Below are 57671 nucleotides of genomic sequence, written 5' to 3' on the forward strand. Positions count from 1 at the left end.
GCCTATGGCTATCGCAATTTTACAAATTACAAAAACCGAATACTATTGCACTTTAAATTCAAACCAGTAGAAAGAACTACAAATAAACGAATGAAAAACAAAACACGTCCTAAAGCAGCTTAGCTACTTTAGGACGCGAACATAAAATAATTCAGTTGACTATTCTGACTCACCAACGTGATTTGACGTAGAACCAGAAAAAGGCCACTCCGAATAGGAATGGCTTTTATGATATGTTTAATTATTTTGCTTGGTTAGATGAACCGAACTCGCGCATTTTACCAATAACTGTTTCCTTGATAGCGTCACGGCCAGGTCCTAAGTATTTACGTGGATCATACTGTTCAGGTTGTTCAGCTAAAACTTCACGAACTGTTTTTGCCTGAGCAATTTGGTTTTCTGTATTTACGTTAATTTTTGATGTTCCATAAGAAATAGAGCGTTTAATATCGGCAGTTGGAATACCAGTTCCACCGTGTAGTACTAAAGGAAGTCCAGTAGCTTGACCTATTTCCTCCATTTCTTTAAATCCTAAGTTTGGTTCCCCCTTATAAGGACCGTGTACAGAACCTAATGCTGGCGCTAAACAGTCAATTCCTGTGCGCTCAACAAGCTCTTGACATTCTTTAGGATCAGCATAAATGATACTTCCTGAAACGTCATCTTCTTGTCCGCCAACAGTTCCTAATTCTGCTTCTACAGAAACACCGTGGAAATGAGCAAGTTCTACTACTTTTGATGTTGTTGCTACGTTCTCTTCAAATGGATCGTGAGACGCATCGATCATAACAGAAGTAAATCCAGCATGAATCGCTTTTGCACATTGCTCAAAACTTGAACCGTGGTCCAAATGAATAGCAACCGGTACAGTTGTGCCGTACTCTTCCATTAATGACTTCACCATCGCTACTACTACTTTATAGCCACCTATGTAGCGAGCTGCCCCTTCAGAAACACCAATAATAACTGGAGACTTCTCTTCCTCTGCAGCCTGTAGAATTGCTTGGCCATACTCCAAATTGTTTAAGTTAAATTGTCCTACAGCATAGCCGCCTTTTTTTGCATCTTCTAACATTTGTTTCATTGATACTAATGGCATGAATGTTCCTCCTTAGATATTTTATAAAGATAAAAATACTATTCCCTATAGCCAGTCAAAAATATTCGTTGATTGGATACAATATAAGAATACCAACTTCAACAAAAAGGTGCAACAATACTTATCATTTGTAATCGTTTACTATTTTATTTTTTGACTTTTTTATGAAATAAACGATTTTATCTATGTCCACTTACTATTAATTTGTTTTTTTCAATCTAGTTTGAATATGTTGTTTCACTTGTGTTACATTAAATGGCTTGGCTAGAATTTGATGAATTGACTGTAAATGAGAGGTCCTTTCTTTCGCTTCTTCTGGTAGACCACTCATCACAATCGTAGGGATATAGATATTTTGCTGTTCGATCCGTTCAATCAATTCAGCACCATTCATCACAGGTAACCAGAAATCCGTTAATAACAAACTCGGTATTTTTCTTTGTATACATTCCAATGCTTCTGCACCACTTTCACAACTTAACACTTCATAACCTTCATTTTTAATAATTTCTTCAAGTAATATACGGATGCCAATTTGGTCATCTACAATCAATACATAATCATCCATCAATAAGCACCATCCTCATTTCTTTTTTGGCTCTGTCTCACCTCTTAGATTTGTTAACGATTTCACATTTTGATTTTTGAATCGACGAACTTCTCCCTAGCCACAAAAAACTCACTATCAATCTATTTCGATATATGTTATCTTTTTCCTGCCAATTGATTCTATTTTATAGGATAAAAACCAAAATATTCGTATAAAATATTACATTTAATCACAAAAAAACGAATGATGATGCGTTTAATAGCATTATCATTCGTTTTCATTTTTTTAAAAAGGTTACTTGACAGCTGCTTCGATAAAACCTTTAAATAGCGGTTGAGGTCTTGTAGGGCGCGATTTAAATTCTGGATGAAACTGTGATGCAACAAACCACGGATGGTCTTCTAGTTCAATCGTTTCAATTAATTTTCCATCCGGACTTGTACCTGAAAAAACAAACCCAGCTGCTTCCATTTGATCACGGTATTGATTATTAAATTCAAAACGATGACGATGACGCTCATAAATAATAGTTTGATCTTGATAAGCTTCACGTGTTTTCGTTTCTTCTTTTAAGCGACAAGGATATACTCCTAAACGAAGCGTTCCACCCATATCGGAAATTTCCTTTTGTTCAGGAAGTAAATCAATTATTGGATGTGATGTTTCTGGATTTATCTCTGCGGAATGGGCATCAGCATATCCAAGTACGTTACGTGCAAATTCCACTGTTGCTAATTGCATACCTAAACAAATCCCTAAGAATGGTGTTTTTGACTCACGAGCGTATCGAATTGCTTCGATTTTACCTTCAATGCCTCGGTCACCAAAACCACCAGGAACAAGAATACCATCCACATCATTTAAGGATTGTTTTACATTATCTTGAGTTAGCTCTTCTGCATTCACCCATTTTACGTTCACTTCTGAATCAAAATCATAGCCCGCATGTTTTAATGCTTCTACTACAGAAATATATGCATCTGGCAATTCCACGTATTTTCCAACTAATCCAATCGTTACTGTTTTTGATAAATTCTTTACTCGTTCTGCCAAATCAACCCATTCCCCCATATCTGCTGGTGGGCAATCCAAGCCGAAGTGGTCACAAGTAATCTGATCTAAGTGTTGAGATTGTAAAGCTAATGGCACATGATATAACGTTTCTGCATCTGCTGATTCAATTACATTTCTTTCATTAATATCACAGAATAACGCAATCTTTTCTTTCATTTCCTGGCTTATATCCATTTCTGTACGTAAAACAATTACATCCGGCTGTATTCCTAATGAACGTAATTCTTTCACACTGTGCTGTGTCGGTTTTGTTTTTAATTCGCCCGCTGCTTTAATATAAGGTACTAATGTTGTATGAATATACATCACATTTTCTTTACCTATATCACTTTTAATTTGACGAATTGCCTCAAGGAATGGTAATGATTCAATATCTCCGACAGTTCCACCAATTTCTGTAATAACAACATCTGCATTCGTTTGTTTCCCGGCTTGAAACACTTTATCTTTAATTTCATTTGTAATGTGTGGAATAACTTGAACGGTACCACCTAAGTAATCACCACGGCGTTCTTTTTTTATAACCGTTGAATATATCTTTCCAGTTGTGATGTTACTGTATTTCGTTAGATTAATATCAATAAAACGTTCATAATGCCCTAAATCTAAGTCTGTCTCAGCCCCATCTTCTGTTACAAATACTTCACCATGTTGATAAGGACTCATTGTTCCTGGATCAACGTTAATATAGGGGTCAAATTTTTGAATAGTAACACTTAATCCTTTATTTTTCAATAAACGCCCTAATGAAGCTGCAATGATTCCCTTTCCTATCGATGACACAACCCCACCAGTTACAAAAATATATTTAGTCAATTTACATCCCTCTTTCTTATTTTTAATAGGTGTATATATCATGCCCTGCATAACAATAAAAAACGTCCCCCTAAATATATAGGGGGACGTTCGATTTAATTTGAAAATTAAATGATAGAGCCCAAACTAAATATTACTTATCTCCTGAAAAAAAGTCAAGCACAATTTATTTGTCTTCATCCTCTTCTTCTTCGTCTTCCTCATCATCCTCTTCATCCTCTTCATCGTAAACTTCGTCATCATAAGCATCAAAATCTTCATCAAACGTTTCAGCATCGTCTTCGTCATCATTGCCTAGATCTTGAAAATCAGTATCTTCTTCACTAATATCTGATTGTTCAAAGTCAAGGTTTTCTTCAGTAATATCCTTTTCTGTGTCATCATATAACGATTCTTTTTTCGGTTTTTTCGTTGCTTTTTTCTTCTTTTTCTTTTTCTTAGGAGCCGCACTGATTTCTTCTTCAATTTGTTCAAAAGGATACCAGTCACGCAATCCCCATTGGCCTGATCCGATACTTAAAAAACGTCCATCAATATTCAAATCTGTATAAAATTGAGACAAATATTCTTGTTGTTGTTCCTCATTAAATGCTTTGTATTCGACTATTTTCTGATAAATTTCTTGATAATTTAATGCCTTATTCTCCTCTTTTAGAATCATTCTAGCTAACTCAATCATTGAAATATCTTTTAATTCTTCGCGGCTATAGGTATTCAAACTCACCGTCAAAGCACTCCCTCTATTGTATTATTTATCCGAGTTTATGTACCAGATTATTTCACTAATACATGGCAACTTTATATTACTCCAGTATATTATATTGGTATGAATAGTAAAATGCAATATTTGCTATGCAAAGAGTTAGGACGTTTGAATGAAATGTACTAAAGTAGCAATCTTTTCGTCAGACAACGTTCCTGAATTATCAAAAATATACTTATGATCCGCTGGTATATCCCAGTTAATTGTTGGAACAAATTTCACTCTTCCTTCATAGCTATCCCAGTTTTCTAATTTCCACGTATCACGCACTGTTCCGCGATCTTCTATTCGTTCTTTTTGTTTATCGATATCATCTAGTGTAACAATGATTACTTTCACATCTACACTTTCACGAGATTTTCCACTGAGATCTAATACTTCATTTAACCATTGCTTACTTTTTAATTCTGAGGTGAACGGAGAAATCATAAATACATTTTGATCAGCTGCTAAATTTTCAATACATATATCTTTTGTTGTATCATATTCTAAGTCTCGCAAATGTTCTTTATAAAAGTCAGAATCTCGATCATTTTTATCTAATCCTTCTTTTTCTAAAAATCGTTCTACAAATCGACCACCTACTGTATCACGATCAAGAAAGGCGCAAGGAATTTGTGCAGCAACTGACTTTGCCACTGTTGTTTTTCCTGTACCTGCTACTCCAACAAAAAATACTAACTTTTGCACGACATACACCACCTCATCAAATAATTAGTTTTATAGTAACGCATTCTTATGAAAAAAGAAAAGTATTCTTTTTATATTTTTCAAAAAATCGGAAAAGCTATAACCATTCTACACAAGCTAATAATTTTTTGAAAATTATTACGCTCTAATCGATATAACAGGTTACTACGAGGAGAAAGACACTATGCTTATTTGGATAACAGCAATTATATTACTTATCATTTTATTCATTTGGATTGATTTTCGGCTTGGAAAAAAATATTTTAATAAAAAAGCGCCTGTTTTTTCATATGAAACAAACGTATCCGATATGAAATTAATGACAGAAGGAAAGCAATTTTTCGATTTATTTTTTAAAGATCTTATGCGGGCAGAAAAAACCATCCACATCTGCTTTTTTATTGTAGGTAATGACGCGATCAGTCAAGAATTTTTTCGTATATTACAGACGAAATCACAATCAGGCGTTCAAGTTTCTTTGTTAATGGATTGGCTTGGTGTGCTTAAGGTGAAAAGAAAATACCTTCAACGTTTAAAGTTATCTGGTGTTAAGGTTAAAAAAGCGAATAAGCCCAAGTTTCCTTTTTTATTTTATCAACTTAATCGAAGGAATCACCGAAAGATCGCTATCATTGATCAACAAATTTCTTATTTAGGTGGCTTTAATGTAGGGAAAGAATATTTAGGTGCAGATCAAAAATTAGGCCATTGGAAGGATTATCATATTCGATTGTCTCAACCTAACTTAGCAAGAGTTATGGAAGAAATTTTTTCTTATGATTGGAAAGAGAAAGGACCAGCACCTACGAGTAATAACAAATGTGCAACAGAAAACAATAGTGCATTAGCAATTACTGAAGCAGGACAGCTTGAGATAAACATGATTGACTGGATTAATCAAGCAAACGATTCAATTATTATCGGTTCACCTTATTTCATCCCTACTAAACGTGTTTTTTTAAGTTTAATGGCGGCACTAGGGCGCGGTGTAAAGCTTACTGTTCTCGTACCAGAAAAAGCAGACCACCTTTTTGTTAAATCTGCTGCACTACCTTTTTTAAAAAAGATAATTAAGCATGGAGCATCGGTTTATTATTATAACCATGGATTTTATCATACAAAGGTTATTTTCATCGATCATACTTGGTGTGATATCGGTACTGCTAATTTTGATCAGCGCAGCTTCTTGTATAATCAAGAGGTCAATTTGATCGTAACCAACCAAAAACTAATTGAACCGGTAAACAAGGCTTTTTCAAACGATCTTGCTGATAGCTATCAACTCACAGAAAAAGCGATTCAACAGATGCCTGTATCCACAAAAATTGCTAGCATAATCAGCCGGTTGTTTCATCGACTATTATAAGATTACTGATACATCATCCAGAACCCGATATCTTTAAACCCGAGTCGTTTATACAGCTTACCAGCATTGGGGTTATCATAAAATAAACATAACTGCTTTCCTTCTGTAACAATATCTTTGCATAGCTTTGTTAAGCACTGTGTTGCTAATCCTTTTTTCTGATTCTCTTCTAAAGTGGCAACAGCAACAACCATAGCCGATTTCGTATTTTCCGCTGCTGTTGAAGCAGAAGAAATAATTTTACCGTCCGATTCAATATAATACCCTCTTGTTACACCTTTTTTAATATTTCTACGCTTTTTTTCGGAATTAAAAACAAGCGAGGAAAATTCAGGTATTTGTGATAAAAAATCTCCTAACCGATCTACATCTTTTGTCGCGAGTAATTTAACGGAGGCTATGTCAAGTGATGGCAAGTGATCTGTAGATGTTAGCTTAGCATAATATGTTTCTCGTTTTTGCTGATACGTAATAGTTAAGTAAGGCTCAAGCTGTGCTGTAATTTCTTTTAATCCAGACAACATCGGTTGATTCGTATCTTTGTTTATAATTTCCGCAAAACCCTCTGCATCAAAGGTTCCAATTGCAAATGGGATGTAATTTTTTTCATACTTTAATAAAATCGCACGCAAGTTGCCGTTATCAAAGTCTCCCCAAATGGTTTGAAAATCTTGCTCATAACCGAATGCTTCAATATCTCCAATAATGAACAAATTTTCTGCTGGTTTTTGTTGAATCAATGCTTGAACATGTTGATCATCTTCAATCGTTAGCTTTCGAATCACAGCTAATAACCTCCTCAACGTGTATTTGTATATTGAGAATTAGTTTATCACCATTCTTTTAAAATGGAAAGATAAATTTAGGGATGAAAAATCTTTTTTTAAAACGGTCCTTTGTGACATCATGCTGATATATATGATCAACGAAGGCATTTACTGTTATCCCGGTCATTTAAGAAGGGCTAAGCTATCGAGTACAAAGGTTACTCGTGAGAACGGGCACTTAAAATAGCGTTAAGTTACTGTTCTGGTCAATTTACAATAAATACGGTAACTAAGGATTCATTATGATAAAAGCTCTCACAATATCATCTCACCAAAATCCCCCTACCAACGCCAAATATACATCAAAAAAAAGCACTCCTCAAAAGAGAAGCGCTTATTATTACATGCTTTCTGGAGCGGATACGCCGATAAGATCTAGGGCGTTCGCTATTGTGATACGCACCGCTTGCATTAAGGCTAATCGTGCTTTCGTACGTTCTGGATGTTCGGCATCTAATACTTTTTCTGCATTATAGAAGCTATGCAAATTAGATGATAATTCAAAAACATATTGTGTCATGCGATGCGGTGTGCGATTCGTAGCAGCATCAGCGATCACTTGCGGAAATGCTCCTAATTGTTTTAACAGATCCTCTTCCTTTTCGGTTCCTAACAAACTAGCATCAAACGCGCCATCTGTTGCAAAACCTTTTTCTGCTGCTTGGCGAAGCATCGTACAAATTCTTGCATGTGCATACTGTACATAATAAACCGGGTTATCATTGGACTCCGATTTTGCTAAATCCATGTCAAAATCTAAATGTGCATCACTCGAGCGCATAACAAAGAAGTAACGCATCGCATCAATGCCGACTTCTTCCATTAACTCACGTAAAGTCACTGCTTTTCCAGTACGCTTACTCATTTTAACTTTTTCCCCATTTTCAAATAGGTTTACCATTTGAATGATTTCTACTTCTAACGTATCTGCTTTATAGCCAAGCGCTTGAATTGCTGCACACATCCTTGGGATATACCCATGGTGGTCTGCTCCCCAAATATTAATAAGCGTTTCGAAACCACGGTCTAATTTATTTTTATGATAAGCGATATCTGGTGTTAAGTAAGTATAAGAGCCATCATTTTTAATTAACACACGGTCTTTATCATCACCAAAGTCAGTCGTTCGGAACCAAGTAGCACCTTCTTCTTCATACGTGTACGCTTTTTCTTTTAACAAATCTAAAGCAGGTTCGATTTTTCCTTCTTCATATAGAGACGTTTCTGAGAACCAGTGATCAAATGTGACACGGAACTGCTCTAAATCGGCTGCTAATTTTTTTAATTCATATTTTAAACCATATGAGCGAAAAAATGCTAATCTCTCTTCCTCTGGCTTATTGACCCATTCATCCTTATAAGTTGTAGCAAGTTCTTCACCTAAAGCAATGATGTCTTTTCCATGATAGCCATCCTCTGGCATTGACCAGGCTTTTCCTAAAGCTTGCATGTAACGCGCTTCAACAGAAATAGCTAAATTGTTAATCTGGTTTCCTGCGTCATTAATATAATATTCGCGTTCCACATTATATCCAGCAGCAGACAGAATATTACACAACGAATCCCCTACTGCTGCGCCACGAGCATGCCCTAAATGTAAATCACCTGTTGGATTCGCAGATACAAATTCCACTTGTACCTTTTGATTGTTACCTTTATTCGTTTTACCGAACGTTTCTTGCTCTTTTAGAATCACTGGAATTAAATCAGTTAGGTAGCTATTATCCATAAAGAAATTAATGAAGCCTGGACCCGCTATTTCAATTTTAATGACTGCTGCTTTCTGTTTGTCTAAATGGTTAGCAATGTCTTCCGCGATTTGACGTGGTGCTTTTTTAGCAATTTTAGCAAGTTGCATCGCAATGTTAGTAGCGTAGTCACCATGGGCTTTTTCTTTTGGTTTTTCTAATACAATAGTAGGTAATTCATCTTCTGCTGCAAGCTCTGCCTGTATAACAGCTTGCTTAATTTCAGTTTTCAATGTTTCTTCTATGTGCTGTACACTGTTCATTGTGTGACCTCCTTAAAAGTTAGTGTTAATCGGTGTCTCCGATTTCCTTCTCCATTTATTTTTGTCGTGTAACTAATAAATAGTTTTCCTTTTTGATTGTGCTTTAGTTCTTGATACGTAATTTGATCCGTATGTGTTTCCATATGAATCGTACCAAAGGCATGTCGATATACATTCTCTGTCCATTGTTTCTTTTTAAATTGTTGATGCATGTCAATTGTACCTGTTCGTTTGATACTTACTTTATCATTATAAATTGTAATAAGCGAATCAATCTTTTCTTGCTCTTCTTGTTGTTCTTCAAAACGAAGTACTGCGATATTTCCTCTTTGCATAAAAGAGCCTGATTCTTCCACGACTGTCACTGCTTTTTCTCCTAATTCCTTAATTTCAGTCACTAATCGAATGGAAACAGGGATGTGTTGGCCGTTCATGTTACATCTCCTTTATCTTTTACATAACATTTAGTATAGGAATGAATCGAATGAAACACAAGTGATTCTATTGATTTTTTTAAGTCGTTGTAAAAGTTTATCACAATTCTTATGAGGAGGAAATGTAGTTGAGGCAATATGCCATATTTAATTTAAAAAACGTGCTTCTACCTAAGTAAGCAGAAACACGTTTTACTTTGTTAGATTGATTTTAGTAAAAGAGACATTTTGTAGATAGTAGTTTCTTACTTTACCCATCCTAATAATATTTCCCGTACAAATTTACTTGCAGCAATCGATGTTTGTTCGGTTGGATCATAATTTGGTGCGACTTCAACTAAATCTGCTCCTACTACGTGTATATCAGATTGTGCAATTAATTGTATAGCCTCTAGTAATTCTTTTGAACTGATTCCTCCTGCTTCTGCTGTTCCAGTTCCAGGTGCAAACGCTGGATCTAAGACATCAATATCAATGGTGACATAAACAGGTTGTCCTGCTAATTCAGGCAATAGTTCTGCTAATGGTTTTGCCACTTCATAACGAGCCATGTACATGCCATTATTTTTAGCATATTGAAATTCTTCTCTCATGCCTGAACGGATACCGAATGAGTACACATTTGCTGGACCAATTAACTCACATGCTTTTCGAATCGGTGTAGAATGAGAAAGTGATTCACCCTCATATGCTTCTCTTAAATCAGCGTGAGCATCAATATGAATAATTTTAAGATTCGGGTACTCTTCATACATTGCTTGAAATACTGGCCAAGAAACAAGATGCTCCCCTCCTAGTCCTAGCGGGAATTTATCTTGATCTAATAAATATTTTACATAATTATAAATTTGATCGATACTACGCTTAGCGTTTCCAAATGGCAACGGGATATCTCCCGCATCAAAATAAGCTATTTCTTCCAAATGCTTATCCATGTAAGGACTATATTCTTCTAAACCTAATGATGCCTCGCGAATTCGATTTGGGCCAAAGCGTGAACCAGGCCGAAAACTAACTGTCCAATCCATTGGCATGCCATAGATTACCGCTTTTGATTCTTCAAATCTTGGTCTAGACATAATAAATACTTTACCTGAGTATGCTTCATCAAAACGCATGCTACCCCTCCTCGCAAAATATGTTTAAGCTTCTTTTCAGCCTATTCATTCTTACTCATTTACAAATTGCTAGCTTTGGTAACTACATTACCTTTCACTGTTGACGGACACTTTTTTCGAGTATGTCTGGAGTCTCCTCAAAAAAACCACTTCCTGCTAGCGTCTCAAGACATATGCTTTTCCCGTCGCAGTATCCGGCATCCGCTCAAGGTAACTCATTGCGAAGCTTGACAATCAAATATTTGACTATTCTTGTATGAACATATTTCCACAGGTCTATTCAGTTAAATCTTTCACGAACTTTGGCAAAACAAAGCAAGCATAATGCAGCTCTTCTGTGTAATACTTTGCCTCTATTTTGCGGAAGCGATCAGCCTTTATACTTAATGGATCGTATGTTTTGCTTCCCATTGTAAAAGTCCATAGTCCACTTGGGTAAGTAGGAATGTTCGCTGTATAGATTTTAGTAATTGGAAAAATCTCTTTCACATCTTGATACACTTGTTGAATTAAATCAGCCTTAAACCAAGGATTATCTGATTGAGCAACAAAAACCCCATCTTCTTTTAGCGCTTTAGCAATCCCATCATAGAAGCCTTTCGTAAATAAGTTCACCGCAGGACCAACTGGTTCTGTTGAATCTACCAAAATAACATCATAAGCAGCTTCACTTTCTGCAATATGGCTAAATCCGTCGTCAACTTTTACTTCAACACGTGGATCATCTAATTTACCTGCTATTTCAGGTAAGTATTTTTTAGAAGATTCAATAACTTTCCCATCAATCTCTACTAATACGGCTTTTTCTACCGATGGATGTTTTAAAATTTCTCTAATTACACCACCATCTCCGCCGCCAACAACAAGGACATGCTTGGGGTTTGGGTGAGTAAACAGTGGAACATGCACCATCATTTCATGGTAAACGAACTCATCCTTTTGCGTCGTCATCACCATGTCATCTAAAACTAACATATTCCCCCATTCAGCAGTTTCTATTATCGCTAATGATTGGAGATCTGTCTGTTCTGTGTATAGTGTCTGCTTTACTTTGGCAGTAATTCCATAATTTTTTGTTTGCTTCTCAGTAAACCATAAATCCATTATGCTATCTCCTTTTATTTTGTTTATTTCTTTTATATTTTTAAGTTTTTTTATTTGGAACAAATTAATTTTAGATAATTTGACAGAAAAAGCAATACTTTTTTTCAAAAAACTTCCGCAATGATCGTGTTTAATTATCAACAATAATTGCCATAATGATACTATCATAATCGTTTGACCCAAAGGAGTATTCTTTACAATGATTAATAAAACACCACTATTAAACCGATTGAAACACAAATCATTCGCTTGGACACTATTTATTTTGCTTTCCTTTACTAGCATGATTTGTTTGTTCATTATCGGTATTTATACGTATGCTTTATTACTTGGTCCGCCATCTTTATCTACTGCTCAACCTACGATTTATTTCAGTTCAGACGGTACGGAGATTGGCCAAGAAAAAACAATTGAGACTAGAGATTGGCTTGAGCTAGAGCAGATTGATCAACAAGTAATTGATACAACGATTCATGCAGAGGATAAACGTTTCTATGAACATAACGGTTTTGATTTTAAACGAATGCTTGGTGCGACAATGATTAATCTAAGGTCGCTTGCTTTAGAAGAAGGAGCTAGCACAATCACACAGCAATATGCAAGAAATCTTTATTTATCTCACGAAAAAACATGGAGCAGAAAATTAAAAGAAGCTTTTCATTCAATTCGTTTAGAGTTATTTTATGATAAAGATACGTTATTAGAAGGTTATTTAAACACGATATATTACGGACATGGTGTATACGGTGTTGAGGCTGCTAGTCAATTTTATTTCCAGAAATCAAATAGTGATTTATCATTAGCGGAGACAGCACTACTAGTAGGTATTCCAAATCGTCCAAGTTACTATTCACCCATTACTCATATGAAACAAGCAAAACAAAGACAGGAGAAAATATTAACCTCACTTTTAAAGGAAGGAAAAATTAATCAGTCAAAGCACTTTCTTGCTTCACATGAACATATAACTGTTTACGAAAAACATAAAGGACAAGTGAAAAACTTGGCACCTTATTTTCAAGACATTGTGATGAGTGAATTACAATCGATTTTAAAAAAGGATATACAAACAATTAGAACAGCTGGATACCGTGTGTACACGACACTTGATCAAAAAAAACAAAAAGCACTTCAAACAGCGGCAAGCGAGTCGATCCCAAAAGATAGTGAGTTACAAGTTGGAGCAATCGTAATGGACCCTACAAATGGGGCAACGCTTGGTTTAATCGGGGGAAGAAATTATACAAAAAGTCCTTTTAATCGTGCAACACAAGCTAATCGAATGGCTGGCTCTACTTTTAAACCTTTTCTATACTACTCTGCCTTAACCAATGGATATACAGCCACAACTACACTGATGAGTCAGCCAACAACGTTCATGCTGGAAAACGGAACGAGTTATCAACCTAGTAATTATAATGGCTATTATGCAGATAAAGAAGTAACTTTAGCCCAAGCACTAGCAGTAAGTGATAATGTCTATGCAGTAAAAACAAACTTGTTCCTTACACCTGAGCGATTGGTTGAAACTGCTAAAACATTTGGGATCACAAGTAACCTAAAGCCAGTTCCCTCTTTGGCTCTTGGAACAGCTTCTGTCAATATAAAAGAAATGGTTACTGCTTATAGCATGCTTGCAAATGGCGGGAAATCTCTAAATCCATATACGATTGAAAAAATAGAGACGGCTGATGGAGAGGTGATTTATCAACATGAACCATCAAAGCAGAAACAAGTGCTCGATCCGCAAGCTACGTTTATTTTGACGCAATTAATGACAGGAATGTTTGATTCAACGTTAAATGGTTATATGCATGTAACTGGTGAGACAATTGCTTCTGAACTCACAAATGTTTATGCTGGTAAATCAGGTTCAACAAAGTCAGATAGTTGGATGATTGGTTATAGCCCTGACTTAACAATAGGAGTATGGAATGGGTATGATGATAATCGAACGATCAGTAAAACGGTAGATAAGCAAGCAGCCAAAAACATTTGGGCTTCTGTTATGGAGAAAAGTTCAGACGGGAAGATAGATAGCTTTATTGCACCAAAAGGAATCGTAGCTGCTTATGTCGATCCTATTAGCGGAGAGTTAGCTAGTGCTTACTGTACAACAAGTCGCCTGATGTATTTTGTCGAGGGGACAGAACCAACAACGTATTGCTCAATGCACCGTCCACATGATTAAAGGTTCCCCTTCAAATTAGGAGAACCTTTTACTTTTTTTAAACACCTATTACAGTTTTTACGTTGTAAGATTTGTTGTTTACTCATTAGCCTCAGGTAATGCTTGATGCAGTTCTTCAGAAGCATTCTTCCACATATCCGGATTAAATTCTCGTAAAAAATCAGCTAGTAGTTTCTTTGAAGCATCGTCCATATGATCGACAATTACATGACCTTTCATCGATTTTTCCATATGTGTCACATGTTCTGGCATTGATTTAAAGGCACGCTTAATTGAACGGTCGACACGGATTTCACTCCCTGCCACACCATGATAATACGGACCATTTTGTCCGCGCTCAACCGTTACCCAAACGATCCAATACAACTTTCCATTTGGTACGTCAGCTTTATTCGGGATGAATTTTACTCTACGCTCTACTTCACTGCGCGCATGCATTGCCCCCATATCAACAAATGCTCGATGTTCATTCGGATCGACAATGACCGGAGAAATATTTTCTAAGCTGATTGATCCTACGCCATAGCCACCATGTCCATCTGTCGAATCATCTTTCATTATTGTAAAAGCATTATTCTTCTTATTTTCCATCGTACATTGTACCTCCAATATATAACTTAACATTTTATTCACATGTATTGTAGCATAAATGGGGAGATAGGGTCAGGTGAAACTGCTGCAAGAGGAAAATAGTAAAATCCAGCATCGCCATTTTTTATTTATGAAGAGAGTGCATGGGGTCGCTAATAAAAAGCTAATCGATGTAGCAAATAAAATCGTGTATTTTGATTACTGATCTTTAATACTATAGCCTAAGTAATCACTTCCCATTGGAACATAATTGGATGGTGGGTGTGGCTTGTTACTGACTAAGTTAACTGCGTCATCATAGACCAAAACGATTATCATTAAGTATGGTATGTAGAAAGCTAATAGTAGCTAAGCCAACCATAACAGTGAAGTCAATAATAAATTTAACGTTCTTCATATATTGATAGAAGCTTTTGAGTATGTGCATGACAAACCTTTTATTCTAATGTGTGGTAGTTTTGCAAAATAGGTATAGCATTAATAAATAAGATTCCGATAATTCCTAAAATGTAATATAGCGTAAAGCTTGTAGATTTCTACCTCTCAATTGACCTTCTACGCTTTTCCCAACTTTGCTTCAATCTCAAAAATGGGACGAGGGAACTAACCCCCTGTCCCATTATCCTAACTCTGCAATGAATTGCCAGGCCGCTCGCAGGTCCGCGTCTGTGTAGTTGGAGCTTTTCTTTACGACTTGTACTTTTTGTTCGATTTCTTTTTTTGATAAGTGATCAAAATATAGCATCGTAGATACTAATTCAAGAAATCTTGAGCTTTTCTCTTTCATTTTTTCAATCATTTCATTACAATGAGGCAACTCTACCACAGAATGTCCGAGGAAATCCTCTCCTGCTTCAGTAACCGTATATCGATATTGATAATAATTGCTCTTTTTTTCTTTTTCTTCTGAAATAAATCCTAAATTACATAGTTCTTCTATCCGAAGCGTCAGTTCTTCTGAATATGGTCCATAAAAATGAAATTCATATTTTTCCTCAAAAGGAATATCACATTTTTTTAAAATATATATCATTTTCTGTAGCTTTTTACGCCCTACAATTTCCTCTGCATTCTTGAAGAATAGCATTAACTTCGCATGATTTGCTAACATCGAAAAACAACCCCTATTCCAAGCTTAGTTTCACAATCTATTCCGTATCAGCTAATCCTAAGATCGTCTTAATTTTATTTTTTTCTAATTGATCATCAGGTAACGCTTCTATAAAATCCATTGGAAAGTACAGCTTATGATCTGTTCGCTTCTTTCCTGAAATGGATTCAACAATATCTGATTGTCTTGACAGCTCTTTTAATTCTTGGTTTGGCATAAATAAATAAATCGGCAAACGTTCTCCTTCTTCTCCCGGTCGATAAAAATCGTATGGTAAATCAGAAGAGGAATCAACGACTAAGTAATATTCAGGATCAATTCCGACTTGTTTGAACAGCTGATAAAGTTCCATCCACTCGCTCATCTGTAGATTCGGGTTAAATTCAATATACTTTAATAATTTCCGATTAGTAAATCGCACACAGAGGTCACTTAATATCTCATCTGATTCATCTATCCACATTTGGAAATAATACAACACAACAGACTCGTCTAATCGTAAGTATTCTTCTAAAGAAACATTACCTGAAAAGAACGATAAGAAATGTGTTGGTTGTAATGAAAATTGGTAGCCTTGTTGATACAGATGTTTTGCCCGGTGGAGAATTTTTGATAATATCACCTCTGCACTTCGACTAACTGGATGAAAGTATACTTGCCAATACATCTGGTATCTACTCATAATATAGTCTTCTACTGCATGCATCCCGGTATGTTTTATGACCACTTGGTCTTCTATTGGACGCATCACGCGTAAAATTCGCTCCATATCAAAATGACCATAACTTACACCGGTGAAGTAAGCGTCACGTTGTAAATAATCCATTCTGTCAGCGTCTATTTGACTTGAGATCAAACTAACGACTAATTTATCTTCATATGTTTTATTAATCACATCCGCAACTTTTTGCGGAAAACCTTCTTCTACTTGACGCAAAACATAATTAATTTCTGTGTGCCCAAGAACGATTTGTCTCGTAAATGCTTCATGATCTAACTTAAACACCTTCTCAAAAGAATGGGAAAACGGACCATGCCCTAAATCATGAAGAAGTGCAGCACAAAGGCAGAGTAGTCGCTCTTCTTTGTTCCAATGTTTTCGACCTTCAAAATTAAATAAAATCCGGCGGACAATTTCATAAACACCTAATGAATGATTAAATCTACTATGCTCTGCACCATGAAAGGTGAGAAAAGATGTTCCAAGCTGCTTAATTCGACGTAATCGTTGAAATTCGGCTGTTCCAATCAAATCCCATATCACACGATCTTTGACATGAATATACCGGTGTACTGGGTCTTTAAATACTTTTTCTTCTTCTAATTGCTCATCTTTGTACATATATTAACCCTTTCTTCCGACATTTTTTTCTGCATTATATATGGATTCATTATATAATAGTTTTGGGTAATCTAAAAGAGACTAAAATTATCTCCCTAAGCGTATAACTAGGTAAACACATAGACAACAAAGGAGTAAACATATATGTTAAATTGGAAAAATTACTTTAGACAATCATCCATTCGTTTAATTGATGGGACTGGATTATCGATAAATCCATCTGCAATGGACGAATTCGCCATTGACGATGCCTTGGCACTATCGGTCAGCAATCAAACTTCGCCTCCAGTCATTCGACTTTGGACACATAATAATACAATTGTGTTGGGAATACCTGATTCACGTATCCCTTATAAAAATGAAGCGATAACCTTCTTACAGCAACAAGGCTATCGGGCCGTCGTGCGTAATTCCGGTGGCTTAGCTGTTGTGCTAGATCACGGGGTCTTAAATGTATCACTTTTACTTGCAGATGGAGAAGAAATTGGTATTCATGAAGGGTATGAAATTATGGTATCTTTTATTAAAGACATCTTACAAGATGAAACAAATACCATTGAAGCATACGAAATAGTAGGTTCCTACTGCCCCGGTGATTATGATTTAAGTATTAATGGAAAAAAGTTTGCTGGAATATCACAACGCCGTGTTCGTAATGGTGTAGCTGTTCAAATTTATATTGCTGTAGAAGGCGATGGCCAAGAAAGAGCAAAATTGATTCAGGAATTTTATAGGAAAGGATTACAAGCAGAAACTAGTAAATTTGACTATCCTACCGTCGTACCTGACACGATGCGGTCATTAAGTCAGCTATTAAATAAAGCAATTACTGTTGATGAAATGAAACAAAAAGTTACTGATTATTTAACGAATTATTCATTCGAATGGACTTCTTCTACATTGACTGAGGAAGAACGAGCGACGTATCACAAGCGCAAGCAACACATGATTGATCGTAATAAAAAGGCACTCGGTGACTTAGTTTAAGTCCGAGTGCTTTACTTTTTTGTATAGATTTGTTTTTCTATCCGATAATAAGCTAGTGCTTCCTGATCAATAGAATAACCAATACCAGGCTGCTCAGATAAATAAATTTTCCCGTTGTCTGTCTTTATCGCTGGCTGGATAATATCTTTTTCCCAATAATGTGCAGATCCCGCTGTGTCTGCTGGCAAAGTAAATTGCGGCAACGTAGCTATCGCTAAACTATGCGCTCTACCAATTCCTGCTTCGAGCATACCCCCACACCATAATGGCATACCGTGTTTTTTAGCTAAACCATGCATATCCTTGGTGCTTTGGACACCGCCTACTCTACTGGGTTTAATATTAACAATTTGGCAGCTCTGTAAGGCAATAGCTGTTTTTAAATCACTGTATGTATGGATGCTTTCATCTAAGCAAATCGGTGTTTGCAGTAAATCTTGAAGCTTTGCATGTTCCACAAAATCATCTTGTGCGAAAGGCTGTTCAATCATTAATAAGTCAAATTGGTCTAGTGCGAGCAATCGCTCTTTATCTTTCCATGAATAAGTACCATTGGCATCAATCATCAAAGAAAGGAAAGGAAAGGCTGTTTTTACTTTGTCTAATAGACGTAGTTCTTCGCCTTTCTTCACTTTTAATTTAACGCGTTGATATCCTTGCGCAAGTTTCTCTTCAATGGTTTCTAGTAGTTCTTGATCGGTTGACTTGAGCCCAATACTCACCCCGACATCAACAATTGGTTTCTCCCCACCAATCACTTGATATAACGGTTGACCTAGCCTTTTGGCATATAAATCCCATACAGCACCTTCTATTGCTGCTTTTGCCATTTGGTTACGACGAATCGATTGAAAAAGCTTTGTTAGTTCGCTTGGGTGTTTAATTTGTGTTTCTAATACAAAAGGTATAAGATAATTTTCTAGCATGGTCCGGTTGGTTTCGGTTGTCTCTTCTGTATACCATGGTGTTGCGAATGCTTCTGTTTCACCATATCCAAAGTTTCCTTGATCATCGATTAATTCTATGATATAAAAATCTTTCTTTTCTACTTTTCCATGACTGGTGACAAATGGATGTTTATAGTTCATTTTCAGATGATGCAAAACCACTTGATTAATTTCCATTGTAGACACCACGCTTTCACCTTATCTGTGTTATAAAGTTTTATTTTTATAACACATACAAAGAATGTTTTTTCGATCACTCAGACACTCTTTTCTTGCATGAGTGTTCATTATAACCATTCATTCAGTCATTCTTTCGTTCATGTAATGACTGAATGATAACATAGAAGTTAATCATAGTAGCAGGATTATATCATTAACCCCAACAAAAAAACAGAGCTATCATGAAGGATAACTCTGTTTTTCGAAATAATTCACTATTTATAGTGACTGAGCTGCTGTAATAATTGCTAGCTTGTATACATCATCTGTGTTACAGCCACGAGATAGATCATTCACAGGTTTATTCAATCCTTGTAAGATCGGACCTACTGCATCAAAATTACCTAAACGCTGTGCGATCTTATAACCAATGTTACCTGCTTCCAGTCCAGGAAATACGAAAACATTGGCATCGCCGTTAATATCAGCCGTTGGTGCTTTTTTCTCTGCTACGCTAGGAACAAACGCTGCATCAAATTGAAATTCACCATCTAGTGTTAAGTCTGGTCGTTGTTCTTTAGCAATTTTTACTGCTTCTGAAACTTTTTCAGTTTCTTCAGATTTAGCAGACCCCTTTGTAGAAAAGCTAAGCATTGCTACACGAGGATCAATATCAAAAAGTTCAGCAGTATCTGCACTTGCTAAAGCAATTTCGGCTAAGTCTTGGCTATCTGGGGCAATGTTAATTGCGCAGTCTGCAAATACATATTTCTCATCATCACGAACCATAACAAATACACCAGACGTTTTTTTAATACCTGGTTTTGTTTTAATAATTTGCAAAGCTGGACGAACAGTATCTGCTGTAGAATGAGCTGCGCCACTAACTAAACCATCTGCTTTATCCATATATACAAGCATTGTTCCAAAATAATTTTCATCTAATAAAATTTTACGCGCATCTTCTTCTGTTGCTTTTCCTTTTCGACGTTCCACAAAGCTAGCAACCATATTATCAAATTGATCGTAGTTAGTTGGATCAATTATTTCCACTTCATCCAGGTCAACAGCTAGTTCTTTTGCCTTCTGTTCTAATTTCGAACGTGATCCGACTAGTACAGGTTGCACTAAACCATCTGCTGCTAACTTACTGGCCGCAGTTAAGATTCTTTCATCAGACCCTTCTGGCAATACAATTTTTCTAGCGTTTCCTGATAACCTGTTTTTTAACGTATCAAATAAATTACTCATGTGTCACCCTCCAAAATCATTTCTGTTATATATAATACGCCTTTTTCTGTTTGAATGAAAGTGATAGCTTTCATTTTTTCTGTCCAATGAACTAGTTTGCTATTAACATTTACGTTCACAATGATAAAAACAGCGGAATCATGCAATTTCCCCTGTGTATCTTTTATCATTAATTACTATTTATATTTTTGTCTAAATCATGACATTTTAACAATCAATCTTGTCCGACAGCTCATACTAGCTTTTCTCTATAAAAAGAGTTTCATTCTCCTTTCTTTATAAGTAAGCATTACACATGTTTCCTATACCCGTTTTATGTTATATTAAAAATTGATAGAAAATAAATGATTGCAAGGTAAGGAGCGATTATTATGGCAGAAGCTGTAGAAACAATGGATGGTTGGTATTGTTTACACGATTTAAGAAAAATAGATTGGAATGCCTGGAAAAAAGCTTCAGCAGCAGAACGAGATGCAGCAATAGCTGAGTTTCAAACATTGTTAACACAATGGGATGTCATAGATGAAGAAAAAACTGGGAGTCATGCTGTTTATTCCATTTTAGGTCACAAAGCAGATATCATTTTTATGATTCTCCGTCCTACTTTAAAAGAAATAGAAGAAGTAGAATTGTCATTTAATAAAACAGCATTAGCCTCATTTACAAAGCAAACTTATTCCTATGTTTCGATTGTAGAGTTGTCAAAATACATGGCAAAAGAAGGAGAAAATCCAGAAGAACATCCTGGAACACAAGCAAGATTACGTCCTCGATTACCGAAGTGGGAGCATATTTGCTTCTACCCAATGGATAAGAGACGTCAAGGAGCTGATAATTGGTATGTATTACCAATGGATGAGCGACGTCGTTTAATGTATGAGCATGGAATGACCGGAAGAAGATACGCTGGTAAAATCCGTCAAATCATCACTGGCTCGATGGGGTTTGATGATTGGGAATGGAGTGTTACCCTATTCGCTAAAGATGCCTTAGACATTAAAAAATTAGTTTATGAAATGCGCTTTGATGAAGTTAGCGCACGTTTCGGTGAATTTGGAGCTTTTTACGTTGGTAATATTCTCCCTAAAGACAAAATCCCTACCTTCATGCAAATCTAATTACATTTTATTTAACATATGAGATCTCGCATTAACACAGCGAGATCTTTTTTTATATATCTTAATCCAAATTAGGTTAGATGTAATCATGTATAACAACACGAATAAAAAACATTCATTATTTCATTCACTTCTGCATAGGTATATGTAGTGGGACGATTGGTACAAAAGCGAGGTGAAGCGATGGCTGTAGTTAGACACACAAGTAAAGACGTAGATTTACTTGCCCGATTAATACGAGCTGAAGCAGAGGGGGACGGTCGACTTGGTATGCTAATGGTTGGAAACACTGGGATCAATCGTGTAAGAGCAGATTGTTTAGACTTTAAAGACATCAGATCCATTAGAGACATGGTCTACCAAAGCCCTGGAGGATTTGAGGCGACACAAAAGGGATATTTTTATCAAGGGGCTAGAGATGCAGATCGTGAATTAGCAAGACGCACTATTAAAGGGCAAAGGTTTCATCCAGCAACTCGTTCATTATGGTTTTTTAGACCTGAAGGAAGTTGCCCAGCACAATGGTTTGGCCAATGGAATTCCGGCAGATATAAATCACATTGCTTTTTTTCACCATTAGCATCTGAATGTCCGAGTGTATAAGAAAGGAGTGTTATTTTAAATGAGTAATGAAAATAAACAGCGTGATCATTCACAAAGTCTGTATCCACAACAAATGCAAGGAGTAAACCAATATCCAGGAATGATGTACCAACCGAATTACACGCAGCAACAACCCGTTTATTACCCTTCATATGGTTATCCATCTTATCAAAGTCAGAGTCCAACACAAGATCAACCAAGCATAAGTAATTTACCAGGGATGCTACCGTTAGAAGAATCTTATATTGAAAACATCCTCCGATTAAACAAAGGTAAGGTTGCAACGATTTATATGACTTTTGAAAATAATGATCGATGGAATGCAAAAATATTCAAAGGATTTATTGAAGCAGCTGGAAGAGACCATATTATTTTGAGCGACCCTGAAACAAATAAACGCTATCTATTATTAACAATCTACTTAGATTATATTACATTTGATGAAGAAATTAATTACGATTATCCACGTTCACAAAGAGCCAACCAATCCTATAGAGGGCGATAAGCATAAAAATAACCCTTGCTCTTTTAATGAGGCAAGGGATTTTCTTTTCCCAGAGGAGTGCTACAGTGAGACAACCATTTGAAAAATTGACTCAAGTACAACTAATTTTATTACTTGTTTCTATCGTTGCTGGCATAATAGCCATTTGGACTGCAACCTTATTTCTTTCTTTTTTTGTTTGCATGGCTGTAGTAAGCAGCTTCTTAATTGAAGGATATATAGCGTGTAAAAAAGGCGATATTGTGCAAGCTGGTCATCAAATAATCCGAGCGATCATCCTTATTATTTTTATTAGTTATTTATCTATTACATAACTTTACATGTTGCATAACCAAGTAGAATCCAGCCGATTAAAAAGGCAAACCCACCAATCGGTGTAATCATTGCAAATGTTTTGATTGTTGTTGTGGCATAAATATAAAGGCTCCCAGAAAATAAAATAATACCAGCAAAGAAAAACCAGCCCGCCATTGAGATTGTACTTAACTGATATTTAGCTAACAAAAGTGCTGTAACAAGCAATGCACTAGTATGAAACATTTGATATTGGACTGCCTTCTCCCAAGTTTTCAGCGATTTTTCTGTCAATTTCCCTTCTAATCCATGTGCACCAAAAGCTCCTAAAGCAACCGCTAAAAAGCCATTAATCACACCTAAAAATATAAAAAGTTTCATTATCCATGCTTCCTCTCTATTTTAAAAAAATTAGAAATCGAAAATGGAATCTCCATTAGCCTCTTCCTCTTTTAACCTTTTTGATTGATTGACTGTTTGGCTATTCAAATCTCCCATCATTTTACGTAATTCCAACTCATCAGCAACACTAGACTGCTGCACGGAAGTAGGTGCAGTGGTTGACACCTCTTCTTCTGTCTCTAGTAATAAATCACATAGTAAGCGAATTGACCGTACATGTGCCTTCACTTCCGTAGAATGATTACTTTTTTCAAGTGCACTTTTCACTTCTTGTAACATTTTATGCAAAACTTGCTCATTACGAATCATCTTTTCACTCCTAATATACGCCATTTCTGGTAGCAAAGATATGCTTATCCATTCATCTACTGCTTATTTCTCCTAATACATCTTTATGTTTGTTTTATGAATTATCTTGCCATAATTATTTTACATGATAAGCATGATAAAATCCAAATAATCGCTATGTTTATTCACATCATTTCCGTAGCGGACTAGCTTGCTTCACACACACATAACCCGTATCCTAATAGTAAATGGGTAAAGGATGTGATTGAAGTGAAACAACAAATAGAGCAAGTACTTGAACAGATTGGTGATTATTCATTGATCCTATCGATAACTCCTGTGTCTGGTGGCGATATTAACCAAGCATATCATATCCAAACCCACCAACATAACTATTTCGTCAAGCAAAACCATGATGTTCCTACTCATTTTTTTCATTTTGAAGCAACAGGATTATCACTAATTGAACAAACAAGTACGATTGCCGTTCCTCATGTTTATTATTACAACAAACCGATTGGTTCCGAACAAGCAATTATTGTAATGGATTGGGTTGAAGGAGCGTTGAACAGCGAAACCTCTGCAACATTAGGCTACAATCTTGCAAACATGCACAAACATATATCTAATCATTATGGATTAAATCAAGACGGATTTATCGGGACACTCAATCAACCTAATCAATTAACAGCTGATTGGATAACTTATTTTCAACATTATCGATTCATTCCTTTGCTTAAAAAAGCAATTGAGCGCAACCTTTTACCAAAAAACAGACGAGTAAAACTAGAAAAATTAATTGATAGGGTGGCTACCTGGTTGCCAAAATATCCATCTGCTTCTCTTTTACATGGAGATCTTTGGGGAGGAAATTGGCTGTCAGGACCTAATGGCGCTCCTTATCTCATTGATCCAGCTGTTGTTTACGGTGATCATTTATTTGAATTGGCATTCACGAAACTTCTCGGCGGATTCTCTCAAAATTTTTATGATGCATATCAAGAAATATTTCCATTCGAACCTTATTACCAAGATGTAGAACAAATCTATCAACTTTATTACTTGCTTGTACACCTCATTCTGTTCGGGGAAGGATACGGCACAGCAGTTGATCGTATTTTAACGCGTTATATCAATTAAAACTTTCTCAATAAACACTTGTTGGAGAAATAGGTATCGTAATCTCTGCTTTATTTTTAGAAGATCATACGGGAGCGCCTACTATAACTATACTGAATCAAAAGTACATCGGTATTTCCTTAAAAACTGTCGACTTATCGAGAACTGTTTGTATAATAGGGTTTAGACTTGCAGGACTTCTCTATTGTGTGTTTTAACATAAACTTAGCTCCTGTCGATTCTTCACATGCAAATACCACCTTTATTAAATCTATACTTTCGATTTTAAAAAAGCTGATGAAAAAGAAAAGTTTCTTTCTCATCAGCTTCTAATCACTGTAATAATTCTTCCTCTCTTCGCTGTCTACGCTCATACCTCCATTGCTTCAACTGGGTTATCTTCCCTTCAATAAATGGCTGGAACGAAACAAAAACGACTTTACTAGACAACAACAGTACAATAATCATGGACAGCATTGCCAATCCTACAATATCGAATATATGGTCTACTTTAAACCAACCGGCTTCTCGGAAAAATTGAATGAAGACCCCATGCAATAAATAAACGTATAACGTTTGTTTACCAAGCTTCGTCCAATGATACGTTTTTCGAGGTACCCAAGCAAAAATACTACAAGTTACTGTTAACGCTAATAAATAAACGCCCAAGCGAAGCAGTCCACCCCAAATCGGTTGCCCCATATCTTGATAAGAAAAAGAGCCCAGTAACCATTCTGAAGAAAAAGCTGGTGTAGCAGTTAAAATGCTAATCACAATAACAACTACAAATACAGCAGCCCATTTGATAACGGGTTGTGTTAGCTTTACGATTTGTTCTTTCGATAACCAATAGCCAATCAAAAAGAAAGGAAAGAAAACAAAAGTTCGTGACAGACTAAATTCATGCCCAATGGAATTGATGTACCCAACAACTATTCCTGTTACAACTGCAATACTAACACCTAAATTAACCGGTATTTTCTTAAACAAAATCAACAAAATATGCCAGCAGAATAAACTCAATAAAAACCACAAAGACCAATGCGGCTCATACCATACTGTTTGCCAACTAGCATCCCCAATAATAAAGTAATAGCCTGAATACAATACTTGGAAAACAAGATACGGGATTATTAACTTTCTAAACAAATTCCATATATACTTCATTTCACCTATACCTTTTGCAAAAAAACCACTAAGTAAGATGAAGGCGGGCATATGAAAAATGTATATAAAATTGTACAACACTTCAATTATTTTTGTTTCTGTAAATGGCTGAATCATATGGCCAAATACAACTAGATATATTAAAATAAACTTCGCATTATCAAAAAAAGCGTCACGCTTCATATCGCTCACTCCTAATAATTATCGATACGCTTGTTATTATAGCAATCCCTCTCTAATGTATACCCACTATAATATAAAATTCACTTCATTAAAGATAATTTAATCGGATTGTAAGCGAGTTGAAACAAAGTGTAATATATATTGGCGTGTAGATAACTTTTAGAATCAAGTCACATACACGCCAATTTTTAATATGAATTTAATTTACATTATCGAAATTAATTGCCCAATTTCCTTGTCGGAAAATCGGTTCTGTTTTACCGTCAGAAGTTATACCATCAATATCCATTGATGCTGAACCAATCATAAAATCTTCATGAATCAAACTATTATTCACACCATGTTGATCCATCTCTTCTTCTGACATGGTTGAACCATTCGCAATGGTATTAGGATATGCTTTTCCAAGAGCAAGATGGCATGAGGCATTTTCATCAAATAATGTATTGTAAAAAATCAGCCCTGATTGTGAAATAGGCGATTGATGGGGCACTAATGCTACTTCACCTAATCGCTTGGCGCCACCTTGATCTGTTTCTAATAAGTGTTTTAAAGCTTCTTCCCCTTGTTCAGCAGTAAAATTAACTACTTCACCATCTTTAAACGTTAGAGAGAATTGATCAATTATATTTCCCCCATAGCTCAATGGTTTCGTACTCCTAACAGTCCCATGCACGCCATATTTATGTGGCATAGTGAATACTTCCTCTGTTGGTATATTCGCGTTGAATGGTGTGCCCTGCTCAGATAAACCAGAACCACCATGCCAAATATGTCCCTTGGGTAATTCTATGATCAAATCTGTCCCTTCCGCTTTGTAAATCAATTGATGATATTGTTTTTTATTTAAATATGATCTCGCTTTTTTTAATAGTTGATTATGTTGCTGCCATGCTTGTAATGGGTCATCTTGATTCACTCGTGTGATTTTGAAAATTTGTTCCCATAATTTTTCTTGTGCATCTTCAGCTAGTAGATTAGGAAATACTTTTTTCGCCCAATTTTCGGTCGGATAACCGACAACTGACCAAGTTACTCGATCATTCATGACATAGTCTCGATAGGTTGTTAAAGCTCTAGCACTAGCTTTATTCACTGCTGTAATTCGATCCGCATCAATTTCTTTCAACAAGTCCGGGTCTGGTCCATAGATAGTTAATAACGAATACCCCTCTTGCACCATTTCTAACAGTCCGTCTGCCTTCCATTTTGGAAATGCTTCTAATACTTCCATCGGAGCGTGTAACATTTTCAAATAAGTAAGCTCATCGTCACTCCACTCAATATGTACGTTTTTTGCTCCTAAATCATATGCTTTTTCTACAACTAGGCGAACAAATGTTGCAGCTTCAATTGGGGCGTTAATAATTAATCCTTGCTTTGGCTGGAGATGTACACCAGTTTTTAATATTAGCTGCGCATATTTTTCCATATTTAATTGTTTAACCATAACATATACCTCCTAGATAATATATTTCTTTTTATTATTTCATATTCTTTTATGTATTGATAGCGTTTTAAAGATGAATGAACAGGGTATTATTTGATATACTTGTGGCACTTTATAACTAAAGGGGGGTACGCATGAACCTTATACTGCGTTATCGAAAAATTGTTTGGATATTTATGATATTACTAATTTTCACAGGTATATTCACATATATTCAATTACCTAAACGAGATATTCCTGAAATTAACCAAAATATCGCATCTGTCTCTACTGTGTATCCTGGGGCAACACCTAAAGAGATGGAGCAAACGGTGACAAATCCAATTGAAAATGCATTAGGAAGTATCGATGGCATCTCCGAAATCTCTTCCGCTTCCACTAACGGTTTTTCTGCCATTACGCTATCACTAGACAGTGATAGCGATGTAAGTAATGTTTATAGTACGCTAAGACAAACGATTTCGGAAACAGCTAAGTCATTTCCAGACGAAGTGCAAACACCGAACATATCAACAGATTTAGTTAAATCTAACGTTACCACCTATCATTTATTAGCAAAAGAACAGGAATCATTGTATAGCTTACGAGATCAATTGGATCAATGGGAGAAGCAGCTCACTTCTATTAATGGGGTAGAAAGCCTTCAAGTAAAAGGGCTACCTGATGAACAGTTGGAGATATCTGTGAAACCAGAAGCACTAGGTAGAAATCAAATCCAACCGAATCAAGTGATCACAGCTATTACAAAGGCAACTTCTCCAAAAGCACTCGGAACGGAACAACAGGATAACACGCTTTATCAATTAACAATTGACGCCAATGAAAGTTTAGAAGATTTACAAGACATATATATCGCAAATAGTGTAGCCTCAGGTGAAGCCATTTACTTGAATGACATTGCTTCTATTGAGCGTAAAAACAAGAGTGCCTCAGATATTATTCGTTACGAAGATAACTATGCACTTTCGATTACCGTTCAGGCTGAAGAAGGTGTTAATATTGAAAAAATTCAGGAAAGTATTACTGATAAAGTTGATATATTGACTGAAGCATTACCTGAAGACATTACAGTAGATCAATTTTACACACAAAGCACCGTTATTAACGATGTGTATTCTAGCCTTATTACTTCGTTTATCATCTCATTAATTGCAGTGTTAGTTATTATGTTACTTGGATTACCTATTTCTTCAGCTATTTTAGTTGCATTCGCTATACCAATTTCTATTATCGTCGGTTTAATCCCTTTACCGTATGCAGGAGTGGACTTAAATCAAATATCTATTATTGGTATGATTGTAGCTATTGGTATTCTTGTGGATGATGCAATTGTTGTAAATGATAACATTCAACGACGTTTTCAATTAGGCGATTCCGCATTAAAAGGAACCATTAACGGGGTTCGAGAAGTAGGCGTTTCTATTATTACTTCCACACTAATGATTGTGTTTAGTTTCTTTCCTTTAACTTTTTTATCTGGAAGTAATGGCGACTTCATTCGAGCATTACCGTTAGCTTTAATTTGTACAGTCGTTGCGTCCACATTATTAGCGCTAACATTTATTCCAACGGTACAATATACAAAGAAGAAACGTGTGGATAAACGAAAGCAAAAGCACAAGCCTAAAAAACAAGTTGGTCTATTAGGTCAATTGTTTAACAAAATTGAGAAAGTCTATGCTGATTCCATTATTCCAACTACTTTAAAAAAACCTTGGCTAACCGTAAGCTTAGGTATTACCCTTTGTCTTCTCTTACTATTATTGGCGTTTAAGGTGCCATTTGAATTCTTCCCTGCTGCTGATCGGGAAGAAGTGACGATCTCTGCAAGATTAAATCAAGGAACGACAATAGAAGATACGAATCAAACTTTAGCACAAATCAAGAACTTTTTACTTGAACAGTCTGATACGATTACCGAAACCGTAACCTATGCCGGAAGTGGTTTACCTGGTATCTTCAATTCAAGTATGACACAGACTGGAGAAAACACAGGTCAGCTAGTTGTACGGGTCGATCGAGAGGTCACAACCTCAGCTGATTTTATTGATAAATGGGAATCACCATTAAGAGAAGCATTCCCTAATGTAGAAATATTTTTAGAAACGATTGTGTCTGGTCCACCTCCTTCTCCAAGTGTAGAAGTTAAAGTTCAAGGACCTGACATTGATCAGCTCGTTAACCTTTCCGAGGATTTAAAAAATCAGTTAGCGGATTTAGAAAGCTCAAAAATTGTCACATCAAATACTAGTAAAGAACAAAACTATATAACGTATAAGCTCGATCGTGAATTATTAGCTAATAAAGGAGTAAATCCGAATCAAGTTATCGGAACGCTACAACTTGCTAATATCGGCATTCCACTAGGAGATTTTGATAATGGTGAAGAACGATTGCCAATTCAATTGTTACTAGACGATGGAAATGCAGAAGGAATCGATTTAACAGCTTTAAACTTAGCTGTTCCAAGTCGTAAAGCAATGTCACAACCAGAAATCATCGGCTATGATTCTTTTATAACGAAAGAATCCAGTGAACAAATCGGCGCTATCCCTCATTACAATGGGAATCGTACCATTACTATTGAAGGTTATGAAGTAGATGGTGAAGCACAAACATTTACTCAAGATGCAGAAGATATCATTGCTTCTATGTCAGGGGAGTTACCTAATGGGTATCAAATTATTGAAAAGGGAGAAGCTTCTGCTGAAACAGCATTTTTCGTTGAAGTAGCAAAATTATTTTTAATTGTACTGTTCCTGATTTATTTAACGATTGCGATTCAGTTTAATTCGCTATTAACACCATTATTAATTACAAGTACCGTGTTCCTTGCAATTACTGGAGCAATAGTAGGATTATTTATTTCTGGTGAACCATTAAGCTTCTTAGCTGTATTAGGGATAGTTTCCTTGTCAGGTATAGTTGTTAGAAATTCCATCTTACTTATTGAATTTATTGAACAAAATCGAAATGTTTATGGTTCCGTATTACAGGCTATTATGGAAGCTGGCCGTGCGCGAGTCCGTCCAATTATTTTAACAACTTTAACATCGATTGCAGCACTTGTACCAATTATATTTACAGGTGATGTACTGTTTAAGCCGTTAGCTATTTCCATTGTATATGGTTTGTTGTTCTCCACTATCTTAACACTAGTGTTATTGCCAGCATTCTATATTACAATGAATAAAATTAAAAAGTAACAACATATAAAAGCGTGGATCTCATTATGAAATCCACGCTTCTATTATTTATAAACTCACTTCTTTTTCTACCGCATTTTTATCATTATAACGTTTAATATTTAATTTCTTCATTATTTTTGATGTTAATGTTCCCGAAACCATTGCATCATTTACATTAAGTGCTGTACGCCCCATATCAATTAGTGGTTCTACTGATATAAGCAAACCAGCCAATGCTACCGGTAAATTCATCGATGATAGTACAATCAAAGCGGCAAATGTAGCACCGCCACCGACACCAGCTACACCAAATGAACTAATACCAATAATTAAAACGAGTTGAATAATAAATCCTGGTGTTAAAGGATCGATACCTTGTGAAGGAGCAATCATCACAGCTAACATGGCAGGATAGATACCCGCACAACCATTCTGACCAATTGTAGCCCCAAACGAAGCAGACATATTAGCAATTCCATCATGTACGCCTAAGCTGTTCCTTTGTGTCTGAATATTCAATGGAATCGTACCTGCACTTGAACGAGAGGTGAAGGCAAATCCTAATACAGGTAGTACTTTTCGCACATATGTGAATGGGTTTAAGCCAAATCCAGCTATAAAAAGTAAGTGCACACCAAACATAACAAGTAAAGCAACATACGATGCACCAACAAATTTACCTAATTCAACGATTCCTGCAATATCTGTACGTGCAACCGTGTTAGCCATGAGACCTAAAATACCATATGGTGTTAAACGTAAAATGAGTGTAACCATTCGCATTACAACCGCATAAATGGCATTCACACCACCAATAAAACGTTTGGCTTCTTCCGGCTTTTTACGCCGAACGCCCAATGCTGCGATACCAATAAAAATAGAGAAAATAACAACAGCAATTGTTGATGTTGCACGCTGACCTGTCATATCTAAAAATGGATTTGATGGAATAAAGCTCAAAATCTTTTCAGGTGTAGACAAATCTTTTACATCACCTAATCGTTCTTCTAATGCTATCCCTCGATCTTGCTCTGCTTGACCGATTTCAATTTGATCAGCATTCAAATCAAAAATTGCTGCACTCCCAATACCTACTAACGCTGCTATCATTGCTGTACCGACTAAAAACGTAATAATCCATGCAGACATTTTTCCTAAATCTGCTGATTTTTCTAAATTAATGATGGATTGAATAATTGAAACCATAACAAGCGGGATGACAATCATCATTAATAATGATACATATCCTCTACCCGCAATGTTATACCAATCTGTTGTTACACGAACCACTTCAGAATCTGCAGAATAAGCTATTTGTAATAAAGCACCTAGCCCAACACCTAAACCTAAACCAGTAAAAACACGCTTACTAAATGAGACATGCTTTTTTTGCATATAAAATAATAAAGCAATAATTGCAAGCATGACAACAATATTTAGTATAATAAATATTGTATCCATGTAAACCCTCCTTGTTTGTCGATAAATTTAGTCGGAATTAATCATTATATTTATTCATTTAATTCCGACTAGTTTACTGTATTATACTAAAAGAAGAAGAAAATGATGTCAAGTTTTTTGACTCAATATAGGACAGCTCAAGTTCAATAATGATAACTTCGCTTCATACATCCCTTTTTCAACAAAAAACTTATTAAATATACACATGATAAAAATTTAATTCATGGCTAGTAATTTGATTAAATAGTTGAAAAATAAACAATTTAATTTGAAATAATAAAAATATACTCTTCTTGCTCAATTTATGCTATCCTAATATTACCTGTACAAATAGAAAGGTGTTGAACTGCTTGTTACAAAAGAAGAGTACCAGAATTCTTGTTACAGCCATTTTAATATTTTTATTAATTTATTTAATTTCTATTACAAACTTTATTTTTGCTCCTGTAGCTGCTTATATTGCCGCAATAGCTGTTCCGATCATTGGAGCAGGATTAATTTTTTACATAACTAACCCGATCGTTAATTTATTAGAAAAATACAAAGTACCACGTATTTTGGGTATTTTAATCGTATTTCTGTTAATAATAGGTATACTCTTTTTTGGAATTAATTTCGTTGCACCTATTGTACAACAACAATTTAATAAATTAGTAAATAGTGTGCCAAATATGGTTCGTAATGCAGAAGAATTAATTAATCTATGGCAAAATAGTCAAAGCTATATCCCAAAACAATTTGAAGAAACGATTCAAAACATAACAAATAATTTAATGACTTATGCGGAAAATATCACTGGGGCTTTAGTGGATACCGTTGCTCAAATTTTCGGATTTGTTTTCTCATTCTTTTTGATCCCGTTTTTCTTATTCTTCATGTTAAAAGATGGGGATAAATTCATCCCTTTTATTACACAGTTTCTTAGTGAAAATAAATCAAACAGTCTAAGAAAATTAGCTAGTGATATTAACCATACTTTGGCTTCATTCATTCAAGGGCAATTCATTGTTAGTTTGTGCGTTGGGATTATGTTATATATCGGCTATCTAATTATTGATTTGCCGTATTCTTTAACACTTGCTTTATTTAGTATTGTAATGAACTTGATTCCATTTGTAGGGCCATTTCTATCCGCTGTCCCCGCAGTTATTGTTGGTTTCTTTCAAGAGCCAATGTTAGGGGTTTGGGCTGCAGTAGTAATGATTATAGCGCAACAAATAGAAGGTAATTTTATCTCACCTAATGTAATGGGTAAAGTATTAAAAATTCATCCTTTAACGGTGATTACTTTAATCTTAGCTGCTGGTGGTATTGCTGGTTTTCTAGGTTTGCTATTCATCATACCAGCATATGCCGTTATCAAAACAATTGCCTCACACTTTTACAACGAGTGGAAAGAACGTCAACCTGCTGATGAAAAAGATATTATTTAACATATCTCAGCATTAAAAAATCGAGCCTGCACTGGCTCGATTTTTTTTAATTATTGTACTTCTTCGATTTCCTTCACTAACTTATCTAGAATTTCACCATCTACTGTTGAAACATTTTCACGATAGAAATCACGTACGGGTAAAGCTAACTCTTTGAATGCTTCACGTTCTTCTTCTGTTAATTCAATAACTTCTGTTGGATTATCTGTATCATTTTTGATTTCTTCTAAGAACTTGTCATTTTGACGCTGTTGTTCATCAAATGTCCAAGACCTCATTTCTTCTACTGTTTCATCAATTAGTTTCTGTTCTGCTTCCCCTAAACTTTCATACCAGTCAGTATTAACTGTAGTCATTGCTACGTAGTTATTGTGATTCGAGATTGTCATATAATCTTGTACTTCATGGAATGAAGCATCTCCAATAAAGAAAATTGGGTTTTCTTGGCCTTCAACTGTGCCGTTATCCAACGCAGTGTATAGTTCGCTCCAGCTCATTGGTGTTGGATCAGCACCATATGCTTCGTATGATTTTAAAATTAAAGGAGATTCTTGTGTGCGCATTTTGAAGTTATTAAAGTCTTCTGGTTTTTTAATTGGTGTAGAGCTAGTCCATTGCGTCGCACCTTCTGTCCAGAAAGCTAATGGAGAGATACCATATTCTTCATATCGTTTACGCAAATCTGTATTTAATGCCTCACTATTCGTTAAAATTTCTTGTGTTTTTTCCACACTATCAGGAAATAGGTATTGAAGTGCAAAGATCTGCCCTTCTTTCACCATACCACCTGTAAATCCTGGTGACATAACAGCCATTTGAACGCCACCATTTTGCAACATTTCTACTTGGTCACTTTCACTTCCTAAGCCACCGTATTCATATGGCTCAACTGTAATAGCACCATTTGTTTTTTCACTAACACGTTTTGCAAATTCTGCAGCATATTCATATTGTACTTGACCAGCAACTTCTTCTGTGACAAATTTCCATGTATCTTGACTATATTCTGATCCTTCTCCATCTTTACTACCACTTGTGGCATCATCGTCTTTACCGCCACAAGCAACTAATAAAAAGCTAAGTATTAAAATTGTAAATAAACCATAAAAATGTTTTTTGTTAAAAATGTTCATTACCTCCTGTTTTTTTATTATATATGACATCACTACTTATGATGGTAGGAACCAACGGTAAGCAAGTGAAATATCTGGAACTAAAATTAACAAGATACCAACTGCAAGTAACATGATAATAAACGGAGGAGTTCCCCGAATAACATCTAAATACGATTTTTGGTAAACAGCACTAGCTGTAAAGATGTCCACCCCAAAAGGTGGTGTGGCGGATCCTAATGCAGCTTGAAAAGTGACAATGATCCCCAAGTGCACTGGATCAATTCCCGCCGCTTGAGCAGATGGCATAAAAATTGGTGTTAATACTAAAATAACTACGATTGGGTCCACAAACATACACCCAATAAAGAAAAATAATGAAACCATTAAGAGTACAAATAATTTACTTGGATCAGTACCTAATACTGTTTCAGTAATTTGCTGAGGAATTCTAGCAAATGAAATTAACCAAGTAAATGCTTGCCCGCCTGCAACCAACACAAATACCGCTGAGGTTACTAATCCTGTCGACAAAGCTACGTTTGGTATATCCCTCAATTTAATCGAACGAAATACCACTACTTCTAAAATAAAAGCATAAAACACAGATACACCAGCGGCTTCTGTTGGTCCAAATAGGCCGGAGTAAAGTCCTCCGATAACAATAACCGGAAAGCCTAGTGGCAATAATGCTTTTTTCGTAAATTTCCAACGCTCTGCCCATGTTTTTTTATCAGCAAGAGGAATATCATGTATTCTTGCATGAAGATAACTATAGATAGCAAAACATAAAAAAACCAGTGTCCCTGGAATAATACCTGCTAAAAAAAGATCCCCAACAGAAGTACCAGATACTAATGCATACATAATCATGCCTATGCTTGGTGGTACAAGCAGCGCAATATCAGAAGAATTAATAATAAGTGCAATCGCACTAGAATCTTTATACCCTGCTTTTAATAGTCGTTGACGCATCGGTGTTCCTATTGCAACAACTGTCGCTTGGGTTGATCCTGAAATAGCACCAAATAACGTACAGGCTGCTGAAGTTGTAATGGCATATCCACCTCTAATATGACCAACGAATGAACCAATAAAATCTAATAATCTATTTGAGGTTTTCCCTGTAGTCATGATGTCAGCTGCGAAGATAAATAATGGCACCGCTAATAGTACATATGACTCGATTCCTGTTTTTAATTGCTGCATCATCAGCATGGGATCCATCATTGGAAAAAAAATCAGCATCACCACTAATGGTGCAGCAATTAAAGGAATCATCATAGGAAAGTTTAATAATAATAAGACGACCATAATAGTCAATAGTGTCGTTAACATAATGTTATCCTTTCTATAACGATTTTCTTTGCTTACTAGTTATTTGTATGTAGTTGTTAAGTTACTAACATGACAATTGTTATTTAGACATGAATTTGATCTTCCATATCTTGTTTTCGACTTTCTTTATCTTCATCATTATAATCTTTCACATCTGTCCCTAAATAGATATCTTTATTCACTAGATTTACCCACATATTACGTAAGTATTGAATACCTCCTAATAATAGCCCGATAGGAATAAAGATTAACATGTATGTTGCTGGTAATTGTAATGCGGCAGTTACTGTACCACTTTCATGTACAGACACAACATATAGATATGAATAGTATGCTACTACAAAGAGTACGATTGCAGTAACGAAAGGAATGAGAATAGCTAAAGCTTTTCGAACGGGGTAAGGAGCTAAATCATAAAATGCTGACATACTAATATGACGCCCTTTTCTTGCTGCATAACTAATTCCCATAAATGTAGCAATAGTTACAGCAAATAAACTAATTTCAGCAGAGAAAACCCAACTTGAACCAGTGATTGCTCTGCTAAGTACATTTCCTACAACCATGATTGCTATTAAAATAACGGAGTAGCTTAAAATAATTTCTTCTATTTTTAATAAGAAATTATCCATTGCTCTAATAATTTTCAATGAACCAGATCCTCCTCTTCCAAAAGCTGCCTCAATTTTTTCACAGTAAGTCTAGTATAAATTAACCTTAATTTGTTAACAAACAGGATTAAAACGAATTATTTGGAATTTTACTACATATTAACGTCTTAGAAACAAATGATTTAGCTTTATGTATTTATAGGCTAAAATACTCTCTATTCTTAGCAAATACTTTAAAATAGCTTCTGCAATAGCCTTCGAATGTATCACTTCCTTATAACATAATCTTATAATTAATATTAGCTTTTTAGACTAAAAAGATATGTGCACACCCTTTCACTTACATTGAAAGTCCACGCTTATATATATGTTTACATACCCATTTTTTACATACCCGTGTGTTATCATATAAAACCTACAATTTTTTTTAAAAAAATAAACTTAGATAAATGAGATTAGTAATCATTAAAAACCGAACACTTCTGAATTTATAACATCCATTCTTCAGTGTTCGGTTTTTAATTCCTGTATGGCATGATTGTTGTAACATGTCATTTATTTATTGTTTTTTTGTTTACGTTGTTCTTCTATCTTATCTTTTATTTTTCCAAATTCTTTGCTCGGAGGTGTTAAACAAACAACGATGTCTCCAACTACTGGTCTCACAGTTGCATCTTCTGTAAAGAATTGAATGACACCATTCTGTTTAAGGGTAAACAGTAATACAGTACTTGACTCACAGTTAGTCATATAATTATCAAATGAGTACTGTTCAGTAAGTGTTGTTTTCCGAAACACATAACCAATTTCAACTTTATGTGTTAAATCATCGAAAGCAAATTTTTCATCAAATAGCACTCTTCCTCCGATAGTATGATCCATATCTTCTAAATTATCTCCACTGTTTCGTTGAATAGACAAACGGTAAACATCTTTTCTTCCGAATTCTGGGACAAATGTTGAAGAGACAAGTGCATTATATGCATCATATTCAGTTGCTGCTACTAAATAATCGTATGGCGTCATATCTATCATATATTCTGTTTGCTCTGATAAAATATCACCATAGTGAAACGGTATCCCCGCTTGACGTGCTTTATGTAACCTTTCCCATGAAGAGTCAGTAATAAGAATAGGAATATCTAATTTTTTCATTACATTTGCTAATGAAACAGAAAACTGGTTACTTCCTACCATTAATACGCCTGGTTTCCCCTTTGAGGATAGGTTAAGTTTTTTAGCAAGCCATCCGATAGAAAAACCATGGGCACAAACAGTAAAGAATACAAGTGCAAATGTGATAGATGTGACTATTTCAGCACCTTCGTAACCACCTTCTGTTAAAACAGAGGCAAAATAACTAGCTACCGTTAATGCAACAATTCCACGTGGAGCAATCCAACCGATTAATATTTTTTCTTGAATCTTTAGATCTGTTCGAATCGTTGATAAGAAAATAGACAATGGTCGTACAAGAAATAACATAAGCAGTACATAGGCAATAATTTCCGGTTGAAATACTTGCACCAAGGTTTCTCTTGTTAAAGATGCTGTCAACATAATAAATATTGCTGATACAAGCAATATGGAAATATCTTCTTTAAAGTGACGCATCTGTCTAATTGAGGCAATACCCATGTTAGCTAAGGTCATGCCCATTGCAGTTACAGCAAGCAAACCTGTTTCATGTGCTATTTCATCTGCAATAGTAAAACAAGCAATAACCGCTATTAAAACAGTCGAAGATTTTAAATATTCCGGAATACGGCCCTCTTCGAAATATTTTCCAATTAATTTACCGAACACAAACCCTAAAGCTACAGCAAATATAGATGCTAAAATGAAGTATAACAGAGAGTAGATCGTTGACTCCTCTCCTGTGAAGAACACAATAATTTCAAAAGCAAATACAGCAAGCAATGCTCCAAAGGGGTCAACAATGATACCTTCCCATTTCAATATTTTTGCAGGGCGCGGTTTCAATTTTGATTGACGTAGCAATGGCAGTATAACCGTTGGACCTGTCACAATAAAGATCGCACCTATAACAAAAGAAACTTCCCAGGATAATCCCGCAATATAATGCGCAGTTAAAGAACCAAGCATCCAACTAATAAAAGCTCCCCATGTCACAATTCGAAACACAGGTTTACCAAGGCCTGATACCTCTTTGAAATTCAAGTTTAGACTTCCTTCAAACAAAATAATTGCTACCGCGACTGAAATAAACGGACTATATAAATCACCAAAATCTTGTTCTGGACGAATCAGATTAAACATGGGACCTGCTAACAATCCAATAATGGACATAACGACAATCGCTGGTAAACGAAAACGCCAAGCGATCCATTGTGATCCAACACCGAGCAAACCAATAATCATAAACTCTAATAAAAATGAATCTATCACTGTCTTCTCCCCCTTTCGGCCTGTTAATTAAAGCGAAAATAGTATAACGTTAGTTTACTGGTAGTTGGCTCTCATGTAAATCAAGAATTTTTATTCTTTTTGTAAATTTTTAAATAACTATACTTTCTACATAAAGCGCAATACGTTATCATTAAAAGGATAGTATGCACTCAAAAAGGATGAATATTTATGTTAGATCAAGCAAAAAAAGCATTAAAGGAATATTATGGTTTTGATTCGTTTCGACCTGGTCAAGAGGACGTTATTTCACATATAGTACAGAAAAAAAACACTTTAGGTATCATGCCAACAGGCGGTGGGAAATCAATTTGTTATCAGATTCCCGGGTTAATTTTAAAAGGAACAGCTATTATTGTCTCCCCTTTGATTTCGCTTATGAAGGATCAAGTAGATGCTTTAGAAAACCTTGGAATTAGCGCTACTTACATAAATAGCTCATTATCAAGCGCTGAACAACAAAAACGTCTTACTTCTCTTCAACATGGAGTGTATCAATTTATTTATGTTGCACCAGAGCGATTTGATCATCCGCAGTTTTTAGCAATTATTAAACAGATCAAGCTATCATTTCTCGCGTTTGATGAAGCACATTGTATTTCTCAATGGGGACATGACTTTCGTCCAAGTTATCGTTCCATTGTTTCTACTATTTCAACGTTACCAAACCTACCTTTTGTAATGGGATTAACAGCAACTGCAACAAAAGAAGTTATTCAAGACATTCAAACATTACTAGCTGTAACAGATAACGCAGTTGTTAATACAGGTTTTGCAAGAAAAAATCTTTCGTTTCATGTTATTAAGGGACAAGATAAACAAACCTTTCTAAAAAGCTATTTAGCTGAACATAAACATGAATCAGGTATTATCTATGCTCCAACACGAAAGCAAGTCGATTCCTTATCTTCTTTACTGAAACAAAAAGGATATGCTGTAGCAAGTTATCATGCTGGACTAAGTGAACAATTACGGCAGCAAGAACAAAATCGTTTTATTCAAGAAGAGGCTACTATTATGGTTGCCACTAATGCTTTTGGTATGGGAATTGATAAATCAAACGTTCGCTACGTGATTCATTACGCATTACCAATGAATATTGAATCCTATTATCAGGAGGCAGGGCGGGCAGGGCGTGACGGAGAACCAAGTGATTGTATTTTGCTATTTTCTGGTCAAGATATTCATTTGCAAAAATTTCTAATCGAACAATCTTTAATGGATACCGACAAAAAAACGCAAGAATACAAAAAACTACAATCCATGATCAATTATTGCCATACTTCCAGTTGTTTACAACAGTTTGTGTTACAATATTTTCATGATGATTCTTTAAAAGACGGTTGTGAAAATTGTAGTAATTGTCAACAAAGTGGCGAGCAGACCGATACAACTCGAGAGGCACAAATGGTTTTATCGTGCGTGAAACGAATGGGAGAACGATTTGGTGCAGGTCTTACTGCCAAAGTACTGAAAGGATCAAAAGATAAAAAAATAAAACAATTTGGCTTTGAAACGTTATCTACTTATGGATTAATGGAGAAAGAAACAGAAAAAAGAATTACTAATTTTATTCATTATTTAGTAGCAGAAGGCTATTTATCGACCGGTGATCAACGTTATCCAACATTACAATTAACAAAGCATGCAGAAGCTGTTCTAAGAGGAAATCAAAAAATATGGATGAAACAGACTAGCGTCAAACAGCAAGTATCTAGCGACTATGATAAAGGATTGTTTGAAGCATTACGAATATTACGAAAGAAAATAGCCGACCAGCAAGGCGTTCCACCATATATTTTATTCTCAGACGTAGCATTAAAAGAAATGAGTACCTACCTCCCAAAAACAAAGCAGGCCATGCTAAGTATTAAAGGAGTCGGGGAGAAAAAATATCAACAATATGGCGAAGCGTTTATCAATGAAATCAACACATGGACAACAGCGAATCAAACAAATAAGCACGATAAAAAGCCAAGTCATTTGATTAGCTATGAACTAGATCAAGCAGGATATACACTTGAGGAAATTGCACAAATGAGAGAGGTCAAAGAACAAACGATAATGAATCATTTATATCAATGCTTTCAAGAAGGTTATAAATTGGAGTGGGATAAATTCTTTTCTGAAATGCAAGAACAAGCAATACTAACTGCTCAAGCTGAATTAACTGAACCTAAGCTAAAAGCATTAAAAGAAAAGTTAGGGGAAGCTTATAGCTATGCAATGATTCGTGGCGTATTAATAAAGAATAAATTACTTTAATTATTTGATGCATGCTGAGATAGCGATACATCGCATGAAGAAAAGGCCTTTTATTTTCGAAGAATGATTGCATATTTTCACGGCTAAATAATTAGCTCCAAATAAGAAGCGAACGATAATTCATATTTTAGAATTTACGTTCGCTTCCTGTTTCTTATTATTTAGTTTCTCCCAATTCTTTTGACTACACGATATTTATTTTAAAATGCCCAAGCTCCTTTGCGGAATACCGCTTCTGTTCCACCATCAGCTTTTACTCCATCAATATCCAATTCTCCTGAACCGATCATGAAGTCGACGTGTGTTAAACTATCATTCACACCATGTTTATCTAATTCATCTTCATCCATGTCTGATCCACCCGCAATACTGGTTGGATAGGCTTTTCCTAGTGCAATGTGGCAAGAAGCATTCTCATCATACAAAGTATTGTAAAAAATTAATCCTGATTGAGAAATAGGTGATGCGTGTGGCACTAGTGCAAGTTCTCCTAAACGGCTAGCCCCTTCATCCGTTTCTAATAAATGCTTTAACGTTTCATAACCTTGCTCTGCTTTGAAATCAACTACTTTTCCATCTTTAAAAGTTAGAGCGAAATTATCAATCATGTTTCCACCATAAATTAATGGTTTTGTACTTGTTACTATACCGTTAACACCATATTTATGCGGTAATGTAAATACTTCTTCGGTTGGCATATTCGGATTAAATGGATTACCATCAGTAGTTTCTGCTGCACCACCTTTCCAAATATGTCCTTCTGGTAAATCAAAACGAATATCTGTACCAGGCGCTTTAAATAGTAAAGCTTTGTATTGTTTTTTATTTAATACTTCACGTGCAGCTTTAAGGTTTTTGTTGTGTTCATCCCAAGCAGAAACCGGATCAGCTTGATCAACACGTACAATTTTAAAAATTTGTTCCCACAAAGCTTCTTTAGCATCTTCTTGTGATTTACCCGGGAATATCTTTTGAGACCAATCACCTGTTGGGATAGAAATAATTGACCATGCAATTCGATCATTCATCGTATATTTACGGAACTCTTTCATTGCTTCACTTGCAGCTTTTTGTGTTTTGGCTACTTTTGCAGGATCAACATCTTTTAATAAATCTGGATTTGTTGAACGAATCGATAACAAAGCCGCACCGTCTTTCGCAAAAGCCAAATATTTCTCCACTTGCCATGCTGGAATGTCAGTTAAGACTTCCTCTGGTGCATGCTGATACTTTAATAAAGTGATCGTATCATCTTCCCAATTAACCAATACGTCTTTTGCACCTAATTCATATGCTTTACGTACTACAATTCGTGTAAAATCTGCTCCTTCAATGGATGAATTAATCATTAATGCTTGACCCTTTTGTAAATTAACACCTGTTTGTAAAGCCAGTTCTGCATATTTTTCTTGCATTTGTATATCTGCCACTATCCTTACCTCCAATTAATATATATATTATTTCATCAAAACAAAGCTACTTTTGTTGTTCTATTTCTTCAACTAATAAGGATAACTCTTCCCATCGTTCCATTTTCTGCTCTAAAGATGCTTCTAATTCTGTTTGTTTTTCATAGAAAGTTTGAACTTTTTCTAAATCACTTCCAGCTTGAACGATCGCTTCTTGCATTTCATTTATTTGTTCTTCCAATTCTGCAATCTCTTCCTCAATACTTTCCCATTCTCTTTGATCTTTATAAGATAATTTTTTTCGCTTCGGTTTTGTGTGGTGAGCTGTTTTCTTGGCTATATCCTTCGTTTTACTTGCCTGGCTTAGCTCAAGATCATCTATATATTCCGTATAATTACCAAAAAACATCGAGGTTTCTCCTGGTGAAGTAAAAGCAATCAATTGGTTTACCACACGGTCAAGAAAATATCGGTCGTGCGAGACAGTGATTACAACACCCGGAAAACTATCTAGATAATCCTCTAATACACTTAAGGTTTGCACATCTAAATCATTTGTTGGTTCATCTAATAAAAGCACATTTGGTTCTTGCATTAAGACTTGTAATAAATAAAGGCGTCTACGTTCCCCGCCAGATAAACGACGAATATAAGTCCATTGTTGTGAACGAGGAAATAAAAAGCGTTCTAGCATTTGTTCTGCTGTAATGGTTTCCCCATTTTTTGTATGGATCACTTCTGCTGTTTGGCGAATATAATCAATGATTCGTAAATTATCATCCATCTCACTATGATCTTGTGTGTAGTAACCGATATGCACTGTACTGCCGATTTCTATCTCACCACTGTCTGGCTTGATATGACCTGCTATTAACTGTAGTAATGTCGTTTTACCGCTACCGTTCGTACCAATAATTCCAACTCGATCATCTGGGGTAACGAGCACATTAAACTCGTTAATATATTTTATACCATTGTAGGCTTTGGATACATCGTGTAACTCCAATACTTTTTTCCCCAAACGTTTCGTACCTACTTGAAAATCAATTACAGATTCTGAAGTATCAAAGGTTTCCTGTTTTAATTCTTCCACTCGACCAATTCTTGCTTTTTGTTTCGTTGTGCGGGCTTTTGCACCACGCTTTAGCCATGCTAACTCACGTTTTAAAGTGTTCGCATGTTTTTGTTCGTTCTGTTTCTTTAGCGCTTCTCGTTCTGCTTTCTTTTCTAAAAACATCTCATAATTCCCAATGTATTGGTATAAATTCCCTTGATCCAATTCCATGATACGATTAGTAATTCGATTTAGAAAATAGCGATCATGCGTAATTAAAATAATAGAACCTTGATATTGACTTAAATAAGATTCTAGCCATTCAATGGATTGATTGTCTAGATGGTTTGTTGGTTCATCTAATAGTAGCAAATCTGCCGGTTGGATAAGCGCTTTAGCCATCGCTACACGTTTCTTTTGTCCGCCCGACAACTGTTGTATCGGTTGATTAAATGCCGTTATGCCTAATTTAGTCAAAATCATTTTCGCCGTAGTATTCGCATCCCAAGCTTCCAGTCTATCCATTTGTTGCTGTATTTGCATAAATTGATGTTGTATCGCTTGATTATTGGGGTGTTTTTCTAGCTCTATTCGTACTTGTTCGTACTGTCTCATCAGTACCATTATCGTTGCTTCTCCTGCAAACACTTCCTCTAAGACTGTAACAGCTTCATTCAACTCTGGATCTTGCTTTAAATATGTAATTTGAAAGTCTTTTGCGTGATGTATATTCCCTTGATCTATGTCTTCTAGTCCAGCAATTGCTTTCAATAATGTTGATTTCCCTGTGCCATTGACACCTATTAGTCCAATGCGTTCTTTTTTAGAGATAGAAAAAGACACACGATCAAATAATTGCTTGTCTCCATATGTTTTCACTATATTTTCAATTGCTAATATTTCCATTACAATCACCTTCCACAATACAAAACACTTTTTCAATAAAATACAGACTCATATAAAATACCAAATCCTGTATATTAACACTGCGCTATATCGAATTTTTTTAGCTTTGAGCAGGTTCTAATTTAAGCGGCTTGTTTCATTCCATGGAAAAGAGGTACCAAACCGCTCTGACATTTCCTTCGCCGCTTTTCTTCGCTCTTTACGCATCTTCGCTCTTTCCTTCGCCTCACGATGTAACCACTTCTCTTCTTCAGATTCTGGATACACCCCAGGCACTTCTGTTGGATTATTATTTTCATCTATCGCTACCATTGTAAGAAATGCGTTTGCACAAACCTTTCGTTTTCCCGTTAGTAGATTCTCTGTTACAGCTTTAACAAAAACCTCCATAGACGTCCGGTGAGCATAAGTAACAAATGCTTCTAAACAGATAGTATCTCCTTCTTTGACTGGATATAAAAAATCAACAGAATCAATCGAAGCTGTTACAACGAGCTTTCTAGCATGGCGCATTGCACTAATTGCTGCAATATCATCAATATATGCCATTAATTGTCCACCAAATAGCGTCCCGTGTCCATTTGTATCTGAAGGTAGGACATATGAGTTTTTTACACTTAATGATGCAACAGATGGTTTAGATTCCATGTTCATTCCTCTTTCTGTTTAAAGAATTGGTGATATTAATCTAGAAACAGATTCTTTAAAGCGAATCCATAGCGATCGTTTTTCATATTCGGACAATGTCAACTCTGTTGAATTTTCGATATCCTTGTGATATTCATTCAACAATTGATTAGCTATTTTTTCACTATATAGAAAAGCATTCACTTCGAAATTCAAACGAAAACTTCGAACGTCTATATTCGCCGTACCGACAGAAGCAATTTTACCATCAACCACAATGGTTTTTGCATGTAAAAAGCCTTGTTGATAAATATAAATCTTCGCACCTGCTTCTAATAGCTCACCTACATAAGAATATGTTGCCCAATAAACAAATGGGTGATCCGGTTTATTCGGAATCATAACTCGCACATCCACACCAGATAATACGGAAATCCGAATAGCATCTGCTAAGCTTTCATCTGGTATAAAATAAGGAGTTTGAATGTAAACGAATTTCTTCGCTTCCATAATCATCTTTATATAACCATTTTTGATTTGTTCCCATTCTGAGTCAGGACCACTTGAAACGATCTGAATACCTACATCACCTTTAGGCTCTGATTTAAAATATCTATCTTCATATAAAATATCATGTCGTGATGCTTGGTTCCAATCAAGAATGTAACGGGCTTGCATGTTACGAACAGATTCACCAAAAACTCTTAAATGTGTATCACGCCAATAACCAAATTTTTTGCTAGCACCTAAGTATTCATCACCAATATTAAATCCACCAATGTAACCAATTTTCCCATCAATAATAGCTAGTTTCCGGTGATTCCGATGATTAATTTTAAAATTCACTTTTGGAATTAGTGGTGGAAAGAAAGATTCAACTTCTACCCCTGCATCTTTTAGCCTTCTTATATATTTTTTTCCGAGTCGTCTAGAGCCCATATCATCATATAAAAATCGTACTTTCACACCTTCACGTGCTTTTCTAGCTAACGTGTCTGCAATTCGTTGTCCTAAGTTATCGTTTCGTACAATATAATAAATAAGGTGAATATGATCTTTTGCTTGTTCCATATCAGCAATCAGTGCATCAAACTTTTTCTTCCCGTCTGTAAATATCTCGACTTCATTATCTTGTGTGAAAATAGCATCATCATTTCGTAGGTGTAGATATAATAAGTCCTCATATTCTTTTAAATTTTCTGGAATTGGAAAGCTTCCCTCTTTTATTAACTCCAATTGTACCTCTACCGCTTTTTGCACGCCTAGCCTGCTTTTGTTATCCCAGATAAACAACTTTTTATTACTCAGTTTTCTTCCAAAGATTAAATAAAGGAAAAATCCAAATAAAGGAATGAACGTAAGCACTAATAGCCACGCCCAAGCAGACGTCGCATTTTTGCGTTCCAAGAAAACAATCGCAAATGCTAAGAATATATTAAATAAAAGAATAAACCATAGCACAATTGTCGCTATATCCAATATATCCACTCCCTCCATCTTCCTATTCACTCATTATACCATTACGGTCAAAATATAGTTACTTTTTAGACTGTCAACAAAAAAGGAGGGTTTTGTTCTCCCCCCTTCTAATCAATTTCGAGATGATCGTTTGATTTTATTTGTTTAGGCCCTCGCACTTCTAATACGCCATTACGAAATGATGCCTTTGCTGTTTTTTTATCTACTAAATATGGAAGTTGTACGATACGCTCCGCATATTGATGCTTTCTTTCACGATGATAATAATTTTTATTGTCGTCCATCTTTTTTGTTTCTTCATTATAATCTACCCTTATCTTAAGACGGTCACCAATCGTATCAATATGAATAGCATCTCTCTTTACTCCAGGCAAATCAACTTGTGCAATCCACTCTGTTTCCGTTTCAAATACATCAATGGCCAAGCGTGATGGTAAAGTACTTTTTTGTTGAAAAAAAGAATCGATTGCATTTAAAATATTATTCTTTGGTCGATTATAAAATAAATCATCCATTTTCCGAATAAAATCTTGCCCTGCTTCTACTAATTCGGACCTTTTATTCTGCTCATCCATTTGGGTCACCTTCCTTACTTTAGCTACCATTAATATATGCTTGCTTTTATCAATTGTTATCAAAAAAATAAAACTAACTAAAAAGCCAGACTTTTCAAAAAATATATTGACATATCTTTTTCGTTCACTTATAATCCTTACTAACATATACATATCTCTTATCAAGAGTGGCAGAGGGAATAGGCCCAGTGAAGCCCGGCAACCAGCAAGTTTTCTTGAAAAGGTGCCAAATCCTACAGGTGATTAATATCTGATAGATAAGGGGAGGAAAACGAGCGTTTAGCCCTCTTCTTAACCGAAGAGGCTTTTTTATTTCTTCTTCTCTTGCTCCATAGGGGTATGTTTCAATTCATTTCTAGGAGGTATTTACAATGACAGAACGTTTTCAAGTTCAAGGAACAGAAACAACTTTATTACATGGTGGGCAGCAAGTTGATCCTACAACTGGATCAAGAGCAGTACCAATTTATCAAACAACATCTTATGTTTTTCGTGATACAGAGCATGCACAAAACTTATTTGCTCTAGCAGAACCAGGAAATATCTACTCACGAATCATGAATCCTACAGTAGATGCTTTCGAGCAACGTATTGCTTTACTTGAAGATGGGGTTGCTGCTGTGGCAACAGCATCAGGAGCTTCAGCGATTACTTTAGCAATTTTAAACCTTGCACAATCTGGTGATGAAATAATTACAGATAGCAACTTATATGGAGGGACCTATAATTTATTCTCCAACACGTTACCCAAATATGGTATTAATGTGAAGTTTGTTGATGGAACAGACCCAGACAACTTTCGATCTGCCATTACAGATAAAACAAAAGCAATTTTTGGTGAGGTCATAACAAATCCTTCATTAAATATATTCGATATTGAAGCTGTAGCAACTATTGCTCACGAAAATAATATTCCATTAATCATCGATAATACATTTGCAAGCCCCTATAGTTGCAAACCGATTACTTGGGGAGCAGACATTGTAATTCACTCTGCAACAAAGTGGATTGGTGGACATGGGACTACAATAGGTGGTGTTGTCGTTGACGGTGGACGCTTCGACTGGAATCAAGATAAATTTCCAGGATTCATAGAACCTGACCATAGTTACAATGGTCTACGGTTTGGCATTGATGTTGGTCCACCAGCATTTGCAATTAAATTACGTGTACAGTTATTGCGCGATATCGGTCCTGCTTTAAGTCCTCAAAATGCATTTTATTTTTTACAAGGATTAGAAACATTACATTTGCGTGTGAACAAACATTCGGAAAACACTAAAAAAATAGCAACATACTTAGAGGCACACCCTCAAGTTGAATGGGTCAACTATCCAGGATTACCGTCTCATCCTTCACATGATTTAGCTGATAAATATCTTTCAGGAACATACGGCTCCATCATTACCTTTGGAATAAAAGGAGGGCGTGATACTGGTAGAAAAGTGATTGATAGTATTCAACTTTGGTCTCATGTAGCGAACGTGGGAGATGCAAAATCACTTATTATTCACCCTGCCTCAACGACACATCAACAATTAAATGAAGAAGAATTAAAGACTAGTGGCGTTACAGAAGAACTAATTCGCCTTTCTGTTGGGTTAGAATCTATTGATGATATTTTACAAGATTTAGATCAAGCAATCGCAAAAGCAACCAATACTGAACCAACGATTCAATTTAACGAAGAAGATGCCATTCAATGGGCATTCTCATCACCATTTGCAAGAGAAGCAGAAGGCTTACGATTAAAGAATATTGTAGTTGCTGGACAAAGTGAAGGGGATGAGGCATTAGCTAAGCTTCACCAATTGGGCTATAACATTGTACCTTTATCAGAGAACGAACAACCAATTGATGTGTTGTATGTACCAGAAGATAATTTAATTAAAGAGATTCCGACTGATACAACAATTGTTTGGTTTGAAAAATCATCCACACTATCGGACAGTAGTGACTCAATTATCATTGAAAATCGGTGCCCTTTTGCAGAGGCAAATCGTATTCGTCTTAATCGATAAAACATAACATATACACTTATTTGATAAATAGACATACCTTGCTTAGGTATGTCTATTTATTTCTGTAAACGGAATGGTTATAACTATTGCTAAATCATTGTTTACTGCCATATAATAAACTAATAATGCTTTGTAAAGACTATTCTACATCGATGGTTTATGAAAACAAACAAACGGGAATAGTGTAGCATTCATTTTTTTAAAATAGGTGTGAGCATAATGAGCAAAAAGAAACGCTGGATTATTTTTGGTGGAGTAACAGCTACTTTGTTAACAGCTACTGTTTTGTTTATTTGGTTCAAAACGGACTATTCAAATGAAACAGCAAACATAGAATCAAGAAAAAACATCAAACAAGTAATTGAACAAGTACAAGAAAAAGACGAAGAAATGAAGCGTGAAAAAAACAATTTTTCATCCAGTATAAAAAATGCTGTAGAAAATACGATTGGCTTATTTGTTCGTAACAATTATAATATAGTAGCTATTGGTGATTCCTTAACGCAGGGTGTTGGGGACTTGACAAACAATGGGGGATACGTTGGTGTTATCGAAGACAATTTGTCAGACAAAGCACATCCGATTACAATTGAGAATTATGGAAAGCGTGGAAATCGATCAGATCAGTTACTTACAAGATTAGAGGATGAGCATATTCAATCATCTATCGAAAAAGCCGACATGATTTTACTGACCATTGGTGCCAATGACATTATGAAAGTCGTTAAGTCTAATGTGATGAATCTTCAAGAAGAGCCGTTTGAACAGGCAAGGAAAGCTTATAAAACACGGCTACAAGCAATTTTTAATACGATTTTAGAGCTTAGTCCTGATGCTAATATTTATTTAATTGGATTTTTCAATCCATTTGAAGGCTACTTTGAGGATATAGAGGAATTGGAATCTATTCTTACAAACTGGAATCAGACTGGAAGAGAGCTTACACTAAATGATCCTCAATTACATTACATTCCGACAAAAGATCTGTTTCAATTAAAAAATGTTGATTTATTGGCAGATGATAACTTTCACCCAAATACAACTGGGTATACTTTAATCGGTGAGCGCGTCCTTACTTATATTCGACCTACTATTGAAACAGCAAAGAAAGAAAAAGAACAACAAAATGAAATAACACAAGAATAATTCGTTTTAGAAAGGTGTTTAATGTAAACAATGGAACAAAAGACACAACGGCATTGGAAAAAGCTATTTATTGGCTTATTAAGCATAAATCTGTTTATTTTTATGGTACTATTTATCTTACTATTTTCACCTACTCCAAAAGCGCCAACTGTACCTGAACATTCAGCAGAAGAACAAGCTGGAGCAGAATTTACTGTGCATTCAAGTAAAGAAAATTTAAGTCAGCTCGTCAATGGTTATTTAGATGAAGCATTGAATGATAAAAAAGGAAAATACTCTGTTCAATTTGAAGAAGATGTTCAATTCCATGGTTCTGTTCAAGCCTTTAACAAAGACATTCCTGTCTCCATTAGCATGGAGCCAATTGTGCAAGAAAATGGTGATTTAATTTTACAACAAAAAGAGATGTCGTTAGGACTATTGTTACTACCAAAAAATAAAATATTAGAATATGTGGAAAAACAGGTAGATTTACCTGAATGGATCATCATAGACCCAGCTAATGAACGAATTCATGTCACAGTAACACAAATGGATATTAAAAGTAATTTTAATGTCCGCATTCAACAATTTGATTTAGAAAATAATCGATTATCATTTCGGATTAAAGTTCCTACTGAAACGTTAGGATTTTAATGCATTATAAAGAAAGGCAGGTTTATTTACTACATGAATAAACCTGCCTTTCTTTACTGTATACGTTGGCCAATCACTATGACTATTCATTTACTACTTCAATTTCTCCAATGTCACTCCGTACATCCATTAGTGGACCATCTGTTCCAACTTCTAGATAAACATCTCCATCATTATTCTCTCCTCGATCTTGCCTTATTCCCGATGTATATACAGACCCTATATCACTCGTTAAATCCATTCGAAATGCTTTAGGCATCTGTTGAATAGCAACTTCAACGTCACCTATATCCGATTCGATTACAACATCGTCTTCCCATTTCATTAGTTCAAGAGATATTTCACCTACATCACTAAGAATATCGTATCTACCCACTCCATCAGAAATATGAATATCACCTACGTTTGTTTCTACATCAGCTTGGGATGTCTTTGTGTTTTCCATTTCAACGTCACCGACATCACTCGTTATGTTTACGGTAGAAAAATCACCATAGTTTACTGAAATATCTGCTACATTTGAATCTAATGATAGCTTCTCAAAATGTTTATCTGGTAATTGTAAAACTAAACGCAACTGTCGATTATTTTGGAACGGCAAGATGGAAAAGTTAAACCACCATTTATTACTTTGATTTAACTTAATAAACAGCTTATGATTCTCATGATAAACTTGATAGTCTAATTTCTTTTTTTGTTGTTTATTCATATATCCAGTTAATAAAACGTGTATCGAATCATCTGAACTTTTTTCAATTTCAAAATCTACTACATCCACATCAATATCTAATTGATTAATGGTATTCGAATGAAAATCAGTAGCATCCATCAATTGCTCTTTATTACCAAAAGAAAAAATCTCATTTCTAAAAATAAAAACACCGATTAAACCAATTAAACCTGTTATAAGTGCAATACTTGCAATTTTTTTCAAAGCATTCACCCCCTAATTACATTTATATTCCATTTTATGTAGCCTTTTACTGCAATAAATAAAGCCTTTGTTACATAGATCATTAAAATGATAAACAAAACTCCTATACTAACCAAGGTAAGGATAATAAAAAACTCTGGCAATATAGTTGAAATCGTTGTTAGCTGACGCCAAAATAGAGATATAATCCACGCAATTGGTGCCAAAGAAAATCCAACTGCTATTGCACAAACACTAAGCCAGACAGCAAATAATGCAATAGCTGGTCCAAGTACAACTACTACATTAAAAACAATAAGAATAAGTGCAAAAATCAATGAACGCATTGGGCTACGTGATGTGTTCGAAGAAGCGTGTACAACTTGTTTATTCTCTTTCTCTTGAGAAAAATGGCTCATGTTGCAATCAGCTATACGTTTTTGGGCAATCAAACGTGGTGTGCCAAGCTCAAGAATAATAGATTGTTCGTCTTTTCCATCTATTTCAGCAATTTTAAAAATATCTTCATAGTCTTGTAAAATATCATTTCGATCATGACTTGACAATTCTCTCAAATGATAGGCAAGTTCTTTCATAAAGTTTTGCTTATCCATATCTATTCCCCCTCAATCAATTTATGTTGGTAGGCATAGATTGCTGCTTGTGTTCTATCTTGCACTTCTAATTTGCTTAAAATATTACTTACATGAACTTTAGTAGTCTTGAGTGCAATATATAGTTGATCGGCAATTTCCTGATTTGTCTTTCCCTGCGCGATGAGCAGCAATACTTCCTGTTCTCTTGCTGTTAATGTATCATGACGTTCTGTTTCCCTCTTTGTGCGCATTCTTGTTAATACTTTATTAGTGACTTCTGTTTCAAAGATGGATTCTCCTTGATACGTGCTCCGAATTGCCTTCGCTATTTCACTAGCTTTCGAGGTCTTCAAGACATAACTAGTGGCTCCAGCCTCTAACGCAGGATAGACTTTATCATCATCGATAAAACTTGTAACCATTAATATTTTTGCTTCTGGCCATGCTTGGATAATTTCCTTCGTTGCTTGAATACCATCCATTTCATCCATGACAATATCCATTAAAATTACATCTGGTCGAAGTTTAAGTGCAAGTTCTACAGCCTTTAATCCATTATCGGCTTCAGCTATTACTTCAATATCTGACTGTGTTGCCAAATAAGTACTCACACCAATACGAACCATTTCATGATCATCCACAAATAATACTTTAATCATTTCCATCACCTTCTACGTCTATAATCGGAACTCTAACTTCTATTCTTGTACCTTTATTAGGTACACTAACGATACGTAATTTGCCACCAATTTCTGCTGCACGTTCTGACATATTTGCTAATCCATAGGAGCTGGATTGTTTTTCTTCAAGATTAAAACCAATACCATCATCTAATACACGTAAGATCACAGCGTACTCCCGTCTAATTAAAAGAATATCAATTGCGGTAGCTTTCGCATGTCGTAATGCATTAGATACTGCTTCTTGTAGCATGCGAAACAAATGGTCTTCCACTCCTGAACTTAAGGATACATCTTCCACTTGCCAATGCATTTCAATCGGAATTTTTTGATCTAGCTCTTCCAATAATTGATCCATACCCATTTTCAATGAATTATCTTTTAGAGCAATTGGTCTCAAGTGTAGCAATAATGCTCGCATTTCTAATTGTGCTTGCTGAATCATCGTTTCCACTTGTTGTAGTGGTTTACTTATTTCCTCTGTTTTTGAAATAGCCATTTCATTCATAGCAGAAACAAGCATTGATGCTGCGAAAAGTTCCTGACTTACAGAGTCATGTAGCTCTCTTGCTAAGCGATTTCTCTCTTCTATAATGACCTCTTCTATTTTTTCTTGTTGATTTTCTACTCGTTCACTTATTAGTTTTTGTGTTCGTATCGTTTGTTCTTGAATATACAATTGCACTTTTTTCATTTGAACCATTACGTAGTCAACGTCTTCCAACGGACCATCATACCTAGTTATCACATCTGTATTAGAATTTTCCAGATCATTTAATCCTCTTTCAATTGCCTCTAATTGATTTCTTCCAAAAACACCAATCATAAAACCAGTGCTAGCTCCGAACATTAAGCTCACTAATAAAACAAATAAAATAAATGGGATCTTCCAAAAAGCATACTCCCATACTTCTAACCAATTTTGTACAGGATACATTAGAAAAAAGATCGTCAATAATAAAATTGTCAGTAACACAGAAAGGAGCATTCCAATAATAATTGAACGACTAATCATTGTTTTCACTCTCGTGTCACCTCAATTTTTCCAGCAATCATTGATGTGACTATTTTCACCTTCTGATTGGCATCGTTATATGCCTCTGTTTGTAGATGAATCACTCGATTTGTAATGACTTCATCACGATGCTCTAAAATATCTACAGCTCCAAAAAGAACAGAGTGTTGAATAGACACTTCTACATCAAATGGGACGATTATTTTGACAGTACCAAATAAATGACGTGCTATAATGAGTGGTTCTCCCTTTGGTAACACCGTGTACGTTAAATCAATAATTGTTTCTCCAGCAATGGCTTGAATATTTACATCGCTCCATTCATAAGCTGACCTTTCTGTTTGTTGCCTACCAAACCATTTGTTAGTAAATAAAACTTTCTTTTCGTTTATCTGTTGGCTTTTTGGAAATTGAGGTTGATGGTAATTCGCACGTTGATTTTTTTGATACCAATGCAAAAGCAATATAACAAGAATTGCAAATAATACGATTTGAAAGGTAATCGTATTAATCACTGTAATGCCAAGTGCAACTACTCCAACCCAAAAAAACATTCGCCCCATCGGACGATAATAGTGCTGACGCGCAAGATAAATAATTACAATCCATACACCTAGCCAAATCAACGATTCTGTATGAATAAAGATTGCTTCAAAAACTAAAAAAATGATAATACCTAATAACAAGTACTCCGTCACATGCATATTTTTCCGATTAAACATAGGCTTCCCTCAATTTCTTATGATACAACTGTTTAGTTGGATAAGGTATCGAAATTAACTTCGATATCTTATCCAATTAGTTATAGCGTACCATGAACTTATTTAGAAGTAGAAACCTTTTTTTCTAATGCATCAAATCTTGCATCTAATGTATGCAATCGATAGTCTGTTGTTACTTGTTGTTCTAATCGTTCAATATAATTTTCTACCTCTTGAAACTTTGATTCACTTTTTTCTACTAATTCGGTATGCAGTACTTTGTTCATTCCTTTATGGACACGTGCGATATTTTCTCTTCCTTTTAATTCTAGTCGTTTGACGTATAAATCTTTTAACTTATGGTTCATTTGAACATATTTTGCTTCGATTTGATCAAGTCCTTGACTATTCTGCTCAAGCATCTCTGCAAGTTGTTCTGCCCTTGCTTGATATTGTAGCTGTTCTGCTGCCGCCTCTTTTTTTAGTTCTTCTTCTCCCATTTCTTCTGCCAATGCTTGCTGTGCTTTTCTTTTTTCTACCATTGATTTAGCTTTTTGCAATTCGGTTTGATATTCTTGCTTGATCGCATATTGCTTTTCAATCAATTTCTTTAATCGTTTTACTTCTTCCTCGCAATTACGAATATACTGATTTAGTTGGGTCATTGGATGCTTTTGTTCCTTTTGATCTAATAATTCATGAAAATCTGCTACAATTGTGTCTTTAACACGAGTGAAAATATTTGCCATGTGAATTAACTCTCCTTTTTATTTTTTAAATGTATCAACATTTTATTATTCTATAATCCATTGATCTTCTTCGTTTTTTTGTTTACTTTCTTTCCAATTCTTGTAGATGTAATATAAAACAACCAGTGCTAATGCACCTACAAAAGCTGCTGTATTCGATAGCGAGATAGAAAGTGCAATGAGCCCTACGATCGCCCAACCAATTTTCCCACCAATTGAATCCGTTAAAATAAACTTTCTAATAGCATAGTAGGTAATGGCTAAACTAATTCCTAATAAAATCATTGGTCCAAGAGCGATGAGTAATACAATAGCTGCAATTCCTGCAATTAACAAAAATAAGATTGTTTTCACGTTCCATTTCCTCCTTCCATGCTTCTATATTATCCTTTTTGCCCATTGTTTATAATGGACTGGCGGTATATTTTAATATACGACCTAAGGCGTAATTTAATCTTTATAAAAGATACAAGTGATAATGAAGCGATCGTTAATTACTCCAAAAAAAATAAAGCTTGGCATTTAGCCAAGCTTTATTTTTGAAGTATCCCATTTATGTGCGTACTCATGCTGGTTAGTCATATTAAAATATGGATAATTGCTAAGACTTCCTTGATAAATTAATTTTAGTTCATGCCAGTCTCTTAAATCTTGTGGACGGATAAGACATGCAGGCTTATGATACTGATACACACCACAATCTGATAACATCGTCGCTACAAATTGGGAACAAAAATATGCATTTTCTCTTTGTAGTTCTTTATTCAACATTACACCAAACAATCCTAACATATTATATCGATATAAGTGCTTTTTTGTTTCCATCATGTTAATTCGCTGTTCTAATAGTTGATACTCCACTTCAGATATTTGCAATCGATAAACCGCACATGCTGCATTTTTAAAGAATGGCATCTGAAGATTCTCTCTTACAAAACCACCAATAAAAGGATTTTTAGGTCTTTTTCGCCCAAAACTATATACATAGTTTAATGATTGATCCAACGCTATCGAGGTATGATTTAATGTTGAGTTTGTAAATAAATTAATCATTTTTGTTAAAAGTGTTCCAGTATCTAAAAACACTAAATAAATCGTTTTCTGTTTCAAGCTTTATCCCCCCTTCTCTCGTCCTTGTTTGTATTTTTCTTATAAATAATTAGCTATTATTCTATCATAACAGCCTTTAATAAATAAACAGTGGACGGAGGTTATAAGTTTTTGTAGGTCTTTAGATCTAACAAAAACCTAGAAATAATTTGTTTAACTATATGATAAAAAGAAGATTATTTCAATCCATTATTTCATTAACATTATCTTATACAGAAAATCTTAAAGTTTCACTATGATAAATCTTAAGATTTTCTTAAAATTAAATAAGAAAGATATATTTGACTGATCACATGACATGTACTTTTTTCTATTTAGCCATTGCTTTTGCTAGTGCAGGGTTGCTTCATGTATCGTCCTGTTTTTTCATAATATTTATTCGTATCACGTTTACTAGCTTTGTCTGTTGTGCGCTTTTGTTTACGATTCTGAAACGCAACTAGTTTTTCACAATCACCACAACTACAAGTAAACGTTTGGACCTCCTCTTGTCCGCGCATTCCCATTTTTTTATTACAATTCGGGCAACGGACATTTGTTTTTCTAGTAATATGTTTTTTGCCCCCACAAGAACGGTCTTGACAAACAAGCATTCTCCCTTTTTTCCCATTGACCTCCAGCATTAGTTTATCACAACTTGGACACTTGGTTCCTGTTAT

At 35.3% G+C, this 57671-nt stretch carries 53 protein-coding genes and 1 riboswitch (1 of these 54 running past the window's edge); of the genes, 14 read left to right on the plus strand and 39 right to left on the minus strand.

The window, feature by feature from the left end; translation table 11 throughout:
- Positions 1-241: 241 nt before the first annotated feature.
- From ACH6CY_RS01730 to ACH6CY_RS01750, 5 genes are all read right to left on the minus strand, one after another.
- Entirely contained in the window at positions 242-1099 is an 858-nt protein-coding gene (locus ACH6CY_RS01730) for a class II fructose-bisphosphate aldolase (RefSeq protein ID WP_374065504.1), read from the minus strand.
- A gap of 199 nt (positions 1100-1298) precedes the next feature.
- Positions 1299-1667: a response regulator gene (locus ACH6CY_RS01735; RefSeq protein WP_374065505.1), complete on the minus strand. Its 369-nt coding sequence runs from the start codon at positions 1665-1667 to the stop codon at positions 1299-1301.
- Positions 1668-1943: 276 nt separating this feature from the next.
- A complete protein-coding gene (locus ACH6CY_RS01740; protein WP_374065506.1) occupies positions 1944-3539 on the minus strand; it encodes a CTP synthase in 1596 nt (531 codons plus the stop codon).
- A gap of 166 nt (positions 3540-3705) precedes the next feature.
- Entirely contained in the window at positions 3706-4263 is a 558-nt protein-coding gene (gene rpoE, locus ACH6CY_RS01745) for a DNA-directed RNA polymerase subunit delta (protein WP_374065507.1), read from the minus strand.
- Between the two features lie 138 nt (positions 4264-4401).
- Positions 4402-4992 carry a P-loop nucleotide/nucleoside kinase family protein gene (locus ACH6CY_RS01750; protein ID WP_374065508.1) on the minus strand — a complete coding sequence of 197 codons (591 nt, stop codon included), beginning with the start codon at positions 4990-4992 and terminating at the stop codon, positions 4402-4404.
- A gap of 184 nt (positions 4993-5176) precedes the next feature.
- Here ACH6CY_RS01750 and ACH6CY_RS01755 point away from each other — a divergent pair, with 184 nt between their 5' ends.
- Positions 5177-6358 carry a phospholipase D-like domain-containing protein gene (locus tag ACH6CY_RS01755; RefSeq protein WP_374065509.1) on the plus strand — a complete coding sequence of 394 codons (1182 nt, stop codon included), beginning with the start codon at positions 5177-5179 and terminating at the stop codon, positions 6356-6358.
- Between the two features lie 2 nt (positions 6359-6360).
- Here the strand turns inward: ACH6CY_RS01755 and ACH6CY_RS01760 are convergent, their stop codons facing one another.
- The 5 genes from ACH6CY_RS01760 to speE all read right to left on the minus strand — a co-directional run bounded on the left by ACH6CY_RS01760 (position 6361) and on the right by speE (position 11852).
- The gene (locus ACH6CY_RS01760) at positions 6361-7143 is read right to left on the minus strand and encodes a GNAT family N-acetyltransferase (RefSeq protein WP_374065510.1); all 783 of its coding nucleotides are present in this window, start codon (positions 7141-7143) and stop codon (positions 6361-6363) included.
- A gap of 382 nt (positions 7144-7525) precedes the next feature.
- Positions 7526-9196, minus strand: coding sequence for an arginine--tRNA ligase (gene argS / locus ACH6CY_RS01765; RefSeq protein WP_374065511.1), 1671 nt, complete (start codon positions 9194-9196; stop codon positions 7526-7528).
- On the minus strand, positions 9193-9630 hold the full coding sequence (locus ACH6CY_RS01770) for a YwiB family protein (protein WP_374065512.1): 438 nt from the start codon (positions 9628-9630) through the stop codon (positions 9193-9195). The genes argS and ACH6CY_RS01770 overlap by 4 nt, the downstream gene beginning before the upstream one ends.
- Positions 9631-9875: 245 nt before the next feature.
- Positions 9876-10748: an agmatinase gene (gene speB / locus ACH6CY_RS01775; protein ID WP_374065513.1), complete on the minus strand. Its 873-nt coding sequence runs from the start codon at positions 10746-10748 to the stop codon at positions 9876-9878.
- A gap of 276 nt (positions 10749-11024) precedes the next feature.
- Positions 11025-11852 (minus strand): polyamine aminopropyltransferase, encoded by an 828-nt coding sequence (speE, locus tag ACH6CY_RS01780; protein WP_374065514.1) that lies wholly within the window; start codon positions 11850-11852, stop codon positions 11025-11027.
- Between the two features lie 199 nt (positions 11853-12051).
- Here speE and ACH6CY_RS01785 point away from each other — a divergent pair, with 199 nt between their 5' ends.
- Positions 12052-14043, plus strand: coding sequence for a transglycosylase domain-containing protein (locus ACH6CY_RS01785; protein ID WP_374065515.1), 1992 nt, complete (start codon positions 12052-12054; stop codon positions 14041-14043).
- A gap of 78 nt (positions 14044-14121) precedes the next feature.
- Here the strand turns inward: ACH6CY_RS01785 and ACH6CY_RS01790 are convergent, their stop codons facing one another.
- The 3 genes from ACH6CY_RS01790 to ACH6CY_RS01800 form a co-directional block, all read right to left on the minus strand.
- Complete coding sequence (locus ACH6CY_RS01790; protein ID WP_374065516.1) at positions 14122-14634, minus strand: YwhD family protein; 513 nt, start codon at positions 14632-14634, stop codon at positions 14122-14124.
- A 619-nt stretch (positions 14635-15253) separates the two neighbouring features.
- Positions 15254-15745, minus strand: coding sequence for a YwgA family protein (locus ACH6CY_RS01795; RefSeq protein ID WP_374065517.1), 492 nt, complete (start codon positions 15743-15745; stop codon positions 15254-15256).
- A gap of 37 nt (positions 15746-15782) precedes the next feature.
- Entirely contained in the window at positions 15783-17087 is a 1305-nt protein-coding gene (locus ACH6CY_RS01800) for an HD domain-containing protein (protein WP_374065518.1), read from the minus strand.
- Positions 17088-17231: 144 nt separating this feature from the next.
- On the opposite strand from ACH6CY_RS01800, the gene ACH6CY_RS01805 reads away from it, so the two are divergent.
- Positions 17232-18074 carry a lipoate--protein ligase family protein gene (locus ACH6CY_RS01805; protein WP_374065519.1) on the plus strand — a complete coding sequence of 281 codons (843 nt, stop codon included), beginning with the start codon at positions 17232-17234 and terminating at the stop codon, positions 18072-18074.
- 11 nt (positions 18075-18085) lie between these two features.
- On the opposite strand, the gene menC is transcribed toward ACH6CY_RS01805, so the two are convergent.
- From menC to ACH6CY_RS01820, 3 genes are all read right to left on the minus strand, one after another.
- Positions 18086-19198, minus strand: a complete 1113-nt coding sequence (gene menC / locus ACH6CY_RS01810; RefSeq protein ID WP_374065734.1) for an o-succinylbenzoate synthase — start codon at positions 19196-19198, stop codon at positions 18086-18088.
- A 261-nt stretch (positions 19199-19459) separates the two neighbouring features.
- Positions 19460-20431, minus strand: coding sequence for a phosphate acetyltransferase (gene pta / locus ACH6CY_RS01815; protein ID WP_374065520.1), 972 nt, complete (start codon positions 20429-20431; stop codon positions 19460-19462).
- Positions 20428-20601, minus strand: a complete 174-nt coding sequence (locus tag ACH6CY_RS01820) for a hypothetical protein (protein ID WP_374065522.1) — start codon at positions 20599-20601, stop codon at positions 20428-20430. Before ACH6CY_RS01820 ends, pta begins: the two co-directional genes overlap by 4 nt.
- Positions 20602-20802: 201 nt before the next feature.
- On the opposite strand from ACH6CY_RS01820, the gene hemQ reads away from it, so the two are divergent.
- The 4 genes from hemQ (at position 20803) to ACH6CY_RS01840 (ending at position 22971) form a co-directional block, all read left to right on the plus strand.
- Positions 20803-21549, plus strand: coding sequence for a hydrogen peroxide-dependent heme synthase (gene hemQ, locus ACH6CY_RS01825; protein WP_374065523.1), 747 nt, complete (start codon positions 20803-20805; stop codon positions 21547-21549).
- A gap of 183 nt (positions 21550-21732) precedes the next feature.
- On the plus strand, positions 21733-22152 hold the full coding sequence (locus ACH6CY_RS01830) for a cell wall hydrolase (protein ID WP_374065735.1): 420 nt from the start codon (positions 21733-21735) through the stop codon (positions 22150-22152).
- Between the two features lie 19 nt (positions 22153-22171).
- Positions 22172-22657 carry a spore coat protein GerQ gene (gene gerQ / locus ACH6CY_RS01835; protein WP_374065524.1) on the plus strand — a complete coding sequence of 162 codons (486 nt, stop codon included), beginning with the start codon at positions 22172-22174 and terminating at the stop codon, positions 22655-22657.
- Positions 22658-22722: 65 nt separating this feature from the next.
- Positions 22723-22971 carry a hypothetical protein gene (locus ACH6CY_RS01840; protein WP_374065525.1) on the plus strand — a complete coding sequence of 83 codons (249 nt, stop codon included), beginning with the start codon at positions 22723-22725 and terminating at the stop codon, positions 22969-22971.
- Here ACH6CY_RS01840 and ACH6CY_RS01845 read toward each other — a convergent pair.
- Complete coding sequence (locus tag ACH6CY_RS01845) at positions 22964-23332, minus strand: DUF423 domain-containing protein (RefSeq protein WP_374065527.1); 369 nt, start codon at positions 23330-23332, stop codon at positions 22964-22966. The two genes, ACH6CY_RS01840 and ACH6CY_RS01845, sit on opposite strands and share 8 nt — an antisense overlap.
- A 30-nt stretch (positions 23333-23362) precedes the next feature.
- The gene (locus ACH6CY_RS01850; RefSeq protein WP_374065528.1) at positions 23363-23662 is read right to left on the minus strand and encodes a YwdI family protein; all 300 of its coding nucleotides are present in this window, start codon (positions 23660-23662) and stop codon (positions 23363-23365) included.
- Between the two features lie 249 nt (positions 23663-23911).
- Between ACH6CY_RS01850 and ACH6CY_RS01855 the strand changes: the two genes are divergently transcribed.
- Complete coding sequence (locus ACH6CY_RS01855) at positions 23912-24781, plus strand: fructosamine kinase family protein (RefSeq protein WP_374065529.1); 870 nt, start codon at positions 23912-23914, stop codon at positions 24779-24781.
- Positions 24782-25093: 312 nt separating this feature from the next.
- On the opposite strand, the gene ACH6CY_RS01860 is transcribed toward ACH6CY_RS01855, so the two are convergent.
- The gene (locus ACH6CY_RS01860) at positions 25094-26110 is read right to left on the minus strand and encodes an acyltransferase family protein (RefSeq protein WP_374065530.1); all 1017 of its coding nucleotides are present in this window, start codon (positions 26108-26110) and stop codon (positions 25094-25096) included.
- 199 nt (positions 26111-26309) lie between these two features.
- Positions 26310-27560 carry an aminopeptidase gene (locus ACH6CY_RS01865; RefSeq protein ID WP_374065531.1) on the minus strand — a complete coding sequence of 417 codons (1251 nt, stop codon included), beginning with the start codon at positions 27558-27560 and terminating at the stop codon, positions 26310-26312.
- A gap of 134 nt (positions 27561-27694) precedes the next feature.
- On the opposite strand from ACH6CY_RS01865, the gene ACH6CY_RS01870 reads away from it, so the two are divergent.
- Entirely contained in the window at positions 27695-30766 is a 3072-nt protein-coding gene (locus ACH6CY_RS01870) for an efflux RND transporter permease subunit (RefSeq protein ID WP_374065532.1), read from the plus strand.
- A 48-nt stretch (positions 30767-30814) separates the two neighbouring features.
- Here the strand turns inward: ACH6CY_RS01870 and ACH6CY_RS01875 are convergent, their stop codons facing one another.
- A complete protein-coding gene (locus ACH6CY_RS01875) occupies positions 30815-32209 on the minus strand; it encodes an L-cystine transporter (RefSeq protein ID WP_374065533.1) in 1395 nt (464 codons plus the stop codon).
- 350 nt (positions 32210-32559) lie between these two features.
- Between ACH6CY_RS01875 and ACH6CY_RS01880 the strand changes: the two genes are divergently transcribed.
- Entirely contained in the window at positions 32560-33642 is a 1083-nt protein-coding gene (locus tag ACH6CY_RS01880) for an AI-2E family transporter (protein ID WP_374065534.1), read from the plus strand.
- A gap of 50 nt (positions 33643-33692) precedes the next feature.
- On the opposite strand, the gene ACH6CY_RS01885 is transcribed toward ACH6CY_RS01880, so the two are convergent.
- The 4 genes from ACH6CY_RS01885 to ACH6CY_RS01900 form a co-directional block, all read right to left on the minus strand.
- Positions 33693-34775: a DctP family TRAP transporter solute-binding subunit gene (locus ACH6CY_RS01885; RefSeq protein ID WP_374065535.1), complete on the minus strand. Its 1083-nt coding sequence runs from the start codon at positions 34773-34775 to the stop codon at positions 33693-33695.
- A gap of 36 nt (positions 34776-34811) precedes the next feature.
- On the minus strand, positions 34812-36092 hold the full coding sequence (locus ACH6CY_RS01890; protein ID WP_374065536.1) for a TRAP transporter large permease: 1281 nt from the start codon (positions 36090-36092) through the stop codon (positions 34812-34814).
- Positions 36093-36175: 83 nt separating this feature from the next.
- A complete protein-coding gene (locus tag ACH6CY_RS01895; protein WP_374065537.1) occupies positions 36176-36742 on the minus strand; it encodes a TRAP transporter small permease in 567 nt (188 codons plus the stop codon).
- A gap of 516 nt (positions 36743-37258) precedes the next feature.
- On the minus strand, positions 37259-39112 hold the full coding sequence (locus ACH6CY_RS01900) for a cation:proton antiporter (RefSeq protein ID WP_374065538.1): 1854 nt from the start codon (positions 39110-39112) through the stop codon (positions 37259-37261).
- Between the two features lie 189 nt (positions 39113-39301).
- Between ACH6CY_RS01900 and recQ the strand changes: the two genes are divergently transcribed.
- A complete protein-coding gene (gene recQ, locus ACH6CY_RS01905; protein ID WP_374065539.1) occupies positions 39302-41395 on the plus strand; it encodes a DNA helicase RecQ in 2094 nt (697 codons plus the stop codon).
- 200 nt (positions 41396-41595) lie between these two features.
- On the opposite strand, the gene ACH6CY_RS01910 is transcribed toward recQ, so the two are convergent.
- From ACH6CY_RS01910 to ACH6CY_RS01930, 5 genes are all read right to left on the minus strand, one after another.
- Positions 41596-42825: an aminopeptidase gene (locus tag ACH6CY_RS01910; RefSeq protein WP_374065540.1), complete on the minus strand. Its 1230-nt coding sequence runs from the start codon at positions 42823-42825 to the stop codon at positions 41596-41598.
- Between the two features lie 46 nt (positions 42826-42871).
- Positions 42872-44764 (minus strand): ABC-F family ATP-binding cassette domain-containing protein, encoded by a 1893-nt coding sequence (locus ACH6CY_RS01915; protein WP_374065541.1) that lies wholly within the window; start codon positions 44762-44764, stop codon positions 42872-42874.
- 117 nt (positions 44765-44881) lie between these two features.
- Complete coding sequence (locus ACH6CY_RS01920; protein ID WP_374065542.1) at positions 44882-45412, minus strand: acyl-CoA thioesterase; 531 nt, start codon at positions 45410-45412, stop codon at positions 44882-44884.
- 18 nt (positions 45413-45430) lie between these two features.
- Positions 45431-46870, minus strand: coding sequence for a cardiolipin synthase (gene cls, locus ACH6CY_RS01925; RefSeq protein WP_374065544.1), 1440 nt, complete (start codon positions 46868-46870; stop codon positions 45431-45433).
- Between the two features lie 107 nt (positions 46871-46977).
- The gene (locus tag ACH6CY_RS01930) at positions 46978-47592 is read right to left on the minus strand and encodes an Hsp20/alpha crystallin family protein (RefSeq protein ID WP_374065545.1); all 615 of its coding nucleotides are present in this window, start codon (positions 47590-47592) and stop codon (positions 46978-46980) included.
- Between the two features lie 8 nt (positions 47593-47600).
- Positions 47601-47709: riboswitch (SAM riboswitch) on the plus strand.
- Positions 47710-47816: 107 nt separating this feature from the next.
- On the opposite strand from ACH6CY_RS01930, the gene ACH6CY_RS01935 reads away from it, so the two are divergent.
- From ACH6CY_RS01935 to ACH6CY_RS01945, 3 genes are all read left to right on the plus strand, one after another.
- Positions 47817-49466, plus strand: a complete 1650-nt coding sequence (locus tag ACH6CY_RS01935; RefSeq protein ID WP_374065546.1) for an O-acetylhomoserine aminocarboxypropyltransferase/cysteine synthase family protein — start codon at positions 47817-47819, stop codon at positions 49464-49466.
- 219 nt (positions 49467-49685) lie between these two features.
- Positions 49686-50612, plus strand: coding sequence for an SGNH/GDSL hydrolase family protein (locus tag ACH6CY_RS01940; protein ID WP_374065547.1), 927 nt, complete (start codon positions 49686-49688; stop codon positions 50610-50612).
- Between the two features lie 30 nt (positions 50613-50642).
- Entirely contained in the window at positions 50643-51248 is a 606-nt protein-coding gene (locus ACH6CY_RS01945; protein ID WP_374065548.1) for a YpmS family protein, read from the plus strand.
- 82 nt (positions 51249-51330) lie between these two features.
- Here ACH6CY_RS01945 and ACH6CY_RS01950 read toward each other — a convergent pair whose 3' ends face one another.
- The 9 genes from ACH6CY_RS01950 to ACH6CY_RS01990 all read right to left on the minus strand — a co-directional run.
- Positions 51331-52182 (minus strand): DUF4097 family beta strand repeat-containing protein, encoded by an 852-nt coding sequence (locus ACH6CY_RS01950; protein WP_374065549.1) that lies wholly within the window; start codon positions 52180-52182, stop codon positions 51331-51333.
- 5 nt (positions 52183-52187) lie between these two features.
- Positions 52188-52775, minus strand: coding sequence for a DUF1700 domain-containing protein (locus ACH6CY_RS01955; protein ID WP_374065550.1), 588 nt, complete (start codon positions 52773-52775; stop codon positions 52188-52190).
- Between the two features lie 2 nt (positions 52776-52777).
- Positions 52778-53416, minus strand: coding sequence for a response regulator transcription factor (locus tag ACH6CY_RS01960; protein WP_374065551.1), 639 nt, complete (start codon positions 53414-53416; stop codon positions 52778-52780).
- Complete coding sequence (locus ACH6CY_RS01965; RefSeq protein ID WP_374065736.1) at positions 53409-54452, minus strand: sensor histidine kinase; 1044 nt, start codon at positions 54450-54452, stop codon at positions 53409-53411. The genes ACH6CY_RS01960 and ACH6CY_RS01965 overlap by 8 nt, the downstream gene beginning before the upstream one ends.
- Positions 54453-54457: 5 nt before the next feature.
- On the minus strand, positions 54458-55174 hold the full coding sequence (liaF, locus tag ACH6CY_RS01970; RefSeq protein ID WP_374065552.1) for a cell wall-active antibiotics response protein LiaF: 717 nt from the start codon (positions 55172-55174) through the stop codon (positions 54458-54460).
- Positions 55175-55272: 98 nt separating this feature from the next.
- The gene (locus tag ACH6CY_RS01975) at positions 55273-55902 is read right to left on the minus strand and encodes a PspA/IM30 family protein (RefSeq protein ID WP_374065553.1); all 630 of its coding nucleotides are present in this window, start codon (positions 55900-55902) and stop codon (positions 55273-55275) included.
- A gap of 45 nt (positions 55903-55947) precedes the next feature.
- A complete protein-coding gene (locus ACH6CY_RS01980; protein WP_374065554.1) occupies positions 55948-56256 on the minus strand; it encodes a lmo0954 family membrane protein in 309 nt (102 codons plus the stop codon).
- Positions 56257-56424: 168 nt separating this feature from the next.
- Positions 56425-57012 (minus strand): hypothetical protein, encoded by a 588-nt coding sequence (locus ACH6CY_RS01985; protein ID WP_374065555.1) that lies wholly within the window; start codon positions 57010-57012, stop codon positions 56425-56427.
- 314 nt (positions 57013-57326) lie between these two features.
- On the minus strand, positions 57327-57671 hold the 3' portion of the coding sequence (locus tag ACH6CY_RS01990) for a hypothetical protein (RefSeq protein ID WP_374065556.1). It continues 36 nt past the right edge of the window; the window shows 345 of its 381 coding nt (coding positions 37-381); its start codon lies beyond the right edge, outside the window; its stop codon occupies positions 57327-57329.

It is taken from the genome of Paraliobacillus sp. JSM ZJ581, from assembly GCF_044383835.1.
Lineage (GTDB): Bacteria > Bacillota > Bacilli > Bacillales > Amphibacillaceae > Paraliobacillus.

Excerpts from the sequence above, each read along its gene's own strand:
- ACH6CY_RS01870 (WP_374065532.1), top strand. The coding sequence starts at position 27,695 with ATGAACCTTATACTGCGTTATCGAAAAATTGTTTGGATATTTATGATA.
- ACH6CY_RS01860 (WP_374065530.1), bottom strand. The coding sequence starts at position 26,110 with ATGAAGCGTGACGCTTTTTTTGATAATGCGAAGTTTATTTTAATATAT.
- ACH6CY_RS01975 (WP_374065553.1), bottom strand. The coding sequence starts at position 55,902 with ATGGCAAATATTTTCACTCGTGTTAAAGACACAATTGTAGCAGATTTT.
- hemQ (WP_374065523.1), top strand. The coding sequence starts at position 20,803 with ATGGCAGAAGCTGTAGAAACAATGGATGGTTGGTATTGTTTACACGAT.
- menC (WP_374065734.1), bottom strand. The coding sequence starts at position 19,198 with ATGGAAATTAATCAAGTGGTTTTGCATCATCTGAAAATGAACTATAAA.
- ACH6CY_RS01920 (WP_374065542.1), bottom strand. The coding sequence starts at position 45,412 with ATGGAATCTAAACCATCTGTTGCATCATTAAGTGTAAAAAACTCATAT.
- ACH6CY_RS01930 (WP_374065545.1), bottom strand. The coding sequence starts at position 47,592 with ATGTTAGTAAGGATTATAAGTGAACGAAAAAGATATGTCAATATATTT.
- ACH6CY_RS01785 (WP_374065515.1), top strand. The coding sequence starts at position 12,052 with ATGATTAATAAAACACCACTATTAAACCGATTGAAACACAAATCATTC.
- ACH6CY_RS01875 (WP_374065533.1), bottom strand. The coding sequence starts at position 32,209 with ATGGATACAATATTTATTATACTAAATATTGTTGTCATGCTTGCAATT.
- liaF (WP_374065552.1), bottom strand. The coding sequence starts at position 55,174 with ATGTTTAATCGGAAAAATATGCATGTGACGGAGTACTTGTTATTAGGT.
- ACH6CY_RS01865 (WP_374065531.1), bottom strand. The coding sequence starts at position 27,560 with ATGGTTAAACAATTAAATATGGAAAAATATGCGCAGCTAATATTAAAA.
- ACH6CY_RS01915 (WP_374065541.1), bottom strand. The coding sequence starts at position 44,764 with ATGGAAATATTAGCAATTGAAAATATAGTGAAAACATATGGAGACAAG.
- ACH6CY_RS01830 (WP_374065735.1), top strand. The coding sequence starts at position 21,733 with ATGGCTGTAGTTAGACACACAAGTAAAGACGTAGATTTACTTGCCCGA.
- gerQ (WP_374065524.1), top strand. The coding sequence starts at position 22,172 with ATGAGTAATGAAAATAAACAGCGTGATCATTCACAAAGTCTGTATCCA.
- ACH6CY_RS01820 (WP_374065522.1), bottom strand. The coding sequence starts at position 20,601 with ATGATAAAAGATACACAGGGGAAATTGCATGATTCCGCTGTTTTTATC.
- ACH6CY_RS01935 (WP_374065546.1), top strand. The coding sequence starts at position 47,817 with ATGACAGAACGTTTTCAAGTTCAAGGAACAGAAACAACTTTATTACAT.
- pta (WP_374065520.1), bottom strand. The coding sequence starts at position 20,431 with ATGAGTAATTTATTTGATACGTTAAAAAACAGGTTATCAGGAAACGCT.
- ACH6CY_RS01790 (WP_374065516.1), bottom strand. The coding sequence starts at position 14,634 with ATGGAAAATAAGAAGAATAATGCTTTTACAATAATGAAAGATGATTCG.
- speE (WP_374065514.1), bottom strand. The coding sequence starts at position 11,852 with ATGGATTTATGGTTTACTGAGAAGCAAACAAAAAATTATGGAATTACT.
- ACH6CY_RS01800 (WP_374065518.1), bottom strand. The coding sequence starts at position 17,087 with ATGTACAAAGATGAGCAATTAGAAGAAGAAAAAGTATTTAAAGACCCA.
- ACH6CY_RS01945 (WP_374065548.1), top strand. The coding sequence starts at position 50,643 with ATGGAACAAAAGACACAACGGCATTGGAAAAAGCTATTTATTGGCTTA.
- ACH6CY_RS01850 (WP_374065528.1), bottom strand. The coding sequence starts at position 23,662 with ATGATTCGTAATGAGCAAGTTTTGCATAAAATGTTACAAGAAGTGAAA.
- ACH6CY_RS01845 (WP_374065527.1), bottom strand. The coding sequence starts at position 23,332 with ATGAAACTTTTTATATTTTTAGGTGTGATTAATGGCTTTTTAGCGGTT.
- ACH6CY_RS01955 (WP_374065550.1), bottom strand. The coding sequence starts at position 52,775 with ATGGATAAGCAAAACTTTATGAAAGAACTTGCCTATCATTTGAGAGAA.
- ACH6CY_RS01885 (WP_374065535.1), bottom strand. The coding sequence starts at position 34,775 with ATGAACATTTTTAACAAAAAACATTTTTATGGTTTATTTACAATTTTA.
- ACH6CY_RS01770 (WP_374065512.1), bottom strand. The coding sequence starts at position 9,630 with ATGAACGGCCAACACATCCCTGTTTCCATTCGATTAGTGACTGAAATT.
- speB (WP_374065513.1), bottom strand. The coding sequence starts at position 10,748 with ATGCGTTTTGATGAAGCATACTCAGGTAAAGTATTTATTATGTCTAGA.
- argS (WP_374065511.1), bottom strand. The coding sequence starts at position 9,196 with ATGAACAGTGTACAGCACATAGAAGAAACATTGAAAACTGAAATTAAG.
- ACH6CY_RS01965 (WP_374065736.1), bottom strand. The coding sequence starts at position 54,452 with ATGATTAGTCGTTCAATTATTATTGGAATGCTCCTTTCTGTGTTACTG.
- ACH6CY_RS01735 (WP_374065505.1), bottom strand. The coding sequence starts at position 1,667 with ATGGATGATTATGTATTGATTGTAGATGACCAAATTGGCATCCGTATA.
- ACH6CY_RS01805 (WP_374065519.1), top strand. The coding sequence starts at position 17,232 with ATGTTAAATTGGAAAAATTACTTTAGACAATCATCCATTCGTTTAATT.
- ACH6CY_RS01940 (WP_374065547.1), top strand. The coding sequence starts at position 49,686 with ATGAGCAAAAAGAAACGCTGGATTATTTTTGGTGGAGTAACAGCTACT.
- recQ (WP_374065539.1), top strand. The coding sequence starts at position 39,302 with ATGTTAGATCAAGCAAAAAAAGCATTAAAGGAATATTATGGTTTTGAT.
- ACH6CY_RS01795 (WP_374065517.1), bottom strand. The coding sequence starts at position 15,745 with ATGTTAGCAAATCATGCGAAGTTAATGCTATTCTTCAAGAATGCAGAG.
- ACH6CY_RS01890 (WP_374065536.1), bottom strand. The coding sequence starts at position 36,092 with ATGTTAACGACACTATTGACTATTATGGTCGTCTTATTATTATTAAAC.
- ACH6CY_RS01755 (WP_374065509.1), top strand. The coding sequence starts at position 5,177 with ATGCTTATTTGGATAACAGCAATTATATTACTTATCATTTTATTCATT.
- ACH6CY_RS01730 (WP_374065504.1), bottom strand. The coding sequence starts at position 1,099 with ATGCCATTAGTATCAATGAAACAAATGTTAGAAGATGCAAAAAAAGGC.
- ACH6CY_RS01960 (WP_374065551.1), bottom strand. The coding sequence starts at position 53,416 with ATGATTAAAGTATTATTTGTGGATGATCATGAAATGGTTCGTATTGGT.